The sequence below is a fragment of the Microbacterium sp. CCNWLW41 genome (assembly GCF_037083505.1).
The window spans coordinates 164,550-221,917 of the sequence record NZ_JBAOJP010000012.1 but is presented as its reverse complement, the minus strand read 5'-3'; the positions used below and the strand labels follow the sequence as shown (position 1 = coordinate 221,917).

General features: G+C 71.1%; 51 protein-coding genes (1 of these 51 only partly in view). 28 read left to right on the top strand and 23 right to left on the bottom strand.

Annotation, left to right across the window (positions count from 1 at the left end; translation table 11 throughout):
* A protein-coding gene (locus tag V6R91_RS32395; RefSeq protein ID WP_336398769.1) for an agmatine deiminase family protein crosses the window boundary here: on the bottom strand, window positions 1–783 show its 5' portion. Its footprint begins 246 nt before the window's first position; only the first 783 of its 1,029 coding nucleotides appear in the window; the start codon lies at window positions 781–783; its stop codon lies beyond the left edge, outside the window.
* Between the two features lie 162 nt (window positions 784–945).
* Here V6R91_RS32395 and V6R91_RS32390 point away from each other — a divergent pair, with 162 nt between their 5' ends.
* From V6R91_RS32390 to V6R91_RS32355, 8 genes are all read left to right on the top strand, one after another.
* On the top strand, window positions 946–2,328 hold the full coding sequence (locus tag V6R91_RS32390) for an APC family permease (protein WP_336398768.1): 1,383 nt from the start codon (window positions 946–948) through the stop codon (window positions 2,326–2,328).
* A 111-nt stretch (window positions 2,329–2,439) separates the two neighbouring features.
* Window positions 2,440–4,245: an amidohydrolase gene (locus V6R91_RS32385; protein ID WP_336398767.1), complete on the top strand. Its 1,806-nt coding sequence runs from the start codon at window positions 2,440–2,442 to the stop codon at window positions 4,243–4,245.
* 96 nt (window positions 4,246–4,341) lie between these two features.
* Window positions 4,342–4,884, top strand: a complete 543-nt coding sequence (locus V6R91_RS32380; RefSeq protein ID WP_336398766.1) for a TetR/AcrR family transcriptional regulator — start codon at window positions 4,342–4,344, stop codon at window positions 4,882–4,884.
* Window positions 4,881–5,471: a TetR/AcrR family transcriptional regulator gene (locus V6R91_RS32375; RefSeq protein WP_336398765.1), complete on the top strand. Its 591-nt coding sequence runs from the start codon at window positions 4,881–4,883 to the stop codon at window positions 5,469–5,471. Before V6R91_RS32380 ends, V6R91_RS32375 begins: the two co-directional genes overlap by 4 nt.
* A 240-nt stretch (window positions 5,472–5,711) precedes the next feature.
* Window positions 5,712–6,314, top strand: a complete 603-nt coding sequence (locus V6R91_RS32370) for a PadR family transcriptional regulator (protein ID WP_231819238.1) — start codon at window positions 5,712–5,714, stop codon at window positions 6,312–6,314.
* Window positions 6,311–7,852, top strand: coding sequence for a DHA2 family efflux MFS transporter permease subunit (locus V6R91_RS32365; protein WP_336398764.1), 1,542 nt, complete (start codon window positions 6,311–6,313; stop codon window positions 7,850–7,852). The genes V6R91_RS32370 and V6R91_RS32365 overlap by 4 nt, the downstream gene beginning before the upstream one ends.
* Before the next feature lie 177 nt (window positions 7,853–8,029).
* The gene (locus V6R91_RS32360; protein ID WP_336398763.1) at window positions 8,030–9,568 is read left to right on the top strand and encodes an APC family permease; all 1,539 of its coding nucleotides are present in this window, start codon (window positions 8,030–8,032) and stop codon (window positions 9,566–9,568) included.
* Window positions 9,568–10,794: a saccharopine dehydrogenase family protein gene (locus V6R91_RS32355; RefSeq protein ID WP_336398762.1), complete on the top strand. Its 1,227-nt coding sequence runs from the start codon at window positions 9,568–9,570 to the stop codon at window positions 10,792–10,794. Before V6R91_RS32360 ends, V6R91_RS32355 begins: the two co-directional genes overlap by 1 nt.
* A 137-nt stretch (window positions 10,795–10,931) precedes the next feature.
* Here V6R91_RS32355 and purD read toward each other — a convergent pair whose 3' ends face one another.
* Both purD and V6R91_RS32345 read right to left on the bottom strand, forming a co-directional pair.
* Window positions 10,932–12,209: a phosphoribosylamine--glycine ligase gene (gene purD, locus V6R91_RS32350; RefSeq protein WP_271061376.1), complete on the bottom strand. Its 1,278-nt coding sequence runs from the start codon at window positions 12,207–12,209 to the stop codon at window positions 10,932–10,934.
* Between the two features lie 115 nt (window positions 12,210–12,324).
* Entirely contained in the window at window positions 12,325–13,023 is a 699-nt protein-coding gene (locus tag V6R91_RS32345; protein ID WP_336398761.1) for an NUDIX hydrolase, read from the bottom strand.
* Between the two features lie 65 nt (window positions 13,024–13,088).
* Here V6R91_RS32345 and V6R91_RS32340 point away from each other — a divergent pair, with 65 nt between their 5' ends.
* On the top strand, window positions 13,089–13,457 hold the full coding sequence (locus V6R91_RS32340; RefSeq protein ID WP_336398760.1) for a sterol carrier family protein: 369 nt from the start codon (window positions 13,089–13,091) through the stop codon (window positions 13,455–13,457).
* A 48-nt stretch (window positions 13,458–13,505) separates the two neighbouring features.
* Here the strand turns inward: V6R91_RS32340 and V6R91_RS32335 are convergent, their stop codons facing one another.
* Together V6R91_RS32335 and V6R91_RS32330 are read right to left on the bottom strand one after the other, a co-directional pair.
* Complete coding sequence (locus tag V6R91_RS32335) at window positions 13,506–14,168, bottom strand: SRPBCC domain-containing protein (protein WP_336398759.1); 663 nt, start codon at window positions 14,166–14,168, stop codon at window positions 13,506–13,508.
* Between the two features lie 107 nt (window positions 14,169–14,275).
* The gene (locus V6R91_RS32330) at window positions 14,276–14,641 is read right to left on the bottom strand and encodes an ArsR/SmtB family transcription factor (protein WP_336398758.1); all 366 of its coding nucleotides are present in this window, start codon (window positions 14,639–14,641) and stop codon (window positions 14,276–14,278) included.
* 140 nt (window positions 14,642–14,781) lie between these two features.
* Between V6R91_RS32330 and V6R91_RS32325 the strand changes: the two genes are divergently transcribed.
* The gene (locus V6R91_RS32325; RefSeq protein ID WP_067245316.1) at window positions 14,782–15,090 is read left to right on the top strand and encodes a hypothetical protein; all 309 of its coding nucleotides are present in this window, start codon (window positions 14,782–14,784) and stop codon (window positions 15,088–15,090) included.
* A 410-nt stretch (window positions 15,091–15,500) separates the two neighbouring features.
* Here V6R91_RS32325 and V6R91_RS32320 read toward each other — a convergent pair whose 3' ends face one another.
* Complete coding sequence (locus V6R91_RS32320; protein ID WP_336398757.1) at window positions 15,501–16,100, bottom strand: zinc-binding alcohol dehydrogenase; 600 nt, start codon at window positions 16,098–16,100, stop codon at window positions 15,501–15,503.
* Window positions 16,101–16,181: 81 nt separating this feature from the next.
* Between V6R91_RS32320 and purM the strand changes: the two genes are divergently transcribed.
* Genes purM through V6R91_RS32305 form a run of 3 tightly spaced genes read left to right on the top strand, consistent with a single transcriptional unit; the run spans window position 16,182 to window position 20,122 of the window.
* Window positions 16,182–17,285, top strand: coding sequence for a phosphoribosylformylglycinamidine cyclo-ligase (purM, locus tag V6R91_RS32315; RefSeq protein ID WP_336398756.1), 1,104 nt, complete (start codon window positions 16,182–16,184; stop codon window positions 17,283–17,285).
* A 10-nt stretch (window positions 17,286–17,295) separates the two neighbouring features.
* The gene (purF, locus tag V6R91_RS32310; protein ID WP_336398755.1) at window positions 17,296–18,774 is read left to right on the top strand and encodes an amidophosphoribosyltransferase; all 1,479 of its coding nucleotides are present in this window, start codon (window positions 17,296–17,298) and stop codon (window positions 18,772–18,774) included.
* Between the two features lie 10 nt (window positions 18,775–18,784).
* Entirely contained in the window at window positions 18,785–20,122 is a 1,338-nt protein-coding gene (locus V6R91_RS32305) for an MFS transporter (protein WP_336398754.1), read from the top strand.
* Between the two features lie 147 nt (window positions 20,123–20,269).
* Here the strand turns inward: V6R91_RS32305 and V6R91_RS32300 are convergent, their stop codons facing one another.
* Together V6R91_RS32300 and V6R91_RS32295 are read right to left on the bottom strand one after the other, a co-directional pair.
* Window positions 20,270–21,124 (bottom strand): MOSC domain-containing protein, encoded by an 855-nt coding sequence (locus tag V6R91_RS32300; RefSeq protein ID WP_271061369.1) that lies wholly within the window; start codon window positions 21,122–21,124, stop codon window positions 20,270–20,272.
* Window positions 21,125–21,246: 122 nt separating this feature from the next.
* Window positions 21,247–21,435, bottom strand: a complete 189-nt coding sequence (locus V6R91_RS32295; RefSeq protein WP_271061368.1) for a DUF3073 domain-containing protein — start codon at window positions 21,433–21,435, stop codon at window positions 21,247–21,249.
* 224 nt (window positions 21,436–21,659) lie between these two features.
* Between V6R91_RS32295 and V6R91_RS32290 the strand changes: the two genes are divergently transcribed.
* Window positions 21,660–22,127 (top strand): universal stress protein, encoded by a 468-nt coding sequence (locus V6R91_RS32290; protein ID WP_378819771.1) that lies wholly within the window; start codon window positions 21,660–21,662, stop codon window positions 22,125–22,127.
* A 40-nt stretch (window positions 22,128–22,167) separates the two neighbouring features.
* Here V6R91_RS32290 and V6R91_RS32285 read toward each other — a convergent pair whose 3' ends face one another.
* The gene (locus tag V6R91_RS32285) at window positions 22,168–22,803 is read right to left on the bottom strand and encodes a PadR family transcriptional regulator (protein WP_336398752.1); all 636 of its coding nucleotides are present in this window, start codon (window positions 22,801–22,803) and stop codon (window positions 22,168–22,170) included.
* Window positions 22,800–23,651, bottom strand: coding sequence for a DUF4097 family beta strand repeat-containing protein (locus V6R91_RS32280; RefSeq protein WP_336398751.1), 852 nt, complete (start codon window positions 23,649–23,651; stop codon window positions 22,800–22,802). The genes V6R91_RS32285 and V6R91_RS32280 overlap by 4 nt, the downstream gene beginning before the upstream one ends.
* Window positions 23,652–23,804: 153 nt before the next feature.
* On the opposite strand from V6R91_RS32280, the gene V6R91_RS32275 reads away from it, so the two are divergent.
* The 3 genes from V6R91_RS32275 (at window position 23,805) to V6R91_RS32265 (ending at window position 25,526) form a co-directional block, all read left to right on the top strand.
* Window positions 23,805–24,602, top strand: coding sequence for a MerR family transcriptional regulator (locus V6R91_RS32275; RefSeq protein ID WP_067245346.1), 798 nt, complete (start codon window positions 23,805–23,807; stop codon window positions 24,600–24,602).
* 181 nt (window positions 24,603–24,783) lie between these two features.
* Entirely contained in the window at window positions 24,784–25,164 is a 381-nt protein-coding gene (locus tag V6R91_RS32270; protein ID WP_336398750.1) for a fluoride efflux transporter FluC, read from the top strand.
* Window positions 25,161–25,526, top strand: coding sequence for a fluoride efflux transporter FluC (locus V6R91_RS32265; protein WP_336398749.1), 366 nt, complete (start codon window positions 25,161–25,163; stop codon window positions 25,524–25,526). The genes V6R91_RS32270 and V6R91_RS32265 overlap by 4 nt, the downstream gene beginning before the upstream one ends.
* A 184-nt stretch (window positions 25,527–25,710) precedes the next feature.
* Here the strand turns inward: V6R91_RS32265 and codB are convergent, their stop codons facing one another.
* Together codB and V6R91_RS32255 are read right to left on the bottom strand one after the other, a co-directional pair.
* A complete protein-coding gene (gene codB / locus V6R91_RS32260) occupies window positions 25,711–27,018 on the bottom strand; it encodes a cytosine permease (protein WP_336398748.1) in 1,308 nt (435 codons plus the stop codon).
* Window positions 27,015–27,497 (bottom strand): nucleoside deaminase, encoded by a 483-nt coding sequence (locus tag V6R91_RS32255; RefSeq protein WP_336398747.1) that lies wholly within the window; start codon window positions 27,495–27,497, stop codon window positions 27,015–27,017. Before V6R91_RS32255 ends, codB begins: the two co-directional genes overlap by 4 nt.
* 106 nt (window positions 27,498–27,603) lie before the next feature.
* On the opposite strand from V6R91_RS32255, the gene V6R91_RS32250 reads away from it, so the two are divergent.
* The 5 genes from V6R91_RS32250 (at window position 27,604) to V6R91_RS32230 (ending at window position 34,039) form a co-directional block, all read left to right on the top strand.
* On the top strand, window positions 27,604–28,212 hold the full coding sequence (locus V6R91_RS32250) for a TetR/AcrR family transcriptional regulator (RefSeq protein ID WP_271061516.1): 609 nt from the start codon (window positions 27,604–27,606) through the stop codon (window positions 28,210–28,212).
* Window positions 28,213–28,227: 15 nt separating this feature from the next.
* Window positions 28,228–31,455 (top strand): efflux RND transporter permease subunit, encoded by a 3,228-nt coding sequence (locus V6R91_RS32245; RefSeq protein ID WP_336398746.1) that lies wholly within the window; start codon window positions 28,228–28,230, stop codon window positions 31,453–31,455.
* A 141-nt stretch (window positions 31,456–31,596) separates the two neighbouring features.
* On the top strand, window positions 31,597–32,088 hold the full coding sequence (locus V6R91_RS32240) for a hemerythrin domain-containing protein (RefSeq protein WP_336398745.1): 492 nt from the start codon (window positions 31,597–31,599) through the stop codon (window positions 32,086–32,088).
* Window positions 32,089–32,162: 74 nt separating this feature from the next.
* On the top strand, window positions 32,163–33,491 hold the full coding sequence (locus V6R91_RS32235) for a hypothetical protein (RefSeq protein ID WP_336398744.1): 1,329 nt from the start codon (window positions 32,163–32,165) through the stop codon (window positions 33,489–33,491).
* Window positions 33,492–33,658: 167 nt separating this feature from the next.
* Window positions 33,659–34,039 carry a hypothetical protein gene (locus V6R91_RS32230; RefSeq protein WP_271061520.1) on the top strand — a complete coding sequence of 127 codons (381 nt, stop codon included), beginning with the start codon at window positions 33,659–33,661 and terminating at the stop codon, window positions 34,037–34,039.
* 198 nt (window positions 34,040–34,237) lie between these two features.
* Here the strand turns inward: V6R91_RS32230 and V6R91_RS32225 are convergent, their stop codons facing one another.
* The 3 genes from V6R91_RS32225 to V6R91_RS32215 are packed head-to-tail and all read right to left on the bottom strand — an operon-like array spanning window position 34,238 to window position 37,385.
* The gene (locus V6R91_RS32225) at window positions 34,238–35,140 is read right to left on the bottom strand and encodes an aldose 1-epimerase family protein (protein WP_271061521.1); all 903 of its coding nucleotides are present in this window, start codon (window positions 35,138–35,140) and stop codon (window positions 34,238–34,240) included.
* A 38-nt stretch (window positions 35,141–35,178) separates the two neighbouring features.
* Window positions 35,179–35,946 (bottom strand): SDR family NAD(P)-dependent oxidoreductase, encoded by a 768-nt coding sequence (locus V6R91_RS32220; protein WP_271061522.1) that lies wholly within the window; start codon window positions 35,944–35,946, stop codon window positions 35,179–35,181.
* A complete protein-coding gene (locus tag V6R91_RS32215) occupies window positions 35,943–37,385 on the bottom strand; it encodes an amino acid permease (RefSeq protein WP_442928211.1) in 1,443 nt (480 codons plus the stop codon). The genes V6R91_RS32220 and V6R91_RS32215 overlap by 4 nt, the downstream gene beginning before the upstream one ends.
* Before the next feature lie 690 nt (window positions 37,386–38,075).
* Here V6R91_RS32215 and V6R91_RS32210 point away from each other — a divergent pair.
* Window positions 38,076–39,983: a DEAD/DEAH box helicase gene (locus V6R91_RS32210; RefSeq protein ID WP_336398742.1), complete on the top strand. Its 1,908-nt coding sequence runs from the start codon at window positions 38,076–38,078 to the stop codon at window positions 39,981–39,983.
* On the opposite strand, the gene V6R91_RS32205 is transcribed toward V6R91_RS32210, so the two are convergent.
* Together V6R91_RS32205 and V6R91_RS32200 are read right to left on the bottom strand one after the other, a co-directional pair.
* The gene (locus V6R91_RS32205) at window positions 39,973–40,431 is read right to left on the bottom strand and encodes an ASCH domain-containing protein (protein ID WP_336398741.1); all 459 of its coding nucleotides are present in this window, start codon (window positions 40,429–40,431) and stop codon (window positions 39,973–39,975) included. The genes V6R91_RS32210 and V6R91_RS32205 overlap by 11 nt on opposite strands.
* Window positions 40,432–40,481: 50 nt before the next feature.
* Complete coding sequence (locus tag V6R91_RS32200) at window positions 40,482–41,546, bottom strand: Rv2578c family radical SAM protein (protein WP_271061526.1); 1,065 nt, start codon at window positions 41,544–41,546, stop codon at window positions 40,482–40,484.
* Between the two features lie 97 nt (window positions 41,547–41,643).
* Between V6R91_RS32200 and V6R91_RS32195 the strand changes: the two genes are divergently transcribed.
* Both V6R91_RS32195 and V6R91_RS32190 read left to right on the top strand, forming a co-directional pair.
* Window positions 41,644–42,609 carry a M15 family metallopeptidase gene (locus V6R91_RS32195; RefSeq protein ID WP_336398740.1) on the top strand — a complete coding sequence of 322 codons (966 nt, stop codon included), beginning with the start codon at window positions 41,644–41,646 and terminating at the stop codon, window positions 42,607–42,609.
* A gap of 190 nt (window positions 42,610–42,799) precedes the next feature.
* Complete coding sequence (locus V6R91_RS32190) at window positions 42,800–43,963, top strand: acyl-CoA dehydrogenase family protein (protein WP_271061528.1); 1,164 nt, start codon at window positions 42,800–42,802, stop codon at window positions 43,961–43,963.
* A 132-nt stretch (window positions 43,964–44,095) separates the two neighbouring features.
* Here V6R91_RS32190 and V6R91_RS32185 read toward each other — a convergent pair whose 3' ends face one another.
* From V6R91_RS32185 to V6R91_RS32170, 4 genes are all read right to left on the bottom strand, one after another.
* A complete protein-coding gene (locus V6R91_RS32185) occupies window positions 44,096–44,971 on the bottom strand; it encodes a siderophore-interacting protein (RefSeq protein WP_271063115.1) in 876 nt (291 codons plus the stop codon).
* A gap of 19 nt (window positions 44,972–44,990) precedes the next feature.
* The gene (locus tag V6R91_RS32180) at window positions 44,991–45,848 is read right to left on the bottom strand and encodes an energy-coupling factor transporter transmembrane component T family protein (RefSeq protein WP_336398739.1); all 858 of its coding nucleotides are present in this window, start codon (window positions 45,846–45,848) and stop codon (window positions 44,991–44,993) included.
* A complete protein-coding gene (locus V6R91_RS32175; protein WP_336398738.1) occupies window positions 45,845–47,629 on the bottom strand; it encodes an ABC transporter ATP-binding protein in 1,785 nt (594 codons plus the stop codon). The genes V6R91_RS32180 and V6R91_RS32175 overlap by 4 nt, the downstream gene beginning before the upstream one ends.
* Window positions 47,630–47,756: 127 nt before the next feature.
* On the bottom strand, window positions 47,757–48,299 hold the full coding sequence (locus V6R91_RS32170; protein WP_336398737.1) for an ECF transporter S component: 543 nt from the start codon (window positions 48,297–48,299) through the stop codon (window positions 47,757–47,759).
* A 147-nt stretch (window positions 48,300–48,446) separates the two neighbouring features.
* On the opposite strand from V6R91_RS32170, the gene V6R91_RS32165 reads away from it, so the two are divergent.
* Window positions 48,447–51,476, top strand: coding sequence for a S8 family serine peptidase (locus V6R91_RS32165; RefSeq protein WP_336398736.1), 3,030 nt, complete (start codon window positions 48,447–48,449; stop codon window positions 51,474–51,476).
* Between the two features lie 62 nt (window positions 51,477–51,538).
* Here the strand turns inward: V6R91_RS32165 and V6R91_RS32160 are convergent, their stop codons facing one another.
* Together V6R91_RS32160 and V6R91_RS32155 are read right to left on the bottom strand one after the other, a co-directional pair.
* Window positions 51,539–52,483: a pirin family protein gene (locus V6R91_RS32160; protein ID WP_336398735.1), complete on the bottom strand. Its 945-nt coding sequence runs from the start codon at window positions 52,481–52,483 to the stop codon at window positions 51,539–51,541.
* The gene (locus V6R91_RS32155) at window positions 52,480–52,797 is read right to left on the bottom strand and encodes a GNAT family N-acetyltransferase (RefSeq protein WP_336398734.1); all 318 of its coding nucleotides are present in this window, start codon (window positions 52,795–52,797) and stop codon (window positions 52,480–52,482) included. The genes V6R91_RS32160 and V6R91_RS32155 overlap by 4 nt, the downstream gene beginning before the upstream one ends.
* Before the next feature lie 185 nt (window positions 52,798–52,982).
* Here V6R91_RS32155 and recQ point away from each other — a divergent pair, with 185 nt between their 5' ends.
* Entirely contained in the window at window positions 52,983–55,022 is a 2,040-nt protein-coding gene (recQ, locus tag V6R91_RS32150) for a DNA helicase RecQ (RefSeq protein WP_336398733.1), read from the top strand.
* 391 nt (window positions 55,023–55,413) lie between these two features.
* A partial coding sequence (locus V6R91_RS32145) for a choice-of-anchor G family protein (protein WP_336398732.1) occupies window positions 55,414–57,368 on the top strand: 1,955 nt, incomplete at its 3' end.

Here is a 57,368-nt window from a genome sequence, read left to right as displayed (position 1 = left end):
GACGTCGACGATCTCGAAGGGTCGCCCGGCGGCGTCTCGCGCGCCGACGAGCTCCTCGCGCAGCGTGCGCGTCACGGCGTGATCCGGATGCGCCGGGTCGCGCTGCGCGTGGAGGAGGATCCGGCCCGGCTCGGGCAGAGTGGCGACGATGTCGACGTGGCCGCGCGTGCCGAACGCGTCGTAGTCCCGGGTGAGGCCGCGGGAGAGCCAGACGACGTTCGTGACGCCCAGCGTCCGGCGCAGCTCCGCCTCGACACGCGCCCTGTCGGCCAGCGGGTTGCGGCCCGGATCGAGCTGCACCGTCTCGGTGACGAGCACCGTCCCGGCGCCGTCGACGTGGATGCCGCCGCCCTCGTTCACCAGGAGCGACGACACGACCGGGACTCCCGCCCTTTCCGCCACGAACCGCGCGAGCCCGGCGTCGTGCGTCCAGTCGGTCCACTCCTGTCCGCCCCAGCCGTTGAAGATCCAGTCCACGGCGGCGACGGCCCCGTCGGCGTCGTGTACGAAGGTCGGGCCCGCGTCCCGCATCCAGAAGTCGTCGACCGTCCGCTCGACGATCTCGATCTCGGCGCCGAGCATGCGGCGCGCACGAGCGCTCTCGGTCGGGTCGACGACCATCGTGACCGGCTCGAACTCGGCGACGGCGTGCGCCACGGCGGTCCAGGCGGCGTAGCCCGCCTCCCGCTCCGCCGCGCCGGCGCCGAGGGTCTGCCCCTCCCGGGGGAAGGTCATCCAGGTGCGGTCGTGCGGCGCGGTCTCCGCAGGCATCGTCCAGGTCACGGCGTCTCGCTCCTTCGCGGCTCGGTGTCGTTCGAGAATGCTACCCGCAGAAACTGAAAAGGCAACTAGTCGAGCCTATTGACGCATTCATGATCCCTCCCTAGACTGCTGAAACTTCCCGCCCCCGGCTCGGCCGGGCCGATGCGACGCACAAGGACGTGTATGAACGGCAACCCTCCCTCCCTGAAACGGACCCTCGGCGTGTGGGCCATCGTCGGCCTCGGCCTCGGATACATGGCACCGGTCACCGTCTTCGACACGTTCGGCATCGTGTCCGAGGAGACCTCGGGCGTCGTGCCGTTGGCGTACCTCATCGGGCTCGTGGTCCTGCTGTTCACGGCGCTCAGCTACGGATCCATGGCGCGGGCGTTCCCCGCGGCGGGCTCGGCGTACACGTACACCCGCGAGTCGATCCATCCCTCGCTCGGCTTTCTCGTCGGCTGGGCCGCGCTCCTGGACTACCTGCTCCTGCCGGTCGTGAACGCGGTCATCATCCGGCTCTACATGGAGCAGTTCTTCCCGGACGTCCCGGGATGGGTGTGGGTCGTCGGCGTGGCGGCGCTGCTGATCGGGCTGAACATCATCAGCGTGAACGCCACGTCGCGGATCAACGGCGTGCTGCTGATCTCGGCGCTGGCCGGCATCGCGGCGTTCGTCGTCCTCGCCGCGGTGCAGATCGGCCGGGGGATGGGCGAGGGCACGCTCGCGTCCCTCCGCCCCCTCTGGCACGACGACGTGCAGCTCACCGCGGTGATCGTCGGCACGACCATCGTCGCGTTCTCGTTCATCGGCTTCGACGCGGTCACCATGTACGCCGAGGAGGCCAAGGACGAGCGGGTGGTGCCGAGGGCCGTCGTCCTGACGGTGCTGTGCGGCGGCGCCGTGTTCCTGATCGGGGGCTGGTTCGCGCAGCTCGCGTTCCCGACCAACGAGGTGTTCCACTACGTCGACGACACGCTGCCCGAGATGGCGCTGCTGGTGGGAGGCCAGGCGTTCCAGATCCTGTTCGTCGCGGTGGCGTTCGCCGCGGCGGTGGCCTCCGGGCTGTCCTCGCACGCGAGCGTCTCGCGCCTGCTCTACGTCATGGGGCGCAACGGCGTCCTCCCCCGCAGGGTGTTCGGCGTCATCCATCCGACCCGCCGCACCCCGTTGTACGCGACGGTGATCTCCGGTGCCGTGATCCTCCTGGCGGTCGGGATGTCGCTGGAGCTGATGTCGTCGATGATCAGCTTCGGCGCCCTCGTCGCGTTCACGTTCGTCAACCTCTCGGTCATCGCGCACTACGCCGTCCGGCAGGGGCGGCGCCGGACGCCGGCCGACATCGTCCGCTTCCTCGTTCTCCCCGTGATCGGAGCGATCGGGACGGGCCTGCTGTGGATCCACCTCAGCCCGGACGCGATGATCGCGGGCGTCGTCTGGGCCGCGGTCGGGCTCGTCTACCTGATCGTGCTCACGCGCGGCTTCCGCCGCCCGGTCGTCTCGCTCGGCATCGAGGAGGCCGAGCGCGATCCTCAGGGCGAACCGGAACCGGGCCTTACCCGCTGATCGCCGGGACGGGCTCCGAGAGCCCGTCCGTGTCCTCCCGCCTGTCCCCGGGGGCGCCGCTGCGCTCCCGTGCCTCGTGCACCCCTCTCACCCCCCAATGAAAGGATCGTCATGCGTCTCACACCCCGTTCCCGCGCGACGGCCGGCGCTGCCGCCGTGCTCGTCGCCGCCGGGCTGCTGGCCGGCTGCACCGCGGCACAGGAAGGACCCTCCATGGATCGCGCCGACACCGTCCTCCGCGGCGGCTTCATCTGGACCGTGGACGCAGAGGACAGCGTCCAGGAGGCGATCGCGATCCGCGACGGCCTCATCGTCTACGTCGGCGACGACGAGGGGGCGGAGCCGTACATCGGCGAAGGCACCGAGGTCGTCGAGCTCGACGGGCGGATGGTCATGCCCGGCATCCAGGACGGACACACGCACTCGATCGGCGGCGGCGGGAACCTCGCGGGGTGCTCGCTGACCTACGACCCGCTGACGGTCGCGGAGTTCCAGGCGCGGATCCAGGAATGCCTCGACGACATGGCGGACGAGCCGTCCGACGTGGCTCTCAGCGTCCGCGGCTGGTATCGCCAGGCGATGCAGCCCGCGGGGACCGACGCCGACCGCGGCGTCCTGGACGCGTTGGGCGCGGATCGGCCGATCATCGTCAACTCCACGGACGGGCACAGCGCCGTCGTCAACAGCGTGGCGCTCGCCGCCGCCGGGATCACCGCGGCGACCCCGGACCAGGACGGCGGTCACATCGCCCGGGACGCCGCGGGCGAGCCCACGGGAATCCTCGAGGACGGCGCGATCGACGCGGTGCGGGCGCTGCTGCCCGCGCCCACCGAGGAGGACACCCGCGCCTCCGCCGCCGCGGCGCTGGAGGCGTTCGCCGCCCAGGGCGTGGTGGCCTTCATGGACCAGATCGCCGGCGCCGGCACGGCGCAGGCCTATGCCTCCCTGCATGAGGACGGCGAGCTGACGGCGCGCGTGCACCTGTCGCCGGATGTGGACATGGCCGCGGCCGCGACCGACCCGGAGGCCGCGGTGGCGGACGTGGTCGACTACCGCGACACCTGGACGCGCGCCGAGGAGGACGCGGCACCGGGGATCTCCGTGACGAGCGTGGGGGAGATCTTCATCGACGGCGTGACGCAGGCGCCCGCGCAGACGGCGAGCATGCTCGCTCCGTATCTCGTCGAGGGCCCCGACGGGGCGTGGGCGCCCGGGACCAACGCCGGACCGGAGCCGTACTACACGGCCGACCAGTTCGCCGCCGTGGCCGGCGCTCTGCTGAAGGAGGGGATCGCCGCGCAACCCCACGCGATCGGCGACCGCGGCGTCCGCGAGATCCTCGACGCCTACGAGGCGGTGCGCGCGGACGTGGACAGCGACCTGCCGCTGCTCATCGGCCATGCCGAGAACGTGGATCCGGCGGACTGGCCCCGCTTCGCCGAGTTGAACGTGCAGCCGGTCATGGGACTGCAGTGGGCCAAGCCCTCGTTCGACTCCATCGAGGGCACGAAGGACCAGCTCGGCCCGGAGCGGTTCGCGCGCTCGGAGCCGATCGGATCCCTCACGGACGCCGGTGCGGCCGTCGCGCTCGGCAGCGACTGGCCGGTCGACCGTCTCGACGAGTGGCTCGCGATGCAGGTCGCGGTGACCCGGGAGAACCCGGACGGCGGCGAGGCGTACACCGGCAGGCTCGGCGAGGAGCGCGGGCTCACCGTGGCCGAGGCCATCCGTGTCCTGACCCTCAACGGTGCTGCGGCCATGCTCGCCGACGACGTGACGGGATCCCTGGAGACCGGCAAGTACGCCGATCTGATCGTGATCGACCAGAACATCACGGAGATCGACCCGAGTCGGATCGTCGACACCGAGGTGCTGCTCACGATGGTCGGCGGCCGGGTGGTGCACGGCGGCATCTGACCGGCGAGGCCGGGCGGGTGGGAGCATAGGATGGCACCGAACTCCCACCCGCTCGTACGGGTGTGCCGTGCCGATCCCGCAAGGAGGGTGGAAACGGTGCCGACCCCCACGTCACCGACCGGCGACGCGCGCGACAGCATCCTCGACGCGGCGGCGTCGGTGCTTCTTCGTGACGGGATCCATGCCGCCAAGGTGGAGGACATCGCTCGGGCCGCGGGGGTGTCGCTGGGGCTGCTCAACTACCATTTCGGCGGTCGGCTCGCCCTCCTGCGCGCGGCGCTGGTGCGCGCGCTGGACACGCTCGACGGCCTCCCGGCGGAGGAGGACGCCGCCGCGCTCGTCGGCGCCCCGATGACGGCGGGCGCGTGGGCCCGGCTGCGCGCCGATGCCCTCCGCGAGGCCGTGTTCGACGCCGAGGTGCGGCGAGCCCTGGATGCGGTGACGACCCGATGGGAGACGGTCGTGGCGGAGCGTTCGGGCGCGGATGCGCGCACCGTCCGCGTCCTCAGCAGCCTCGCCGACGGACTGCGTCAGCGCGTCGCGACCGACCTCATGTCCGAGGAGGAGGCCCGGATCCTGCTCGCCGCGGCGGCGGATCATCTGGATCTCTCGTCTCGGACCGGGGCGGGGCGCCCGTGAGCGAGTCGGCCAGCAGGAAGGACCGGATCCTCGCCGCCGCCTCGTCGCTCATCGCACAGAAGGGGCTGCAGGCGCTGCGGATGTCGGAGGTGGCCACCACCGCGGATGTGACCCCGCACCTGCTCGCGTACCACTTCCCCAGCAAGCAGGCGCTGCTGACCGCGGCCCTCGAGTACGCGGCCCGGCGCGCTCCGTCGACCAACCTCCTGCATCGGACCCCCGGGGTTGCGGCGCGGGAGACGCTGCGCACGGCCCTGCTGGCGGAGTTCGACGAGCGGTCGTCCGTGCGCGAGCTGAACCTCGTGTGGAACGAGGTCGCGGCGCTGCCCAACGCTCAGGACGCCCTCCACGCTCAGTTGCGTGCGGTGACGGAGGACTGGAACGACCAGGTCATGATCGGCGTGCTGCGCTGCATCGCGGAGGGGTCGATGCGCAGCGACCTGGCGCCCGAGAGTCTCGCCGCGATGCTCACCGCGATGGTCGAGGGGCTGAGCCAGCGCTGGCTCGCCGGCGTTCTCGACGTGGCGGAGGCGCGCGAGGCGCTCGACCACCTCCTCACCGCCTTCCAGGCCCCCGCGCCCGCGTAACCCCGCCCCGTCGCCCCGCGTACCGCCGCCCCGCCTCGCGTACCGCGCCGCATCCTCGCCCCGCCCGCTCGCCTCGCGCCGCCGTCTATCGAGTGGTCATTTTCTGTGGGTTCAGCGCCGTTCAACCCACAGAAACTGACCACTCGACAGGGCGGGTCGGAACGCGGCGAGCGGGCGGGGGCAAGGGCGTGTATAGTCCTCTTCGGATAGTCCATATGGACTAATCGAAATGGAGGACTCGTGAAGGACCCGGCGCTCACGCCCCTCGGCGTCATGGTGCTCGCGCTGCTGCGCGAGCGCGACATGCACACCTACGAGATGGCGCGTCTGCTGCGTCAGCGTCGTGACGACCGGCTCATCTCGATCACCAACGGCACGCTGTACCACACGGTCTCGCGCCTCAATGAGCAGGGACTCCTGGCCGAGGTGGGGACGGACCGCGAGGGCAATCGCCCCGAGCGCACCACCTACACGCTCACGTCCGCCGGAGCCGACGCGGTCGGCGACTGGGTGCGCCGGGAGCTCGGTCGCCTGGATCACCCGGCACGGTTCCGCGTGGCCGTGGCGGAGGCGCACAACCTCGACCGCGCCGAGGTCATCGCGTTGCTGGAGCAGCGCCGCGCCCTGGTCCAGGAGGACCTCGCGCACCACGAAGAGGGGATCGCCTCGGCCGCCGAGCGCCGGATCCCCGAGCAGTACATCCTCGAGATCACCCGGCAGCGGATGCTGCTGCAGGCCGACCTCGACTGGCTCGACCAACTCCTCCCGCGTCTGGGCGACCCCGCGTTCGCGTGGGGCGCGGACCCGGATCACTGTCTTGCAGAGCGAAAGGCGCACGAATGACCGAATCGAACGGCGGCGAGCAGGCGACCGCACCGGCCGGGGTCCCGACCTCGACCGGCACCTATGCCACCGGCCACAAGCCGACCAGCCCGTGGCCCGCCCTCTGGGCCCTCGTCATCGGCTTCTTCATGATCCTGGTGGACACCACGATCGTCTCGGTGGCGAACCCGGCGATCAAGGCCGCGCTGGATCCGCAGACCAACAACCTCGACAACGTCGTGTGGGTCACGAGCGCCTACCTGCTCGCGTACGCGGTGCCGCTGCTCATCACCGGGCGCCTCGGCGACCGGTTCGGGCCGAAGAACATCTACCTGATCGGGCTCGTCGTCTTCACCGGCGCGTCCCTGTGGTGCGGCCTGTCCACGACCCTCGAGGGGCTGATCGCGGCCCGCGCCGTCCAGGGACTCGGCGCGGCGTTCATGACGCCGCAGACGATGGCGGTCATCACCCGCACGTTCCCGGCCGGTCGTCGCGGTGCGGCGATGGGGCTGTGGGGCGCCACCGCCGGTGTCGCGACGCTCGTCGGGCCGCTCGTCGGCGGCCTGCTCGTCGACGGTCTCGGCTGGGAGTGGATCTTCTTCATCAACGTGCCGGTCGGGATCATCGGGTTCGTGCTGGCCGCGATCCTGGTCCCGCGCCTGAAGACGCACCCGCACCGCTTCGACGTCGTCGGGGTCGTGCTCAGCGCCGCGGCCCTGTTCCTCATCGTCTTCGGGCTTCAGGAGGGCGAGAAGTACGACTGGGGCGTCATCGCCGGACCGATCTCCGTCTGGAGTCTGATCATCGCCGGTGTCGTGCTGCTGGCGGTGTTCGTCCTGCAGCAGGCCCGGACCCGCAGCGAGCCGCTCGTTCCGCTGGGGCTGTTCCGCGACCGCAACTTCTCCGGCGCGAACGTCGCGATCGCGGCCGTCGGGTTCACGGTCACCGGAATGGCGCTGCCGTTCATGTTCTTCCTGCAGCTCGCCCGGGGCCTCACCCCGACCGAGGCGGCGCTGCTGATGATCCCCATGGCGGTGATCTCGGGCGCCCTCGCGCCCCTGGCCGGCTCGCTGCTGGACCGGGTGGACCCGCGGTTCATCCTCGTACCCGGCCTCCTCTTCGTCGGCGCGGGGCTGCTGTGGAACGCGGCGCTGATGAACCTCGACTCGCCGATCTGGATGTTCCTGCTGCCCTCGGCGCTCCTCGGCATCGGGAACGCGGGGATGTGGGGTCCGCTCGCCACGACGGCCACCCGAAACCTGCCGCCGCGGCAGGCGGGAGCCGGGGCGGGCATCTACAACACGACCCGCACGATCGGATCCGTCGTCGGCTCGTCGGCGATCGCGGCCTTCATGCAGGCGCGTCTCGAAGCCAACCTGCCCGGAATGGGCGAGGCGCCGGGCGGCATCGGCGGGGGTGGAGCACTCCCGGAGGCGGTGGCCGCACCGTTCTCCACCGGTATGGCGCAGACGATGCTGCTGCCGGCGGCGGTCCTGGCGGTCGCCCTCGTCGCGGCGCTCTTCCTGACCGGGCACAAGCCCGACGATTCCGCCCGGTGAGGATGGAAACGGTGGTCAAGTCGGTGGACTGAAACGGATTCCGAAGGGTCTCATCACACAAACGACTGGATTCGTTCCCGATCGTGCCTTAGGCTGACATCGCCACAGCGCGCATCGGGCCGGCGTCGCCCCGATGCATCGAGCGTGCGGATGTCGACGCCGGAGGGAAGGTCCTCGATGACGACGACGCCCATTCACCTCACGCGGGGAGACGGCAAGGGCCTGGCCCAGGGAACTCTGGGGCTCTGGGGATCCACGGTGATCGGCCTGGCCTCGACCGCCCCGGTGTACTCGCTGGTCGCGACGCTCGGCTGGGTCGTGCTCGCGGTCGGGGCCCAGGCGCCGATCGCGTTCATCGTCGCGTTCCTGCCGATGCTCTTCATCGCGTTCGCATACCGGGAGCTCAACCGCGAGATCCCGGACTGCGGCACGACCTTCACCTGGGGCACGAAGGCGTTCGGTCCGTGGGTCGGCTGGATGGGCGGCTGGGGCGTCGCGGTCGCGGGCATGGTGGTGCTCGCGAACCTCTCCCAGATCGCGAGCATCTACTTCTGGGCGCTGTTCGGTCTGTCGTTCGAGAACAACGACTGGCGGGTCATCCTCGTCGCCGTGGCGTTCATCGCGGCGATGACCTGGGTGAGCTGGCGCGGAGTCGAGATCGGCGAGAAGATCCAGAACCTGCTCCTGGCGATCCAGTACATCGCGCTGGCGGTGTTCGTCGTGGCGGCCCTCGTCCAGTTCTTCGCCGGCACCGCGCCGAACCCCACGCCGTTCGATCTCGAGTGGATGAACCCGTTCGCGTTCACCTCGTGGAGCGGGTTCACCCAGGCCGTCCTCCTGGCGCTGTTCATCTACTGGGGATGGGACACGTGCCTGGCGCTGAACGAGGAGACGAAGGACCCGAAGCGCACGCCGGGCGCGGCCGCGCTGCTGACCTGCGTGATCCTGCTGGTGACCTACGTCGGGGTGACCGTGGCCGCCATGATGTACGCGGGTCTCGGCGAGGACGGCACGGGCCTGGGCAACGAGGCGAATGCGGACGACTTCTTCCTCGCGATCCGTGACGGCCTGCTCGGCCCGTTCGGCTGGGTCCTCGTCGTGGCGGTCCTCATCTCGGCCGTGTCGTCGACGCAGACCACGATCCTCCCGACCGCGCGCGGCACCCTGGCCATGGGCGTGTACCGGGCGCTCCCGGCCAGGTTCAAGGACGTGCACCCGCGCTACCGCACCCCGTCGTTCTCGACGCTGGTCATGGGCGTCGTCGCCTCGGCCTACTACGTCGGGATGACCCTGGTCAGCGACAACATCCTGCAGGACTCGATCCTCTCGCTCGGGCTCGCGATCGCCTTCTACTACGCCATCACCGGCTACGCGTGCGTGTGGTACTTCCGCCGGGAGCTGTTCACGTCCGTGAACGCCTTCCTGGTCAAGGGGCTCATGCCGCTGCTGGGAGCGCTCATGCTCACGTACGCGTTCGTGCAGTCGGCGATCGACATGTGGGACGTGGACTACGGCTACACGGTGCTCTTCGGGATCGGCGGCACGTTCGTGGTCGGCATCGGGTCGCTGCTGATCGGTGTGGTGCTGATGCTCGTCTGGTTCCTGTTTCCGCGGGCGAAGCGGTTCTTCCGGGGCGAGAGCCTGAACCGGGACACCCCCGTGCTCGTGCCGGACGAGCCGGGCGATCTCATCCGCTCCGTGGACGGGGGGATCTGATGCGGATCCTCGTCATCGGCGCCGGGGGCGTCGGATCCGCAGCCGTGCGGATCGCCGTGCGCCGCGACTTCTTCGAGGCGCTGGTCGTGGCGGACTACGATCCCGCCCGGCCCGAGGCGCTCGCCGCGGAGCTCTCCGATCCCCGCCTGGTCGCGGCGCGGGTGGACGCCTCCTCCGCCGCGTCGGTCGCGGCCCTCATCCGCGAGCACGGGGCGACGCACGTCCTCAACGCCGTGGATCCGCGCTTCGTCATGTCCATCTTCGAGGGCTGCTTCGACGCCGGGGCGACCTACCTCGACATGGCGATGAGCCTGTCCCGCCCGCACCCCGAGCGCCCCCACGAGCTCACCGGGGTGAAGCTCGGGGACGAGCAGTTCGCGCAGGCCGAGCGCTGGGAGGCCGCCGGACGGCTGGCGCTCGTCGGAATCGGCGTCGAGCCGGGGCTGTCGGACGTGCTCGCGCGGTACGCGGAGGACGAGCTGTTCGACGAGATCGACGAGATCGGGGTGCGCGACGGCGCGAACCTGGTCGTCGAGGGCTACGACTTCGCTCCGTCCTTCTCGATCTGGACGACGATCGAGGAATGCCTGAACCCGCCGGTGATCTACGAGGCGGATCGCGGGTGGTTCACGACGGCGCCGTTCTCCGAGCCCGAGGTGTTCGACTTCCCGGAGGGGATCGGTCCGGTCGAGTGCGTCAACGTCGAGCATGAGGAGGTCCTCCTCATGCCGCGCTGGACGACCGCGAAGCGGGTCACCTTCAAGTACGGGCTGGGGGACGAGTTCATCCGGGTCCTGTCCGTGCTGAACAAGCTGGGGCTGGACCGGACGGATCCGGTGACGGTGAAGGGCGTCGAGGTGTCTCCCCGCGACGTGGTCGCGGCGGTGCTCCCGGATCCGGCCGCGTTGGGGGACCGGATGACGGGGAAGACCTGCGCGGGGGTGTGGGTGCGGGGCACGGGCAAGGACGGCGCTCCCCGGTCGACGTACCTGTACCACGTCGCGGACAACGAGCGGACGATGGCGGAGTACGGCTCGCAGGCCGTGGTGTGGCAGACCGCGATCAACCCCGTCGTGGCGCTGGAGCTGCTCGCCCGCGGGGCCTGGTCCGGCGCGGGCGTCCTCGGTCCCGAGGCGTTCGACGCCCGCCCCTTCCTCGACCTGCTGTCGGCCCCGGCACCCGCCGGCTACGGCTCGCCCTGGGGGCTGGTCGAGAAGCCCGTCTGACCCCGGTCCCGGGTCCCGGGTCCCGGTCCGGTCCCGGTTCCCGTCCGCGAGGCCCCCTCGTGCCGCCCAGACCCCCTCCCACAAGCGCGTGGCAGAGGGGGTCTCGGCGGGGCGAGGGGGTCTCGCGCGGCTCGGGTCTAGTCGGCGACGCGGGCCGCGATGTCGGTGCGGTGGTGCGCGCCGTCGAGGCGGATCCGACCGATGGCCTCGTACGCGCGGGCGCGGGCGTCGCGGAAGTCCGATCCGGTGGCCACCACGTTCAGCACGCGGCCGCCCGTCGCGATGAGCGAGCCGCCCGGCGCATCCGGGCCGGCCGTCGCGGCGTGCACGATCCGCACGCCCTCGACGGCGTCGGCGTCCTCCAGGCCCTCGATGGGACGACCGGTCCGCGGCGCCTCGGGGTAGCCCTCGCTGGCGAGGACGACCGTGATCGCGACGTCGTCGGAGAACTCCGGATGCGGCTGGTCCTCGAGGGTGCCCGACGCGGCGGCGAGCAGCAGCGCGGACAGCGGCGTGCGCAGGCGCGGCAGCACGACCTGTGTCTCCGGGTCGCCGAACCGTGCGTTGAACTCGATGACCCGCACGCCCTTCTCGGTGAGGATGAGTCCGGCGTACAGCAGGCCGATGAACGGCGTCCCCTCCGCGTCGAGCTGACGGATGACGGGGAGAGCGATCTCGTCGGTGACCTGCTGGACGAACGCCTCCTCGGATCCGAACCGCTCGGCCAGCCAGGGCAGCGGCGAATACGCGCCCATGCCGCCGGTGTTGGGGCCCTCGTCTCCGTCCAGGGCCCGCTTGAAGTCCTGGGCGGGGCTCAGCGCGCGCACGGTGTCGCCGTCGCTGAGGAAGAAGAGGGAGACCTCAGGGCCGGACAGGAACTCCTCCACGAGCACCGGGCCCGTCGGCAGGTACTGGGCCGCATGGGCCCGTGCCTCGGCGCGGTCCTCCGTCACGATGACGCCCTTGCCGGCGGCCAGGCCGTCGGCCTTGACGACGTAGGGGGAGCCGAGCTCGTCGAACGCGGCCTCGACCTCCTCCGCCGTCGCGGCGTGCACGGCGCGCCCCGTGGGGACGGATGCGGACTCCATGATCCGCTTCGCGAAGGCCTTCGACCCCTCCAGCTGCGCCGCGGCCCGGCCCGGCCCGAACACGGGGATCCCGCGTTCGCGGAGCGCGTCGGCGACGCCGGCGACGAGCGGCGCCTCGGGGCCGACGACGACGAGGTCCACGGCGTGCTCGTTGGCGAACGCGGTCACGGCGGCGCCGTCGAGCGGATCGACGCCGACGATCGTCGCGTCCTGTGCGATGCCGGCGTTGCCGGGCGCGGCGAGGATGTCGTGCGCGTCCTCCTCGGCGCGCAGGGCGAGGATGATCGCGTGCTCGCGGGCACCGGAACCGAGGACGAGGATCTTCACCCGGCCAGCCTACCGAGCGCGTGCCGAAACCCCCTCTGCCCGCCCAGACCCCCTCCCGGACGCGCACCTGCGAGGGGGTGTCGACGGGGGAAGGGGTTTCGGCGACCGCGGCGGATCAGACCTCGCGCTCGATCGAGCGGTCCCAGGGCACGGTCCAGCCGGCCGCCTCGAAGAGCCCGTCCAGCACCATCGCCGTGAAGCCCCACACGACCGTGCCGTCCACCTCGAACGCGGGCGCACGGAAGGTGTGCACGCCGTGATGGCGCACGGACACGTACCGGTTGGCCGGATCCAGGAGCTTCGCGACCGGCATCCGGAACACCTCGACCGTCTCGGCGTGGTCCACGGCCACCACCGACGACGGCTCCCGCCACCATCCCAGCACCGGCGTCACGCGGTGGTTGCTCGCCACCAGGGGGAGATCGGGCAGCACCGCGAGGATCTCGACCCCCGCGGGATCCACGCCGGTCTCCTCCTGCGCCTCGCGCAGGGCGGTGGCGGCGACGTCTGCGTCCTCCGGCTCGGCCTTGCCCCCGGGGAAGGAGACCTGGCCGGGGTGCGACGACAGCGTGGGGGAACGCTTCTCCAGCAGCACGTCCAGGTCGCGCGCCAGCACCGCGTCCGGGGGTGCGGGCACGTCGTCGAGGACCCCGAACAGCACCAGGACCGCCGCCGCGCGCGGCTCGGAGGCCGTCGGAAGGTCGGGCAGCAGCGTGCGCCACGCCTCGGAGCGGGCGGCCTCGATCAGGCCGCGCCGAGCGCCGGCGGCGGTGGCGGGCCGCGACGCGGTCGAGTCCTGCGTCAGGTCGGACATCCCCCCAGCGTACGGGGGCGACGCGCCCCCGGGGTCGGCCTCGTCGGGAACCGTAGGGTGGGGGCATGGCTCGGAAGATCGACACGGCGGCGGGGCGGGAGGCCCTGGCCGCGGTGGGCGTCGCCCGCGAGGCGGAGGAGCGGCCGCCGCGCCCCGCCTACGCCGCCGCCGTCCGCTACCTCCTGCAGCTGCTTGAGGAGAAGGCGCCCGGCAACAGCGTCGAGGTGCGCGTCCCGCCCTTCGGCGCCGTCCAGGTGGTGCAGGGGCCGCGGCACACCCGGGGGACGCCGCCGAACGTGGTGGAGATGGATCCGGAGACGTGGATCGACGTGGCGACCGGCGTCCGCGCGTGGGCGGATGCGGCCGCGGACGGGCGGATCCACGCATCCGGCACCCGCGCCGACCTCACGGACCTGCTCCCACTGCGTCCCTGACCGTGCGGCCCGGTCGTAGGGCGGGCGGCGCGAGGGCCGGGTGTGGGATCAGCCCTCGGCGGGCGTCCCGGTGTAGAAGGCGTAGGTGGCAGCCGCGGCGGCTCTGGCCTGGTCGGCGCTCGCCCCCGCAGCCTCGTGCGCGGTTCCCCAGGCATCGGCCGCTGCGCGGTAGAAGGCGCGGCCCTCGTCGCTCCCGGCCCACGCCTCCGCGGTCTCCGGCGAGGGTCCGTCGCCGCCGGTCAGGTGGAGGGCGAGGCCGAGCAGCCCGCCGTCCCATCCGACGCCGGTCGCCCCGGGACCGAACTGCTCCCAGAAGCCCGGCGGCACCTCGTCCACGCGGGCGACGTGCTCGAGCTCGAAGCGCGTGCTCGCCGCTCCGGTCGCCGTGAGCCGGACCGTGACCCAGGTGACGCCTCCGCCGTACTCCCAGGTCACCCGGTAGGCCGCCGTGCCGTCGGTCGGCGGGGCGCACTCCAGGATCTCCCCCTCGGCGTTGCCCTCCAGCCGGTAGCGACCGCCGAGACGGAGGTCGCCGCTGACGGGCAGGAACCAGCGGGGGATCCGATCGGCGCTCGTCGCCGCGTCCCAGACGTCCTCGATGGGGCTCGGATACTCCTGCGACAGCGTCTGGACGCGCGAGAGCACGCCGTCCACGTCCTCGGTGCGGACGCCGCGCGTCACGGCGTCCACCTGTGCGTTCACATCGACCATGGTCTCCTCCTCTGTTCGGTGTCTCGTTCTCTGTTCGGTGTCTCGGTCGTCCCGGCGGCGTCCGTCGGGGGTCGTCGGATGCGCCACGCCGGTCCGTGGGCCTCCGGTCAGCGGGGCGCCTCGCCCGCGGATCCGGCCTGGGTGTCGAGCCGCTGCCGGCGTCGTCCGCGGGCGAGCTCCGTGCCGAGGGCGTCGAGCCGCGGCTGCCAGAAGCGGCGGAACGGCTCGAACCAGGTCGCGGCGTCGTGCAGGGCCTCGGGATCGAGGGCGTACAGGCGTCGGGTGCCCTCGGGGCGGACGGAGGCGAAGCCGTTCTCCCGCAGGACCTTCAGATGCTGGGAGACGGCGGGCTGAGAGATCCCGAACTCGGCGTGGACCTCGCCGGCGAGCTCCCCCGCACTGCGCTCGCCGTCTCCCAGGAGCTCCAGCAGGCGCCGGCGGACGGGATCGCCCAGGACATCGAGTGCGTGCATGGATCTACTGTTTCATCCTTTGCTTATATAAGTCAAGGATGAAGTAGCGGTGACGAGCCCGTGCGGATGCGGAGCGCGAGAGCCAGGGGCGGCCGACGGTCGCGGAGGCGGGACACCGGGATCGGTGGGAGAATGGAGGCATGTCCCCCTCCGAGAGCCGTGAGACCGTCGAAGCCCGCGTGCGCCGCGCGCCGCGCTGGGGTGTCTTCCTCGGGATCGGGGTCGTGCTCGGGGTGATCGCCGCCGCGATCCTCACCGCCGTGGGCAGCTACGAGGAGTCCGAGGCCCTGGGCGTCGTGTACCCGCCCGGCCAGGTGTTCGGCTTCGCGCTGCTGTGGACGGTGCCGATCGGCATCGCGGTCGGCGGCCTGATCGCCCTGCTGCTGGATCGGCTGGCGCGGCGCACCGAGCGCGTCGTCCGCGTCGACCACGAGCGCATCGCCGAGTAATCCCCGCGGCCCCGGCTGGCTCGCTCGCTGCGCCGCGGCGTCCCCGCGTCACTGTGCCACGCGCTTCCGCGCCACGCGTCTCCGCGCCGCCCCACGCCCGCACGCCGGATCAGGCAATCGCGCAGAATCAGGCGGATCTGCCGCGGGGTTGCCTGTTCTCGCGTGTGTGCCTGTTCTCGCGTGGGGTCGTGCCCCTCGCGTCGGATCAGGCAGTCGCGTCAGCTCAGGCAATCGCGCGGGGTCAGGCAATGGTGCGGGGTCAGGCAATGGTGCTGGAGCAGGCAATCGCGCGGGGTCAGGCGGATCTGCCGCGGGGTTGCCTGTTCTCGCGTGTGTGCCTGTTCTCGCGATGGGTGAGGCGATCACGGAGTGAGGAGCGAGAGCGAACGCGCCGGGTCGCGCACGCGGGGTCAGGCGAGCTCGGCGATCACGGGACGGATCGCGTCGTCGAACGCCACGACGTCCCGGCGCAGTCCGTCGGTCACCGCGACGCTGAGGGCCCCGATCCACCAGATGCCCCGCTGCGTGAACGGCAGCACGTGCACGTTGAGCTCGAACGAGTGCGCCCGCCGGCCGGTGTCGCGCTCGTACTCGGCGATCGCCCCGGCATAGGCGCGGTAGGCGTCGCCGCCGCTGCTGATCGAGCGCGCGTACCGGCTCTGGGCCTCCCGCGCGTAGGCGACCACGGAGGGGCCATGGGGGGCGATGGCCGCCCGCAGCTCGTCCGCGCCCTCCGCGGGCAGGGCGACCAGCGTGTCGAAGCCGTCGACGAGCTCCAGCGGCACCGAGGCCCGGTGGGCCCGCGGCTCGACGGTCATCTCCCAGTAGGCGAGCCACTGCCGTTCGAGCTCTGCGCCCGCCTCCGGGGCGTCCGGCGGACGGACGGCGCGATCCCGCAGCGACGGCAGGTCGGCGGGCACTCGGATCCCGAGCTCCTGGCGCAGGGCGAGCGCGACCAGCACCGGAACGCCGGCGTCCTCCCGCACGAGCCACTGCGGCTTGTCGCTCATGGCCCCATCGTACGGATCGTCGGGCTCTGCGGGCCACGTCTCGCGGACCGCACCCGCGGCCCGCGCCGGTAGGCTTGCAGGGTGTCGTCCCACACCTATGCCGCGGCCGGCGTCGACACGGCCGCCGGCGATCGCGCCGTCGAGCTCATGAAGTCCGCCGTCCGTGCCACGCACGGTCCCGAGGTCCTCGGAGGCGTCGGCGGATTCGCCGGCATGTTCGACGCCTCGGCGCTGCTCGGCTACACCCGTCCGCTGCTCGCGTCGAGCACCGACGGCGTCGGCACGAAGGTGGCGATCGCGCAGGCCATCGACAAGCACGACACCATCGGTCACGACCTCGTCGGCATGGTGGTCGACGACATCGTGGTCGTCGGCGCGAAGCCCCTGTTCATGACCGACTACATCGCGTGCGGCAAGGTCTTCCCCGAGCGGATCGCCGACATCGTCCGCGGCATCGCCGAGGCGTGCACGCTGACCGGCACGGCGCTCGTGGGCGGCGAGACGGCGGAGCACCCGGGCCTTCTCGGGATCAACGACTACGACGTGGCCGGAGCGGCGACGGGCGTCGTCGAGGCGGATCGCCTGCTCGGCGCCGAGCGCGTCCAGGACGGCGACGTCGTCCTGGCCCTGGCGTCCAGCGGCCTGCACTCCAACGGCTACTCGCTCGTGCGCCACATCATCGCGAACGCGGGGATCTCGTACGGCGACAACGCCGCGGACCTCGGCGCGACGTGGGGCGAGGCGCTGCTGACCCCCACGCGCCTGTACACGACGCCGCTGCTCGGGGTCGCGGAGACGTACGGCGACCGGCTGCACGCTCTCAGCCACGTCACCGGCGGCGGCATCGCGGCGAACCTCGCCCGCGTCCTCCCGCAGGGCAGCTGGGCCGAGGTGGATCGCTCCACGTGGTCTCCTGCTCCGGTCTTCCGGGTGCTCGGCGACATCGCCGGCACGACGCTGGAGTCCAGCGAGGGCACCTGGAACCTGGGGATCGGGTTCCTCGCGGTGGTCGACCAGACCGCCGCCGGCGACATCGCCGCCGCACTCACGGCGGGCGGCATCGACACCTGGCAGGTCGCGACGGTGCACACCGGCGCCCGTCCGGACGGCGAGTTCGAACAGGGGGCGAAGGGCGTGGACGGCGGAGCCGTGCGCCTGGTCGGCACCTATCGAGAAGGCGAGTGAAACCACCCCTATGTGCGGCATCGTCGGAATGGTCGGGTCCGGCCCGGTCAACCAGGACATCTACGACGCGCTCCTGCTGCTCCAGCACCGAGGACAGGACGCGACCGGCATCGCCACGGCGGAGCCGAGCGGCGTCATGCACATGGCCAAGGCGTCCGGCATGGTCCGGGAGGCCTTCCGCACGAGGGACATGCGCTCCCTGCTCGGAAGCGTCGGCCTCGGCCACGTCCGCTACGCCACCAAGGGAACGGCCTCCAGCGAGGAGGAGGCCCAGCCGTTCTACGTGAACGCGCCGTACGGCATCATCCTCATCCACAACGGCAACCTCACCAACACGCGCGAGCTCACCGCCGACATGGAGCAGCGCGACCGGCGCCACCTCAACTCCTCCAGCGACACAGAGCTGCTGCTCAACGTCCTCGCCAACGAGCTGCAGACGACGACATCCTCCGAGGACCTGGATCCGGAGCGGATCTTCGAGGCGGTGTCGCGCACGCACGAACGGATCGAGGGCGCGTACGCCGTGATCGCGATCATCGCCGGCTACGGCCTGCTCGCGTTCCGCGACCCGTTCGGCATCCGGCCCCTGATCCTGGGCCGTCGCCCCGCGTCGGGCGGCGCGGAGGCGGGAAGCCCGGAGCACGAGTGGGTGGTCGCCAGCGAGTCGCTCGTCCTCGAGAACGCCGACTACGAGGTGGTGCGCGAGGTCGCCCCGGGCGAGGCCGTGTTCATCACGAACGACGGCGAGCTGTTCACGCGCCAGTGCGCCCGGGAGACGCGGCTCACCCCCTGCGCGTTCGAGTACGTCTACCTCGCCCGTCCCGACTCCGTGATGAACGGCGTCTCGGTCTACGAGTCGCGGCTGCGGATGGGGGAGCGTCTGGCGGACACGATCGCCAAGCACGTGCCGCTGGACCAGATCGATGTCGTCATGCCGATCCCGGACTCGTCTCGGCCGGCCGCCATGGAGGTGGCCCGCAAGCTCGGGATCGAGTACCGCGAGGGCTTCTATAAGAACCGCTACGTCGGGCGGACGTTCATCATGCCGGGGCAGGCGGTGCGCAAGAAGAGCGTGCGGCAGAAGCTGAACGCGATGTCGACGGAGTTCCGCGGCAAGAACGTCCTGCTCATCGACGACTCGATCGTGCGCGGCACCACCAGCCAGCAGATCATCCAGATGGCGAGGGACGCGGGGGCGAAGTCGGTGATCTTCGCCTCGGCGGCTCCGCCGATCCGTCACCCGCACGTGTACGGCATCAACATGCCCTCCAAGCACGAGCTCGTCGCGTACGGGCGCACCATTCCGGAGATCGCGGAGGTGCTCGGCGCCGACCGCATGGTCTATCAGGAGGTCGAGGATCTCAAGGCCGCCATCATCGAAGGCTCGGACCTGGAGGACCTGGACATGAGTCCTTTCGACGGTCGTTACATCACCGGGACGGTGACGGAGGAGTACCTCGCCTGGCTCGAGGGGTCGCAGACCTCGTGAGGGGCGCGCGGTGAGCGGCGCCCAGGTGCGCGGGGGGCGCGTGCTGGCGCTCCTCGGGATCGTGCTGTGCGCGTTCTCGCTGCGCTCCGCCGTGGCGTCCCTGTCGCCGGTGGTGGATCACATCGCCGTGGACTTCCCCCTGTCCTCGGCCGTCGTGGGCCTCATCGGCACGGCGCCGCCGATCTGCTTCGCCGTCTTCGGCCTGCTGACCCCGCTGTTCGAGCGCCGGCTCGGACTGGAGCGCGTGGCCGTGATCGCCCTGGTCGCCATCACGGCGGGGCTGGTCCTGCGCGGCTTCGCCGTCGACTCGATCACGCTGCTGCTGGCCACCGCCCTGGTGTTCGCCGGCGTCGGCATGGGAAACATCCTCCTTCCGCCCCTGGTGAAGAAGTACTTCCCCGACCGGCTGGGTGCCATGATGACCGTCTACACGACGGCGATGGCGTTCTCGACCTTCCTTCCTCCGCTCGTGGCCGTGCCGGTCGCGGATGCCGCGGGCTGGCGGTTCTCCCTCGCGTTGTGGGCGGCGTTCGCGGTCACCGGGCTCGTCCCGTGGCTGCTGCTGATCCTCCGTGAGCGCGCCGCCGGCCGGGTCGAGGCCGCGGCCACTCCGGCGCCGACGAAGCGCGCGGACGACGAGCGCTTCCTCGCCGAGATCGAGGACGAGCAGGCGGAGCTGGACCCGGCGGTGGTGGGCACCGGCCCGATCGTCGTGGTCCCGGCGAGCTCACGCATCTTCGCGCGGGTCGCGGGCGTGCCGCTGTCCTGGGCGATCGCCCTCGTGTTCGGGACGTCGTCGACGATGGCGTACGTCGCGTTCGCGTGGCTTCCGACCATCGTGATCGACCAGGCCGGGGTGAGCCCGGCGACGGCGGGCCTGCTGCTGTCGTTCTTCGCGTTCATCGGCCTTCCCGGATCCCTGATCGTGCCGGTGCTGATCGTCCGCCTGCAGGCGACCCTGCCGCTGTACCTGTTCGGGGTGCTCGGCGGCTTCGTCGGGCTCATGGGGCTGCTGTTCGCGCCGTCGCCGTCGCTCGTGTGGCTGTGGGTGGGCCTGTACGGCCTGGTCGGCATGCTGTTCCCCCTCGCGCTCGTGCTCATCAGCATCCGGGCGAGGACCCCCGCGAGCGCCGTCGCGCTCAGCGGGTTCGCGCAGAGCGCGGGCTACACGCTGGCGGCGATCTTCCCCCTTCTCATCGGCATGCTGCACGACACCACGGGCGGGTGGCAGGTGCCCCTGATCGTCGTGGCATCCATGCTCGTCGTCTCGGTGCCCGCGGGCATCTACGTCAGCCGCCGCCGCACGGTGGAGGACGACTGGGAGCGCCGGCACGCCCGCCAGTGGTGAGGACCCCGCGCGAGAACAGGCAGACGCGCGAGAACAGGCAGATCTGCGGAGAATCCGCCTGATGTCGCGTGATCGCCTGATGTCGCGAGCGGGGGCGACGGGAGCGGAGCGGCGGGAGCGCGGCGAGGGGCGAGCGCTCGGCGCGGATCAGGCGAGGAGGACCTCGTCGCCGACGCGGATCACGCCGCTGACGGGGGAGTCCGCGCTGCCGGCGTCGCCGACGCGGCCGGTGCTGTCGCCGACGGGGAGCAGCATGCGTCCGAGCGTCGGCTCGGGCTGATCGAACGCCGTCGTCAGGGTCGTCAGCACCTTGGCGTCCCGGACGCCCGTGTCGGGATTGGCGTGGGTCGCCAGGCATCGGGCGAGCGTCCCCTCCAGCGTGAACGTCACCTCACCGATCCGCAGACGTCCCTGCCATTCGAGCTCGTCCCAGGCGCCGACCCCCTCGATCACGACGTTCGAGCGGAAGCGCCGGTCGTCGACCTCCTGGCCGAGCGCTCCGCCGAGCGCCGCGACGCTCTCCCTGCTGTGCAGCGTCACGTAGCCGCGGGCCTGGTCCTGGAAGCGCGAGGCGATGCCGTCGCCGAGGAGGGAGAGCGGGAGCCGGCCGGGACGCTGCAGGCGCTTGCCCTCCGAAGACGCCAGGACGTAGTCGGTGACCGCGGACTCGATCTCGGCGCGGCCGGCGTCATCCAGCCCGGCGTCGACGAGCACGACGTCGTCCCGGGTGATGCGGATGCGGAGCGCCTCATCGTCGTAGTCGAGCCGGAGCGCGGCGAGGGCGGGAAACTCCTGCAGTGCCAGGCCCTTGGACTTCGCCCACCGGTCGAGGCCGTCCCGGTCCTCCGGCTGCGTCGCGTCCGCGAAGCGGAACGCCAGCACGCGATCGCCTGCGATCCGGCCGTCGGCCTGGACCGTCAGGGAGTCGCAGGACTGCGGAGTGAAGCTCTTGACGGGGTGGCGGTACAGGGCGACGACGCGAGCGGTGGCGCGGTGGGGCATGTCGTCCATCCTCCCAGGCGCGGGACGGCGCCGAGGACGAGGGGTGTCCAGTCCCGGACAACGAGGAAGCCCTGACCGGTGAGCACTGCGGCTCGCCGGTCAGGGCGACGGATCGAGAGGGGTCACGCCCGCTCGAGCTCGTCCTCGTCTTCGTCCGCGTACTGGTCGGCCCACTTGTCGACGTAGGCGTCCTCGTCGCTCTGCGGGTGACCGAGCTCGCGCTCCAGGGCGGAGTAGTTCACCGCGGGACTGTACGACTTCAGTTCGCGGGCGATCTTCGTGTGCTTTGCCTTCTGACGGCCACGGCCCATGCGCGAGACCCCCTTACTGTAAGCAACAGGCGCAACGGGGCCCGTTGGTTATTCACGGCACCGGCTCGCGGCCGGTAAGAGTAGCATTCAGGATAGCACGGAGGCCAGGGCCCCCGGCCTCGATCGCGCCAGCGAAGGGAAGTGATGACGTGTCCGACACCGCCCCCACCCCCAACGAGGACGACCTCCAGAACCCCCGGCTGCACCACGCCGTGATCGTGGCGATGCAGCCCGATCAGCCCGCGCGCGTGCTGTCGGAGGGGATCCGTTACGCCCGTCTCCTCGACGTCCCGCTGGTCGTCGTGCACGTCGACGTCACGCGGTTCGTGACCTACGAGGATCCCGACGGCTACGTCCACTCCGCCCCCATCGACATGAACATCGACGCGGGCGTCGCGGAGTTCGAGAGCGTCCGCGCCGCCGCGGAGGAGGCGCTCGCCGATACTGGTCTCACCTGGACCGCCCGACAGCTCGTGGGCGATCCCGCCCTGGCCATCAAGCAGCTCGCCGGCAAGCTCGACGCGCAGCTCATCGTGGTCGGGACGCGGCGTCGCGGACTCGGGGAGTCGATCCGCGAGTTCTTCACCGGATCCGTCGCCGCGCGGCTCTCGCATCGTCAGTCCCGCCCGATCCTCGTCGTGCCGCTGGAGGAGCCCGTCCCGGACGACCAGAAGGAGATCTGGACGGAGTAGCCGGCGCACCGGGTCGGCGTTTCGTCTCGCTGGCGCTCGCTCACCGACCGGACGGGGGCGTGATGCCGATCGTCACCGCGCGGGCGGCGGCGTCGAGCGCGTCCTCGAGATCGGCGACGACCGACTCGGAGAGCACTCCGCCGCGGGCCACGTGCGTCCGCAGGTCCGTGCGCACCCGTGCGCGGAAGGCGTTGATCGCGGCGTCGGCGCGGTGGAGCTGCTCCCGGCTGGTGAACCGGGCGTCGTCGGACGCGGAGCGCGGACGCGGGCGCGACGCCGAGGCGATGCGCTCGTCGTGGGCGGCAGAGGCGAGATCGGCCCGGAGGCTCTTCATGGCGTCCTGCACGCTCTGGCGCACCTCGTTGGCGATCAGGCGCACCGAGTCCGCCAGCCCCGCCTCGATCCCGGCGATGTCGTCCTCCCGGGCGGCGAGCTCGGCGCGTCCCGCATCGGTGATCGCGTAGATGGTGGTGCGGCCGTCGACGGTCTTGGTCACCAGCCCCTCCTCCTCCAGCTTCGCGAGCCGGGGATAGATCGTGCCGGCGCTCGGGGTGTAGGTCCCGCCCGTGCGATCCGTGAGCGCCTGGATGATGCCGTAGCCGTGCTGCGGGGACTCCGCGAGCAGGGACAGGAGGTACAGGCGCAGGTCGCCGTGCGAGAAGACCGCGGGGCTCACAGCAGGTCCTCCCCGTCGGCGGTGAAGGCGACCGGGTCCTCGGCGGCGCTGCGGCGCAGCACGGTCACGTCGCCGGAGACGGTGTTGGTGCGCAGGTCCACGAAGGATCCCGCGAGCTCGCCGGTGCGCCCCGTGTAGTTCGTGGGGCCGCTGGATCCGCGATCCACGCCGTCCACGAGCAGGCGTCCGCTCATCGAGCGCAGGACGTAGTTGGCGGCCAGGCCCTCGTCGAGGCGGATGGTCGCGTTGCCGGAGACGCTGTTCAGGTTCACCGTGTTCACGGGGCCGGTCGCGTCGATGACCATCGCGCCGGACACCGTGTCGATGGTGGCCTTGCGCAGCGTGCCGGTGAGCGCGATGTCGCCGGAGACGCTGTTGGCGTTGGCGGAGCCGGTCAGCCCGCGCACCTGCACGTCGCCGGAGACGGAGTTGATCGTGAGGTCGCCCGTGTGGGTGTCGACGATGATGTCGCCGGAGACGGTGTTCAGGCGCGCGTCCTTCTCGATGCCCGAGATGAGGGCGCCGGCGCTGACGACGCCGAGGGTGAGGGCGATGCCGCGGGGGACGGCCACGCTGACCTCCGCCTTGGGGCCGCCGGAGCCGAAGTTGCGGAACACCTCGAGGAAGTTGTCCCATCCCAGCTGGGGGTGGTCGATCTCCACCTCCGACCCGTTGGACTCGATCCGCAGGTCCTTGGTCGTCACGCCGTGCACCTCGATGCGGATGCCCGGCTCGTCGTGGGCGATGACGTCGATCTGGCCGCCGACGAGGCCGACCTTCAGGCGGGCGGCGCTCTCGATGTCGATGACGCGCTCCTCACCGGGGGCGATGAGCCACTTCTCGGTCATGGGGTTCTCCTGTCGTGGTGATCGAGATATATCGTGTCGGTCGAGCGTAACACGATATATCTCGACTTTGTCAAGAGCGCGCGCAGAGTCTGGGTTGACATTGACGCGACGTCAACTTTTACCGTGGAGACATCGACACGGAAAGGAGACGAGATGGCAGGTCGGGACTGGTCGATCCAGGAGATCGCGCGCCTCGCCGGCACGACGAGCAGGACGCTGCGTCACTACGACGACATCGGGCTGCTCCCGCCGACGCGGATCGCCCCGAACGGGTACCGGCACTATGACGAGCGCGCGCTCGTGCGTCTGCAGCGGATCCTCCTGCTGCGCGAGCTCGGGCTCGGACTGCCGCAGATCGCGACCGTGCTCGATCCGTCGCGCGCGTCCCGGGCCTCGGACTCCGAGGCCTCCGCGCTCGAGACGCACCTCGCATGGCTGCGCGAGGAGCAGGACCGGCTGACGCGGCAGATCGCGTCGGTCGAGAACACCATCACCGCATTGAGAGGAGGTGAGAACCTCATGGCAGAGAACATGTTCGACGGCTTCGACCACACGCAGTACAAGGACGAGGTTGAGCAGCGCTGGGGCACCCAGGCGTACGCCGACGGCGACCGCTGGTGGCGGGGGATGTCCGACGAGGAGCGCGCCGCGTGGCAGCAGCGCGTCTCCGACCTCGGTCGCGACTGGATCGCGGCCGCGGAGAGCGGGATCGATCCGGCCTCCGAGGAGGCGCAGAGCCTCGCCCGCCGCCACGTGGAGTGGCTCACGGGGGTCCCCGGGACGCCCGCCGCCGTTCCCGGCGGAGACGTGAAGGGGTACGTGATCGGCCTCGGCGAGATGTACGTCGCCGACCCGCGCTTCGGCGCGAACTACGCGACGTCCGACGGGAGCACCCGCGGCGCCGAGTTCGTCCGCGACGCGCTCCGCGTCTACGCGGAGGCAAACCTGTAGCCGTGCACCGGCGTGGCCGGGACGGAGCGCCGCGGGCCGGGAGCCTGCGGCGCCCCGTCCCCTGCATCGCCGCCTCGTGCGTCCGCACCGTGGACATCGGCGCGGTTCGCTCCGGTCCTGCCTCTGCGGACCGGGTCGGTCGGGTCGGGTCTGTGCCGCCCGCGGGAATAGAGTGGCGGGCGTGACCCGCTCCCGACTCGCGCCCGTGCTGCTCGTCGCGGCCGGGGGCACGATCGGGACGGCGGCGCGACTCGGTCTGGGGCTCGTGATCCCCGAGTCCGACGGCCTGCCCGTCCCCATCCTCGTGGCGAACCTGCTCGGTGCCTTCTGCCTCGGGCTCGTCGCGGCGCGCCTTCCCGGTTCGTCGGGGATGCGGCTGTTCCTCGGCACCGGGCTGCTGGGCGGGTTCACGACCTACAGTGCCTTCACCGTCGGGACGATCACGCTCGCCGAGACGGCGCCCTGGCTGGCGGCCGCGTACGCGGTCGGGAGCGTCATCCTCGGGATCGCCGCCGCAGCCGCGGGCCTGCGCATCGCCCGGCCGCGGAGGGAGCGGGCATGACGCCCCTGCTGTTCGCCGCCGCCGCGCTCGCGGGGGGAGCCGGGGCCGTGGTCCGCTACCTCGTCGACCGGGGTGTCGCCCGCCTCGTCGGCACGGGCTTCCCGTGGGGCGTCTTCCTCATCAACGTCTCGGGATCCTTCGCCCTGGGCTGGATCACCGCCCAGCTGCCGTCGGACGCGACCTTCGTCCTCGGCGCCGGATTCCTCGGCGGGTACACGACGTTCAGCACGGCGATGCTCGACGTCGTCGCGCTGTGGCGCGACGGGGAGCGCGGCGCGGCGCTGTTCCACTCCGCCGGCATGGTCGTGGCCGGGGTCCTCGCCGCCATCGCCGGACTCGCGACCGGCGCCGCGCTGCGCTGAGCCGGGGTGCGTTTCGTCTCGGTGCTGCGCTCCTCGCTCGACGACCGGCGCGGTGATCCCCTCGGTCGTTGAGCGAGCGGAGCGAGTCGAAACGTGCTGAGCCGGGGCGTTTCGTCTCGTCGCTGCGCTCCTCGCTCAACGACCGGGGATCGCTGCGCTCCTCGGTCGACGACCGGAGGGCGGGTCAGCGCGGGCGGCGCGGGGAGAAGCGCGAGAGCGCCATCGACAGCACGAGCGCGACGAGGATGCCGATCACGGGCGGGATCCCGAACCCGGTCTGCCCGGACACCCAGGCGGCTGCGCACGCGAGCGCGTAGGCGGCGAGGTTCACCGGGTTGATCCGGGGGAGCGGCTCGCCCTCGGGCATCTGGGTCCGCCGCCAGCGGGCCAGGTAGTCGCCGACGATCACGCCGCCGAGCGGCGGGATGAAGGTGCCGAGCAGGCCCAGATATTGCGGCAGGTGCTCGTGCACGCCGACGAGCGCCAGGACCGTGCCGATGACGGACCCGCCGATCACGAACGGGATCTTGCTCGGCTTCTCGAAGAGCTCCGCGCCCGCGACCCCGAACGCGTACGCGGTGTCCGCATTCGACTTCCAGAGGTTGCCGAACAGCAGGAACAGCCCCCAGCCGACCAGCCCCAGCTGGTACAGCACCAGCACGAAGTCGCCCTCGCCGAACGTGATCGCCCCGATCGCGCCGAAGAAGATCATGAGACCGTTGCCGATGAGGAACCCGACGAGGCACGCGACGACGGCCTGTCCGCCCGTGCGCCCGAATCGGGTCCAGTTCGGCGCCTGTGTGCCCGCGGAGACGAAGGTGCCCACCACGGTGGTCACGGCTGCGGCGAGGGACATCGACGCGGTCGGGTGGATCGCGGCGAGCCCGGCCCAGCCGCCCACCTCGTCGAGGGAGCGGAACATCACCCAGAAGGCGAGGATCAGGATGAGGGGCGTGGAGACGAGCGACACCCAGTACATGCCGCGGTACCCGTAGCAGGCGGTGGCGCACATCAGCGCGCTGACGGCGATCATGATCGCCGCACGGGCGGGATACGAGTCCCAGCCGAACGCCTGTGCCGTGAGGTCGCCGATGGTGCCGATCACCACCCCGTACCAGCCGATCTGCGTCCCGCCCAGAAGGATGGAGGCGAGCTTGGAGCCTCGGGTGCCGAGCGCGTACCGCGCCATGACCACCGTCGTGAGCCCCGTGCGGGCTCCGATCCAGCCCAGCACGGCCACATAGGCGCCCAGCACGAGGGACCCGAGCAGGATGATGAGCAGCAGGTCGCTGAGTCCGAAGGACGTGCCGAGCGTCGCCCCCGCCAGCATCGTCGGCGTGAAGATCGTGAAGCCCAGCAGCACGACCATGAGGGAGAAGAACCCCTTGCGCGCGTGTCGCGGCACGGGGGTGACCGGATAGTCCGGATCCATGGGGGCGGGCGGGGCGGCCTCCTCCTCGGAGGAGCCTGAGGTCCGTCCGGGAGCGCTCACGCGCGGGAGCCGAGGTCGCTCGCCTCGACGCCGATGTCCTCGGCCCAGAGCTCGGGACGCTCGGTCATCATCCGGTCCATGAGGGCGATGCAGGTCTCGTCGTCGGCGACGACGAGCTCCTTGTCGTTCGAGCGGAGCCAGTCCTCCGACTCCTGGAAGGAGCGGTTCTCACCGATCACGATGCGGGGGATCTCGTAGAGCGTCGCGGTCCCGGCGCACATGTAGCACGGCGAGAGGGTGGTGTAGAGGACGCTCTCCCGATACACGCTCGCGGGCAGGCGCCCGGCGTTCTCGAGGCAGTCGGTCTCCCCGTGGCGGATGACGCTGCCCATCTGCACACGGCGGTTGCGGCCGACGGCGAGCACCTCGCCGCGGTGCACGAGCGCCGCGCCGATCGGGATGCCGCCCTCGTCCCATCCGATCCGAGCCTGCTCGATCGCGAGATCCAGGAACCGTCGGTCGTCCGCGCTCAGCTGCATGGTCTCCATCGTATCGACGACCCGGCCTCGACCCCGCGGGCGGGACCGCTCTCAGCCCGGGCACAAGCGCCTAATGTACAAACGTACAGACCAGGGGAGGCGCGGAATGGGACAGGTGAGGCGACGGCGGGATCCCGAGGCGCGCCGCCGCGCGATCGTGACCGCCGCCGCCGAGCTCGTGACCGAGGTCGGCGTGGACGCGATGACGCACCGGATGGTCGCCGCCCGCGCCGGCGTCCCGCTCGGCGCGACCACCCAGTACTTCGACACGCTCGACGATCTGCGCGCGGCGGCCCTCGCGCACCTCGCCGAGGAGATCGACGCGCGCGTCGACGGCGTCCGGGTGGCGCTGGAGGAGCAGGGGGCCAGCGCGCGGTCGATCACGCGCCTGCTCGTCACCGCGCTCGCCGACGCCCGCACCCTCCAGGCCGACCGCGCGGTGGTGACCGCCGCCGTGCACGACCCGTCCGTGCGTGAGCTCGCGCGGCGTTGGTGGGCGCGCATGGCCGGCTTCCTCGAGCCCGTGCACGGTCCGCGTCGCGCCGAGACCGCCGCGATCTTCATCGACGGCGTCCTGTGGCATTCTCTGATCAGCGACACTCCCCCCGATGAGCCGACGATCGAGGCCGGCCTGGCCGCGATCCTCGGCGAGACGGGACGTTCCCCCGGCGCCGCCGACCCCTCCGCGTCCGATATCCCCGCCCGCGCATCCTGAACCGAGAGAGCATCCGTGTCCAAGCTCGCCGTCCTCAGTCTCCGCAACCGCGCGCTCATCGCGCTCATCACCATCGTCGCCGCCGTCTTCGGCGGGATCTCCCTGACCACGTTGAAGCAGGAGCTCATCCCGTCCATCGAGTTCCCGCAGCTCGCGATCGTCGCGCAGTACCCCGGCGCCTCGCCGGAGGTCGTCGAGAACGACCTGTCCACCCCGATCGAGACGGCCATCCAGGGCGTGCCCGGACTGGATTCGTCGACCGCGACGAGCACCGCCAACGCCTCGATCATCCAGGCCTCGTTCGCGTACGGCACGGACCTCGCGACCGCCGAGCAGAAGATCACGCAGGCCATCGGCCGGATCAAGGCGCAGCTGCCCGAGGACGTGGATCCGCAGGTGATCGCCGCGAGCATCGACGACTTCCCCGTCATCCAGCTCGCCGTGACCGGTTTCGACGACGCCGACGCCGCGCAGCAGCGGATCACCGACACGGTCATCCCGAAGATCGAGGACCTGGACGGGGTGAACGCCGCGTCGCTCGTCGGCGGTCAGGGCAAGCGCATCACGATCACGCCGGATCAGGCGGCGCTGGCCCAGGCCGGGACGACGCCGCAGGCGATCCGGGACGCGCTCGAGCAGAACGGCATGCTCTTCCCCGGTGGCTCCATCACGCAGGGCGACGAGACGCTCACCGTGCAGACGGGGGACAAGCTCACCTCCGTCGAGCAGCTCCAGGCGCTGCCGCTGGTCGGTACGACCACGACTCTCGGAGCGGTGGCGAGCGTCGAGCTCGCGGACGACCCGGTCACGTCGATCTCGCGCGTGGACGGGGAGCCGGCACTGACGATCGCCGTCACCAAGCTCCCCTCCGCGAACACGGTCGACGTCTCGCGCGCCGTGACGGAGCTCCTCCCGAGCCTCGCCGACGACCTGAACGGCGCGACCTTCACGACCGTCTTCGACCAGGCGCCGTACATCCAGCAGTCGATCGAGTCGCTCGCGCAGGAGGGTCTGCTGGGACTGGTCTTCGCGGTGGTCGTGATCCTCGTGTTCCTGCTGTCGGTGCGCTCGACGCTCGTCACCGCGATCTCGATCCCGACCAGCGTGCTCATCACCTTCATCGGGATCCAGGCCTTCGGCTACTCCCTCAACATCCTCACGCTCGGCGCGCTCACCATCGCGATCGGGCGGGTCGTGGACGACTCCATCGTCGTGATCGAGAACATCAAGCGCCACTACGTGGGCGACGCCGACAAGAAGGCGTCCATCCTCCTCGCCGTGCGCGAGGTCGCGATGGCGATCACCGCGTCCACGCTGACCACCGTGGCGGTGTTCCTGCCGATCGCGTTCGTGGGCGACATGACCGGCGAGCTGTTCCGTCCGTTCGCGCTCACCGTCACCATCGCGATGTCCGCGTCCCTGTTCGTCGCGCTGACGATCGTGCCCGTGCTGGCGTACTGGTTCCTGCGACCGGGCAAGCCGCTGCTCGACGCGGACGGCCGGGCGATCGATCCGGAGCACCCGGACGCTCCGCCCTCGCGGCTGCAGAAGTCGTACATTCCGATCCTGGCATGGACGCTCCGCCACTCCTGGGCGACCCTGGGCCTCGCCGTCGTGGTGCTGGTCGGGACGATCGCCGCCGCGCCGCTGATGAAGGTGAACTTCCTCGGCGACTCCGGGCAGAACACCTTCACGATGACGCAGTCGCTCGGCGAGGCGCCGAGTCTGGAGGCGGAGGACGCCGCCGCGCAGAAGGTGGAGGAGGCGCTGAAGGACGTCCCTGGGATCGAGACCGTGCAGGTCTCGATCGGCTCCAGCGGCTCGGCGCTGCGCGACGCGTTCTCCGGGGGAGGGTCGGGCGTCACGTACTCCATCACGACCGATGCCGACGCCGACCAGGAGACGGTCCGCGCCGATGTCCAGGAGGCGGTGAAGGACCTGGCGGACGTCGGCGAGATCACGGTCGCCGCCGGCGGAGGCGGCTTCGCGTCCTCGGACGTGGAGATCGACGTGTCCGCGCCGGACTCTGAGACGCTCGCGACGGCGACCGACGCCCTCGTCGCCGAGCTGACCGATGCGGACGGCGTGCGCCAGGTCTCGAGCAACCTGTCCGCGTCCCTGCCGTTCGTGGCCGTGCAGGTCGATCGGGCCGCGGCGGCGACGTACGGTCTGAGCGAGGTCGCGGTCGGCGGGATGGTCTCCCAGGCGATGCGCCCGCAGCAGCTCGGCACGGTCGAGATCGACGGATCCTCGCTGACGGTCTACCTGCAGTCGGCGAACCCGCCTGCGACGATCGACGAGCTCAAGGCCCTCGCCGTGCCGACGCCGTTCGGCATGCTGCGCCTGGACCAGATCGCTGCGGTGCAGGAGAGCGAGAGCCCCGCGTCGATCACCACGCAGCGCGGGCAGCGCACCGCGACCATCACCGTCACCCCCGAGGGCGACGACCTGAACGCCGCGTCCGCGACCGTGACTGCCGCGATCGACGACGCGAAGCTGCCTTCCGGCGCAGACGCGAAGCTGGGCGGGGTGCTCACCCAGCAGCAGGACGCGTTCGTCCAGCTGGGGATCGCGATGCTCGCGGCGATCCTCATCGTGTACATCGTCATGGTGGCGACGTTCCGGTCGCTCCGTCAGCCGCTGCTGCTGCTGGTGTCGGTGCCGTTCGCCGCGACGGGGGCGATCCTGCTGCAGATCGTCACGGGCGTGCCCCTCGGGGTGGCGTCGCTGATCGGCGTGCTGATGCTCATCGGCATCGTCGTGACGAACGCGATCGTGCTCGTGGACCTTGTGAACCAGTACCGCGAGAAGGGGATGAGCGCCCACGACGCGACCATCGCGGGGGGATCGCGGCGACTGCGCCCGATCCTCATGACCGCGCTCGCGACGATCTTCGCGCTGACCCCGATGGCGCTCGGGATCACCGGCCACGGCGGGTTCATCTCCCAGCCGCTCGCGATCGTGGTGATCGGCGGACTCGTGTCCTCGACCGTGCTGACCCTGCTCGTCCTCCCGACCCTCTACAACCTCGTGGAGGGCGCGAGGGAGCGCCGCCGGGCGCGCCGCGGCGACGCCCCGGAGGACGACGGCGGTAGCGGCGACGGCGCAGACGAGCGCGGCGTGGGCGGTGACGCTCCGCACGCAGGCGGCACGCGTCGTTCAGCCGAAGGAGGCTCGGCGCCGGTGCTCACGCGGCGAGAGCTCCGCGAGCGCGGTCTCCCCGCCGCCAACGATCTGGACTGATCCCCACGGCGGAAAGCCCCAACGGCCGCTTCCCGGTCGCCTTGCGGGCTCGCCGCATCGGGGTCCTCTAGGCTGAGTGGAGCGTCGCGTGCCGTCGGCAGACCGTGTCGGGCATGGAGGCGCCGGACGGAAGGCATCGGCGTGACGTCGTCTCCTCCCTCTGCCGCCGCGGATCGCGAGCGGTTGTCCGCCTGGGCGAGCGAGCTGCGGGCCGTGCACGAGCGACTGCGTGCAGCGTTGCGGGCCGCCCGGGAATCGTCGTCTTTCGCGACGGCCGATCCCGATGCGCCCGCGCGCGAGCTGCTGCTGTACTGCCATGGTTTCTGCGCGGCGCTGGACGGGCACCACCGTGCGGAGGACCGGCGCCTGTTCCCCGCCGTGGAGGACGCGCATCCCGAGCTGGCCCCGATCCTGCGCACGCTGGAGCAGGATCACTCGATGATCGCGCACCTGCTCGCCGGGCTCCGGAACGCCGTGGACCGCGCGGCCGGTCCGGTCGAGCTGGAGCGTCATCTCGAGGGAATCGCCGCGATCATGGAGAGCCATTTCCGGTACGAGGAGAAGATGCTGCTCACCGTGCTGGAGACCCTCCAGCTGGACGCTCCGGCCGACGAGGTGCTCGGCGGGTTCTGAGGCGAGGCGCGTCCGCGTCGACCGGCGCACGGTGAAGTACCGCTCCGGTACGGTGAGCACCGGAGGGGAATCGCATGAGTCAGGGGGCGCAGCCGGGCAGCGCGAGGATGATCGACGTGCTCGAGGATGCGCTCGGTGATACCGCGACGGAGGTATCCGTCTGGCGGGCCACCCGAGGCAGGAATGCCCAGCAGCTCGGTGTTCGGCTGCTGGACTCCTACGAACGTCTCGATCTCGTTGCCGTGCCACCGCTGGCGGAGGGCGAACGACGCCCCGCGTACCTCTCCACAGTCGGGTTTCCGGAGGGAGATCCGGAGCAGGACTTCATTTGGCGGACACTGATCTATGCCGATTCCTGCGCGGTGCCAGATGATCTCGCACTCTGGCGTGAAGTGGCGCGGGACGGCCGGTCGTCGGACCTCGGCTTCATGCAGGGGACTCGCACGCGGGACCTCGCCCGGAAGATTCTGCGGAACGCGGAGTTGGAGCGTGCTGGCCTGGTGCACTACGTGCAGCCCCTGAGCTCGTTGAGGAAAGTGGACAGCGAAGCACGCGACGATCTTGACGTTATCGCGGACGGTGATCACGGGAGTTACACCTGGCAGCAGGTACGGGCCATCGCGCCGCTGGCCGCCGAATGGGCGGGCATTGCGCCGCGATTCGCTGATCAGGAGCGAGCCGTGATGCCGTACCTCTCTCTTTGGCTGGACGAGCTTCGCGACCTGTTCGCCTACGTCGCGATGCTGGACGGCGCTGTCGACATCGCGCTGCCGGACTGGATGCCGGGTCCCGAGTTGCTCGACTGGATGCTCGGTTCGACGCGGTGGGGTCGTGGAGTGGATCTGGCGGACGCATCGGAGGCCGCCGTGCTGAGCACCTTGCTGCGACTGCCGAATCTTGCCGGCGCAGAGCTGCGGGGACTCACCTCGCGTGACCTCATCGGCATGCGACAGGAACCCGGATTCTCGACTTACCGGGCTGATCTGCGGCGGGTGCTCGTCTCCTTACCGCTCGCCCCGAATCGTCGGGAGGCGTTTGACGCCGTGCAGGAGATGCAGGCGAGGCGGGACGAACTGGAACGGCGCGTCTCACGCCGCAGCGACACGTTGCGGCCGCTGACCGACGCCACCGCGACGGGGGTGTTGATCGGTGCCGCTGCCGGGATGCTCTCCCAGCAGGTGCTCCCCGCGGTAGCGCTCGGCGTGATCCCGTATCTCATCCCGCTTGCCGGTGCTGTGCGTGCGGGACGGCATCGGGAGCGAACGAGCCCGTACACGGTGTTTCTCAACGCCGCTTCTGTCGACGGAAGGGGACGGCCGCGTTCGCGGGTGGATCCGTCGATGCGGGACGCGATCACCGGACGACCTATCGTGAGTCCGATGAGCCGGTGGTTCCGAGAGTGAGGGACTTCGGGTTCCGTGTCGACGGCGGGGTGTGGCTGTTCCCGATCGGAACGCCCTTGGTGGAAGCCGCGGGTATCGCCTTGCCGTCCGGTGCGCTTTCGAACGAAGTTCGGGAACGACTCGTGGTCCCGGATGGAGACCACCGCAGGGTGCCGACGAGTGTGGGCGTGGCGATCGATCTGCATTCGCCGTGGGAGCTGAGGATGATCACTGCTTCCGTCGACGGCACAGGGGAGCCGGTGTCTGTGTGCTCGCTGGATGCGGGCGTCTCCGCGGAGTGGCTGGGCGCGATCGAGCGCCAGCGGGCGGTGTTGCTCTGGGCCTACGAAGACGTCTTTGCAGCGGAACGGTTCTTCGAGTCGCGCGTGGTGAATCGAGTGATCGATCCACCAATGCTCGCGGGAGTCGCGCTCGGGATGGCGCCGTTGACCTTGCGGGCCTGGTTCGGCGAGGAGCAGTGGCGGCACCCTCTGTTCGCGGCAACGCCGCCGCCCTGGCGCCTCCTCCGGCGTCACGAGGAAGAGGAGCTGCCCAACCTCCGAGCGTGACTCACCTTCGCGGGCGACCGATGAGCGTCGCCCGTAGGAAGACTCTCCGGCTGGACGCCTCGCCGACCGAAGCCCTCGGCCCCCTCTGACTCCTCACCCTCCCCGCCCTTGTCGAGTGGTCAGTTTCTGTGGGTTGAACGGCCCTGAGCCCACAAAAACTGACCACTCGACAGGAGGGGAGGGGAGGGGAGCGAGCGGTCAGGACGTGAAGGCGATGCCCCACTCCAGCGTCCAGGTCTCGTCGGGGGCGAGGCGGCGCAGGCCCCGGCCGGAGTTGAACGCCTCGGCGGGAGCTGTCATCGGCTCGATCGCGACGGCGAGGTCCTGGTCCGGATAGCGGTCGGTCGTGAACGCCTGGACGAAGTCGAACCCTTCGCCTTGCCAGAGCGTCACCCGGTGGCCGTCGGGCGCCTCGAGCGTGCTGCGGACCCGGCCGTCGGCGTCCCGGCGCAGCGCGGCGAACCCGGTGTCGAGCGTGACGTCGCCGAGGCGCCGGCCCTGCCTCAGGTCCGTGCCGTCGGTCACCGGCGACTCGCCGATCGGCAGCAGTCGCTCGTCGGTCTCGAAGTACGTCTCCGCCGGGACCCGCAGGACGAGGGATCGCGGATCGGCGCCTCCGATGGTGACGAACGGATGCGTGCCCAGCGCGACGGGCGCGTCCGCGGCGGAACGGTTCGTCAGCGCGTGGGTCACGGTGATCCCGTCCTCGGCAAGGGCGTACTCCACGGACGTCTCGACGAGGTACGGGTATCCCGTCTGCGGCACGATCGTCGCTCGGAGCAGGACGCGGGCGTCATCCTGCTCCGCGACCTCATACGCCGTGAAGCGCAGGAGGCCGTGGCTGGCGTTGCGCAGCTTCGGCTCCGTGACCGCCAGCGCTCGCGTGACGCCCCCGTCCTGCCAGACGCCGTCGCGGATCCGGTTGGGCCACGGGACCAGGACCACGCCGGAGCACAGCGGGGTCGGCTCGTCGTCCGGATAGGGCGGGACGACGATCGTCCCGCCGACCGTCAGATGCCGCAGCGAGGCGCCGACCTGGGCGATCCGGGCGGTCACGTCGCCGCGGTGAAGGTCGATCTGCAAGCCGGTGGGAGAGGTCATTCCGTCATCGTACGACCGCGCTCGGAGCGGTGTGCGGGTCACATCGCGGTGAAGCCGTTGTCCACGAACAGGTGATGTCCATTGACGAACCTCGAGTCGTCGCTCGCGAGGAAAAGCGCCGCGCGGGCTACATCCTCGGGCTCGCCGATACGACCTTGCTGCTCGGCCAGCGCGCTTTCCGACGCGTCGACGCCGAACGCGCTCAGCCTTTCGATCTCCGCGAGCCCGTGCGGCGTCCGGATGAAGCCCGGACAGATAGCGTTGCTGCGGATTCCGCGGTCGCGGTACTCGACGGCGATGGCCCGCGCGAACATGTGGCAGGCGCCCTTCGTCGTGTCGTACAGCACCTCGGTGGGGGTGGCCGCGACCGCCGAGATGGATGAGGTCGAGATGATCGAACCCTCTCCGGCCTCCAGCATCTGCGGGAGCACCGCGCGGGTCGTTAAGAACATGGAGCGCACGTTCACCCCGTGCAGCCAATCCCACTCCTCGACGGTGAGCTCGAGGAAGGGCTTGATGACGATCGTCCCCGCATGGTTGAACAGGGTCGTCGCCGGGCCCAGCCGATCGGTCACGGATCTGACTGCATCGATGACTTGATCCTCTTGCGAGACATCGGCCACGGCGAAGACAGCCTCGCCGCCGGCCTCGCAGATCCGGCGCGTCGTGTCACGGGCCTGTTCCTCGTTGCGGTCGATGATTCCAACCTTGGCGCCTTCGCGGGCGAACAGTTCCGCTGAAGCTCCGCCCATGCCCGTCGCGCCGCCTGAGATGATTGCGACCTTGCCTTCCAGCCGTCCCGTCATGACTTCTCCTTCTCCATCGGCGTCTCGTGCTGTGCGTGGGCGATGTCCAGCGGTGCCCCTTGTCGCCCGCCGGTCACGGCGAACTCCTCCTCTGGGGAGAGCACGAGCCGGAACCGGCGGTAGAACGCGAAATATGCCATCCCGACGAGGTACCACACGAGCGCGGCGACAGCGGCCCACCGGTAGAGCGGATCCAGGAACTGATACACGAGCGTCAGCCCGCAAATCCCGATGGTCACGATCGCGCCGGGTACGCCGAAGCGGCTCCGGAACGGTCGTGCGATGTCGGGGTAGAGCTGCCGCAGCCGGATGAACGAGATGCTCTGCAGCACGTATGACACCATGCCCGAGAAGACGATCATGCTGACGAGGAAGCCGCCCATGAAGGTCGGGTTGTCGCGGCCGCCCAGGAACCACAGGATCATCAGGGCTCCCAACGCGAGCCCGGATCCTGCGGCGAGGGCACGGTTGGGAGTCTTGGTGCGCGGGTTCGTCTGCGACAATCCCGTGGGTAAGTATCCTGCTCGCGACAGCGAATAGATGTTGCGTCCGCCGGCGAAGCTGCCTGCGAGGAAACTGGCTGCGAGGCCCAACACGGCAATGCCGGCGAGCAGCTTCGCGAGGCCGTCACCGAACAGGGCGCGCAGGCCATCGAGCAGCGGTTCGCCCGATTCGCCGAGCGCCGAAGCGCCATTCGGGATGGCTGCGCCGAAGAACAGCACGCCCAACGCCAGAATGAACAGAGTCACGATCGACAGCAACAACGCCCGCGGCATGTCGCGCTTGGGGTTCTTGGATTCCTCAGCGGTCAGTGGTAGTTGCTCGACGGCGAGGAACATGTATACGGCGAACGGCAGCGCAAGCATGATGCCAGTGGCACCGAAGGGAAGGAACGGGGCTCCGCCCCCGTCGACGGGGCCGTCGGGGCCGACGTCGAAGGCGAAGCGCAGTACGTCGACCTGAGGGGCTGCCAGCAAGAAGAAGAAGATGAGCACGGCCACCGCCGCCACCGTGATGACCACGACCACCCGCATGGACAACTCCAGGCCCCGGAGCGACAGTCCCAGCATCACGAGGTATCCGCCAACCCACCACAGCGGCAGCGACCACGTGGGGGCGTCGAAGATCGCCGCGAGGTACGACGACATGAAGAACATGTTGGCCGCCGGGGCGAGAACGAACTCGATGTTCTCTGCGAGGCCCGTGCTGAACCCGCCCCACGGCCCCATCGCGCTCCGGGAGAACGAGTATGCGCCGCCCGTGTGTGGCATGGCCGCGCTCATCTCGCCAATGGATGAGCACAGCAGGACATACATGGCGCCAATGATGACGATCGCCAGCAGCATGCCGCCGAACCCACCTTGTAGCAGCCCCAGGTTCCAGCCGGAGTATTGGCCGGCGATCACGGCGCCGACGCCGAGCATCCACAGCGTAAACAGGCCAGCATGTCGCTTTAGCTGTCGGCTCTGGAAGTACTCCTCAGAGACCCGCTGATATCGCACACCGCTGTTCGAAGCGTTGGTCGAATCCGTCACAGAGATCCTTCTTCCTCGAAGGGCGCCGGGCTTGCTGCGCGCCGCTACCGTTCTTGTCTTGCGCGCGATTCCCGTTAGCAATCGCACCCGGGACCCATATCCATCTGGTGATCAAAAACCTAGACGACGGACTGTGCAGACTGTCTGCGACAGCGTAGGGGGCACCCCGTCGATCGCTCTCCCCCGAATCCGGATCCTGAGAATATGGGCACTGACGGTCATGCACTGTGCGCGTCTGGGCAAGGTCTTCTTCTGTCTTCGACTCGGATATCTGGCATGCGATCTCGGGTCCGTTCGTTGGTGACGGGCGGTCAGATCGAGGCGTCGTCGGTGCCGCCAGCAGCCGCTCAGGCCCGACCGGTAGACTGGAGCGGTCGGCTTCGGGCACCCGCTCACCCTCGTACGTCGAGGCGCGGGGATCGTTGTTCCTGAAGTGTGAGCCCAGGGGCCGATGGTGAGCGTCGTCGAAGAGATGCGGCGCCATGACCACCATCACAGGAATGGCCCCCGGCCGATGACAGCCCGGGTGAACCGCGGTCGCGCCACGAGCGCGCCGGCGGTGCTGTTCTCGTGCGAGAACCAGAAGGACACCCCATGCCCAAGAACCACAAGCCCAAGGGCGGACGCCCGTCACGCAACTTCGAGCCGCGCTACGCCAAGAAGACGAGCTTCCACGACCGGCACCGCCAGGGGCGGCCGGCGACCGGGCGCGACGATCGTCGCGCGGACGCGTACGCCGCCGACCGTCCGGACCGGGACGAGCGATACACGCGGACCGAGCGGACCGAGCGGACGCCTGCCGCCCGCCCCGGGAGCCGGTCGCCGAAGCATCGCGGCTACCGCGCCGCGGAGGAGAACAGTGCCTCGGCGCCGAAGCGGCGGTGGACGGCACAGGAGAAGAGCGGACGCGACGAGGCGCGCACGATCCGCAACCGCGCGGAGTCGGGACGCATCGACGCCCCGCACCGCAGGGGCGACCGTGACCGATTCGACGAGCGTCCGCGTCGGGATGAGCGTCCGCGGTTCGAGCGGGATGAGCGTCCGCGTCGGGATGAGCGCCCTCGTCGGGATGAGCGTCCTCGTCGGGATGAGCGTGCGCGGTTCGACCGGGTCGAGCGTCCGCGTCGGGATGAGCGTCCGCGCGCAGCGGGCGGCGCTCGCCGGCCGTCCCGGGAGACCCGACCGAGCCGCGATGACTGGACCCGCACACCCGCGTCCGCCGCGGCGGTGCCGACCGAGGACGTCGTCCACGAGCGGCTCCAGGCGCAGGCGGTCGTGGCGGCCGAGGTCGACGGTGTCAGCTTCGCCGATCTCGGTCTCGGCTCCAACATCACCGAGATCCTGACCGGCATGGGCGCCGAGACGCCGTTCCCCATCCAGGCGGCCACCATCCCGGCCATCCTGGACGGGCGCGACGTGCTCGGACGCGGGCGCACCGGATCCGGCAAGACGATCGCCTTCGGGGCGCCGCTCGTGGAGAGCATCCTTCTGTCCCAGAAGGGCAAGCGCCGTGAGTTCGGCCGCGCGCCGCGGGCGATCATCCTCGCCCCCACGCGCGAGCTGGCGCTGCAGATCGACCGCACGGTGCAGCCGATCGCTCGCAGCGTGGGACTGTTCACGACCCAGATCTACGGCGGCGTGCCCCAGGCGCGACAGGTCGGTGCGCTGAAGAAGGGCGTCGACATCGTGATCGGCACCCCGGGGCGCATCGAGGACCTCATCGAACAGGGCAAGCTCGACCTCTCCGAGGTGCGCATCGCAGTGCTGGACGAGGCGGACCACATGTGCGAGCTGGGATTCGTCGAGCCCGTGCAGCGGATCCTGCGCAAGACGGGGACGGCGCTTCCCGGGGACGAGCGCAGCCAGAAGCTGCTGTTCTCTGCGACGCTCGACCGTGAGGTCGCGGCGCTGGTCGACGAGTTCCTCGTGGACCCGGCCGTGTACGAGGTCGCCGGGGAGAGCCAGGAGACCAGCACCATCGAGCACCGCGTCCTCGTCATCGAGCACCGCGACAAGGCGGAGGTGCTCTCGTCGCTGGTCGACCGCGACGGCCAGACCCTCGTCTTCGCCCGGACCCGGGCGTACGCGGAGATGCTCGCCGAGCAGTTCGAGGACGCCGGCATCCCCGCCGTCTCGCTCCATGGCGACCTCAACCAGGCGAAGCGGACGCGCAATCTGCAGAAGCTCACGTCCGGCCGGGTCCAGGTGCTCGTGGCGACGGACGTCGCCGCGCGCGGCATCCACGTCGACGACATCGACCTCGTCGTTCAGGCGGACGCCCCCGACGAGTACAAGACCTACCTGCACCGGGCGGGGCGCACAGGGCGTGCCGGGCGCGAGGGTCGGGTCGTGACGCTGATCACGCGTAAGCGTCGGCGCCGGATGGGCGAGCTGCTGCAGCGCGCCGAGATCGATGCGCCGTTCCAGGAGGCGCGTCCCGGCGACGACGTGATCGAGGAGATCGCGGGGCGGATGCCGTCCGACTCCGACCTCACCCGCTGACCGGGGACGGGCCCGCCGGGACGATCGCTCCGGCGGGCTCGAAACCGAACCGCACCAGCACCGCCATCGTGTCGTCGTCGATGCGGAACTCCGGGTCCCCGATGAACGCGCGGTACTGCTCGCCGTGCCAGAACCCCTCGTGGGCCGTGCGCCACTCCGCGACCGTGGTGTAGCCCTCGCCCTCCCCGATCGCGTGCTCCAGATCGATGTCCGCGACCCGGGCGAGGCGCACCTCCTCGATCGTCTCGATCCCCACGTGCCTGCCGTCGGAGTCGATCACCGAGAAGCGCTCGCCGACGGTCGGCATCGTCTCGACGCCGACCTCGATCTCGCGGACCAGGAACGTCGTGGTCGTCTTGTCGCCGGCGAGGATCGCGCCGACCAGGAGATCGCGCAGCGGTCCGGGGAAGGCGTACTCCGACAGCGGCAGGTCTTCGTGGGAGGCCATTCCGCCAGCTTACGGGCGCCCTTCCGCGGCGACGATGCTCCCGGCACGGCTCAGAACAGCATCGGCGCCGCCGGGGTCGCGGGTTTCGGCGGTGCGGACGCCGACGCGTCGGGTCTCGGCGGCTCGGCGAAGGAACGGCGCCGGGGGCGGTCGTCGCTGTGCTGCGCCGTCAGCCCGTGCACGCGGACCAGCGGTCGCACCCGCTTCGCCAGCCACTGCCGGTAGGCCTTGGGCGCCTCCGCGGCCACTCCCGGGTACAGCGCGCGGTAGGAGGAGAGCAGATCGGGACGATGCTGCGACAGCCACTGGAAGAACCAGGGCTTCACGCCGGGACGCAGATGCAGCGCACCGTGGATCACGTGGTCGGCACCCGCGGCGGCGATGCGTCGGAGCGCGTCGTCGATCGCGGCGACGGAGTCGGTCAGGTGCGGCATGATCGGCATGAGGAACACGCCCACCCGGAACCCGGCGTCCGACAGCGCCCGCACCGTGTCCAGGCGCGCCTGGGTCGTGGGAGCGCCCGGCTCGATCGCTCGACGCAACCCCTCGTCGAACATGGCGATCGACATCTGCACGTCGACCGGAACGTCCGCCGACGCACGGACGAGCTCGGAGATGTCCCGGCGGATCAGCGTGCCCTTGGTCAGGACCGAGAACGGCGTCCCGGACTCCGCCAGCGTGCGCAGGATCCCGGGCATCAGTCGGTAGCGGCCCTCGGCGCGCTGGTACGGGTCGGTGTTGGTGCCGAGAGCCACGGTCTCGTGCTGCCACGACCCGCGTCGCAGCTCCCGCTCCAGCACCTCGACGACGTTCACCTTCACCACGATCTGGGTGTCGAAATCCCGTCCCGCGTCCAGATCCAGATACGTGTGCGTCCCTCGCGCGAAGCAATAAACGCATGCGTGACTGCAGCCGCGGTACGGGTTGATCGTCCAGGAGAACGGCATCTTCGAGGGGCCGGGCACGTGGTTGAGCGCCGACTTCGCCAGCACCTCGTGGAATGTCATCCCGTCGAACTCGGGCGTGGTCACGCTGCGCAGGAACCCGGACCGGTTCTCGAACCCGGGCAGGGCCGTCTCGTCCGTGTCGTCGATCCGTTGTCCCTGCCAGCGCATGCCCTCATTCGAACATAAGAACGAAACTGAGTCAAGAAGTCGTCGTGATGATCTTCGATCTCGGCGAGATCGCAGGCAGCCGTACCAGAATGGGGGCGTGACCTCCCCGCACCGACCCGTGGCTCGCCATGCCCTGGCGGGCTCGGCGAAGCTGCGCGTCTTCGTCCCGCTGGGCCTCGCGGTGACCGTGCTCGGCGTCATCTGGTCCCTGGCCGACGGATCCGCGGCGGGCGCGCGGCCGGAGGCCTCGGTCGCCGCGGTCGCGTCGATGGATCCGCCGAGACCGGCCGTCGTCGAGGAGCTCCCTGCGGTGCAGCTCACCGTGGTGGCGCCGGCCGAGCCGTGTGAGGACCCGGCGGTGCAGCAGGCGCTGGCCGGGGGCGACGACGACACGGCGGTCGCCGCGTTCGGCGGGGGAGCGGCCTTCCGCGCGGCCGTCGTGAGCGGCGCGGCCCCGTGCATCGACCTGTCCGATCCGGCGCGGCTGTGGGTCGTCGTCAACAAGACCCGCCCGCTGAACCCGGTGCAGTACGCCCCGTCGACCCTGAGCGAGCCGGCCCTGATCGGGGACGACCTCGCCGGGCCGCTGCGCGCGGACGTGACGACCGCTCTGGACGCCATGTCCGCCGCGTCCCAGGAGGCGGGCGTCGGCGCCCTCGGGCTCGGCAGCGGCTACCGGTCGTACGACATGCAGGTCGCCACATATTCGGGTCAGGTCCAGATGTACGGCCAGAACGACGCGGACGCGCTCTCGGCCCGCCCCGGCTTCAGCGAGCACCAGACGGGGCTCGCCGCCGACGTCGAGGAGTGCATCTGGGGCGAGTGCACCGGGATCAACGGCTTCGGCGAGACCGCGGCGGGGGCCTGGGTCGCGGAGCACAGCTGGGAATACGGCTTCATCGTGCGCTACATCGAGGGCCAGACCCACGCGACCGGCTACGCCCCCGAGCCGTGGCACCTCCGGTACGTCGGACCGCAGATCGCGCGGGCGTACCACGAGGCCGGATACACCTCGCTGGAGGAGTTCTTCGGCCTCCCCCCGGCTCCCGACTACGTCGGCTGAGGCGGTCGGCGGTCGGCGCCGCCCGCGCCCGTCGCCGGTGCGCGACGGCGCGTCTGGCGGCTTCCCACAACCGCGATACCCAGTGTCACATTTCGCGGAACGCATTCCCACAATGTGCTCCGTCCGGACCGTCCCTCCCGCTTAGAATCACGGGAGCAACGACGCACCGGATCGACTTGGAGGAGCGCGCATGGAACGCGACATCTACGACGACGACCACGAGGCCTTCCGCGACCTCGTCAAGGACTTCGTGAAGCGCCACGTCTCGAACGAGACCATCGAGAAGTGGGAGGCCGACGGGGAGATCGATCGCGCCACCATGCTCGCCGCCGGCGAGGCCGGCATCCTGGGGCTCTCGGTGCCCGAGGAGTTCGGCGGAGCGGGGATGCTGCAGGACTACCGCTTCCGCGCCATCGTGAACGAGGAGGTCATCGGGGCAGGGGCCGGTTCGCTCGCCGGAGCCCTCGGCATCCAGGACGACCTCGCGGTGCCGTACCTCGTGCACATGGGCACGCAGGAGCAGAAGGAGAAGTGGCTGCCCCGGATGGCGACCGGCGAGGTCCTCGGCGCCCTGGCCATGACCGACCCCGGTGCGGGCAGCGACCTGCGCGGGATCAAGACCAACGCCAAGAAGGTCGACGGCGGCTACATCCTCAACGGCGCGAAGACCTTCATCTCCTCGGGCAAGACCGCGGACATCGTGGTGACGTTCGTGAAGACCGGCGAGGGCAATCGCCCCGACGCGTTCAGCCTGCTGATCGTCGAGAACGGCATGGAGGGCTTCGAGCACGGCAAGAAGCTCAGCAAGATGGGCTTCCACGGCTGGGACACGGCCGAGCTGTCGTTCACCGACGTCTTCGTCCCGGAGGAGAACCTCATCAGCGGCAAGGAGGGACAGGGGTTCATCCAGCTCATGATGAACCTGCCGCTGGAACGCCTCTCCATCGCCGTCTCCGCGGCCGCCGCCGCGCAGGCCGCGCTGACCTGGACGGTCGACTACACCCGCGACCGCGAAGCCTTCGGCGAGCGGATCATCGACTTCCAGAACACCCGGTTCAAGATCGCGGACATGGCGACCGCGGTCGATGCGCTGTGGGCGTACGTCGACCGGGGGCTGAAGCTCTACGCGGCGGAGAAGCTCAGCGCGGAGGAGGCCGCTCAGCTCAAGTTCTGGGCGACCGAGCGCGAGTGGGAGGTGCTCGACACGGGCGTGCAGCTCCACGGCGGCTACGGCTACATCACCGAGTACCCGATCGCGAAGGCGTTCCTCGACGCGCGCGTCCACCGCATCTACGGCGGCACGAACGAGATCATGCGCGAGCTGGTCGGACGCCAGATCGCCGGCAAGCGCTGACGGTCGGCCGATATCGCCGACGAAGCGCCCTCGGATCCGCGGGTCCGAGGGCGCTTCGTCGTTCGCGCTGATCGCTGCCCGCCCTGACGGCCGAGGCCGCCGACTCGGCACCGGTCGGGGGCGTCGGACCGGTCAGGCGAGCGGCTCGGCCGCCGCCTCGCGGGCGGCCTTCGACGAGGGAGAGGCGGCGCCGATCCGCCAGTAGCCGCAGAAGCTGACCTGGTGCTTGTCGACGCCCCTCTCCCCGACGAGCAGCTTGCGCACGCCCGACGCGAGCGACTGCTCCCCGGCGGCGTAGGCGTGGAAGGGCTGGGCCGGGAGCTCACGCGCCCGCAGTCGCTCCAGGGCGGGCCGGCCGGGCGCCTCGTCGTGGCCGCGCACGATCCACTCCACCGTGACCCCGGGCGGATGCGGGAAGTCGAGGGCGTCCTCGGCGGAGGGGACCTCGACGAGCGCGACGCCGGCGGCCGTCTCGGGCAGGGAGGCGCAGATCGAGGCGATCGCCGGCAGTGCGGTCTCGTCGCCGACGAGCAGGACGCGTTCCTGGCCGCGCTCGGGGTTGAACCACAGCCCCTCGTCGATGATGAGGACGTTCTCCCCGGGGGCGCAGGTCTCCGCCCACCGCGCGGCCGGGCCCGAGGTGCCGTCCGCCGCCGATCCGTGCAGCACGAAGTCGACGTCGAGCTCGGCGGGGCGGTCGGCCGTCGCGGGCCGGAACGCCCGCACGGTGTAGTTGCGCATCACGGGTCGCTCGCCGTCCGGGATCCGCAGGAACTTCAGGTATCCGAGCACACTGTTCGCCTTCGCGGGCACGCGCGCCAGCCCCTCCTCGCCCCCGAGCGGCAGGAACAGGCGGAACCACTGGTCGTAGCCGAGGGGGCGGAACCGATCGATCCCGCCGCCGCCCAGCGTGACCCGCATCCAGTGCGGGGACAACCGCTCGGTCCGCAGCACGGTGAGCGGGATGAGGTCGGTCGAGGCGGGCTTGACCTGCTTGCTGTATGCCATGGCGTTCCTTTCGCGGCGCTCAGGGGAGCTGCCAGGGGAAGAAGGCGGTGAAGATCACCGCCGAGGCGGCGATCATGAGAAAGAGGAAGACGGCGTCCCGCGTCCGGAACGGCACGAGGTGGCGCTCGGTACGGGTGGGGTAGGCCCCGAAGGCGCGCGCGTCCATCGCCAGGGCGACGCGTTCGGCATGACGGATCGCTCCGGCCAGCAGGGGCACGATGTACCCCCACCCCCGGGCGATGCGGGCGAACGGACCCCGTCCGCCCCCGGCGCCGTACCCGCGCACCCGGTGGGCGGCGCGGATCACGGAGAGCTCGGTGCCGAACCGCGGGACGAAGCGGTAGGCGGCCAGCGCCGCGTAGCCGACGCGGTACGGGATGCGCAGCTGCTGGACCCCGGCGCGGACCAGGTCGGGACCGGTCGTGGTGAGGCCGCCGATCAGCGCGAGGGCGAGGATCGCGCCGAGGCGCAGGGCGGTGGCCACGCCGATCCACAGCGCGCCGGCGAACAGGGTCCACGGGCCCACGGTCAGCACGGCGGCGGTGTCGTCGACGAGGGATGCGTCGACCCAGACCGCGAACGTCGCGGCGAGCAGGAGCATCCCGGCGGGGAGGCCCACCAGCAGCAGGAGGAGCAGGCGCCGCGTGAGCCGGGCCCCGGTCAGGATGAGGGCGTAGGCGAGGGCGAGGAACGCCGCCGGCGTCGCGAGGTCGCGGACGAACGCGAGCACGATCATGGCCGGCACCGCCGCGCCGAGCTTCGCGAGCGGGTTCAGGCCGTGCAGGAAGGCGCGGCGCGGCGCCGGCGCGGGCTCGGCGTACGGATCCGCGGACGACGGGGCGCGGGGGATCGCGACCGGCGCGGTGTCGGCGCTCATCCGACGCCCTCCGCCGACGCGGTACCGGAGCGTCGAGTGGTCAGTTTCTGTGGGTTGAGCGCCGTCGAACCCGCAGAAACTGACCACTCGAGGAGGGGATGCAGCGCGGCGGGGACGGCGGCGAGGGCGGCGGGCAGGGCGAAGCCGCTCTCCGGGCCGGCCTGCAGGAGCTCCGCCGTGGTCCCGGCGGCTCGGACTCGACCGCCGTCCATGACGACCACGTGCGTGGCGTGCTCCACGACGAGCGCGTGATCGTGCGTCACGAGCAGGATCGTCGTCCCCTCGTCGCGCAGCTCGTGCAGAAGGGCGAGCAGCTGCGCGGCCCGGGCCCGATCCTGACCGAAGGTGGGCTCATCGAGCACGAGAACCCGGGGCCGGGTGATCAGGGCGGTGCCGACGGACAGGCGTCGTTTCTCTCCGCCGGAGAGGAGGAAGGGGTGCACCTGCGCCTTCCGCTCCAGCCCGAAGCGGGCGAGCATCTCGGTCACCCGCGCGCGGATCTCGTCGGCGGGGACCCGCCGCACCCGGAGCCCGTGTGCGAGCTCGTCGAACACGGACGCCGCGACGAACTGATGCTCGGGGTTCTGGAAGACGAACCCGATCCGGTCGGTCAGATCCCGGGGCGCCGCCGTCGCCGGGTCGACGTCGGAGACCCGGATCCGCCCGCGCGGGGGCGGGACGACCCCGGCGATCGCCTGCACGAGCGTGGTCTTGCCCGATCCGTTGGGACCGACGACGGCGGTGATCGACCCGCTCGCGACGTCGAGGTCCACGCCGTGCAGCACGGGGGTGCGGCCGCGCACGACGTCGAGTCCGCGCACCTGGATGAGCGCGTCCTCCAGCGCCCCCTGTCGAGTGGTCAGTTTCTGTGGGTTCACCGCCTCGGAACCCACAGAAACTGACCACTCGACGGACGGCGAGACGGACGGCGAAGGGGACGGGGGCGCGGAAGGGGAGGAAGCGAGGGCCGTGCGCAGGTCGTCGGCCGTCAGGGGGAGCGGATCGAGGACGACGCCGCCGGCGCGCAGGCGCCGGGCGAGGAGCGTCGCCGTGGGGAGCCACACGCCCAGCTCGGCGAGCTCGTCCGCGTGCGCGCGCAGGATCTCCGCGGGCGGGCCGTCGAACACCGGGCGGCCCGACTGGTCCAGGACGATCACGCGCGTGGCGAGGTCGATGGCCGCGTCGAGGTCGTGCTCCACGAGGACGATCGCCCGGTCCCCGTCCGCGGCGAGATCGCGCAGGGCCGCGTAGACCTCCGCGGCGCCCGCGGGATCCAGGTTGGCGGTCGGCTCGTCGAGCACGCAGATCGGCGACTGCATCGCGACCGCCGCCGCGATGGCGAGACGCTGGCGTCCTCCGCCGGACAGTCGGTCCGGGTTCTCGGCACGACGCTCCCAGAGCCCGAGGCGCCGCAGCGCGCGCTCGGACCGGCTGAGCACCTCGTCGACGGGGAGCCGCAGGTTCTCCAGCGCGAACGCGACCTCGTCGAGGACGGATCCGGTCACCAGCTGCGCGTCCGGGTCCTGGAAGACCATGGACACGCGCGTGCTGAGCACGGCGACCGGGGTCGTCGCGGTGTCGTGCCCGTCGATCTCGACCGTGCCGTCGACGGCGGCCGGAACGGAGTGTGGGATCAGGCCGTTGAGGGACAGGGTGAACGTCGACTTGCCCGAACCGCTCGGGCCGAGCAGGAGGACGACCTCGCCGGGCCGGATGTTGGCGGTCAGGTCGTGCGGCGACGGGTCGTTCTCGCCCGCGTGGGTGAGGGAGAGCTCGCGCACGCGGATCAGGGGAGCGGACGACGGCACGGGTCACCTCGATCTTGCGGGTGATCCTAGGTTAGCCTGTCCTAATTTGATTCGCGAACAGCAGTCGGCGGAAAGCCCCGGGCGGGCAGGCGGCGACGGCTCAGCGCTGGGCGACGCCGGCGCGACGCAGCGCCGTGCCGACGCCCAGGCCCACCGCGGTCCACGCGACCGGGCCGGCGACGGCGATCGCGAGGTAGGCGATCTGCGCCCACGGCATCATGGATCCGAGATCGACCGCGAAGAAGACGACCACCGCGACCACCCCGCCGATCACCACCGCGGAGATGAAGAAGCGCCAGGGGCCCCACGCGCGGTACCGGGTGAGGGCGGCGACGCCCTCCTGGATCAGCCCGAACAGCAGCGCGGTGCCGAGGAACCGCGGGAACCACACCGGGTTGAACGCGCTCGCGACGAGCGCGGCGAGCACATGGGACAGCAGCGCCACGAGCGGGCGGCGCAGCACCTCCTGCGCCACGATGCCGGGGAGCACGTGCGAGCCCAGCACGAGTCCGTACGCCCAGGGCGCCAGCGGCAGCACCACGAGGGTCATCCAGCCGGCGATCCCCCCGACGAGGCCGGTGGCCACGCCGATCGCGGCGCAGACGAGCAGCACCCGGGTGGGGAGGGCGGATCGGGTGGGCACCCGTCCAGCGTACTGGCCCTGGTCGGGCGCCGGCGGCGAGGGCGACCGTGATATACCGGGCGCGGCCTCTGGCGTGTCCGGAGCCATCGCGCTACCTTGATCGGCGGTGCGGCGACGAGGCCGCGCCGGATGAGCATCGGAGAACCCATGGGCCGAACACCCCTCCGGTCGGCAGCCGCGGTCGTCACCCTGACCGCCCTGATCACCGGGACCTTCGCCACGGCAGCGCACGCGAGCGGAGAGGGGGTGACACCGCCCACGCCCGTGACGGGCACACCGGGGCACTACATCGTCGTGATGAAGGACGCGCCCCTGGCCACGTACGAAGGCGACACCGCCGGCCTGCCGCGGACCAAGCCGGACCGCGGCCGACAGCTCGACGCGCACTCCGACAACTCGCGCAAGTACATCGCGCATCTCGAGGACGCGCAGCGCACCCTCGCCCAGCAGGTCGGCGCCGCTCCCGAGGCGCAGTACCGGATCACGCTCAACGGCTTCAGCGCGCAGCTCAGCGGCAGCCAGGTGGACGCGCTGCGCGCGTCGAAGGACGTCCTCGGCGTGTATCCGGACGAGATCCGGCACCCCGACGCGCAGTCCTCGACCGACTTCCTCGGCCTCGGGGACGACGCCACCGGCGCCGGCGGCGTCTGGGAGGCGACCGGCGGCGTCGGCACGGCAGGGCAGGGCGTGGTCGTCGGCGTCGTCGACACGGGGATCGCCCCGGAGAACCCGTCCTTCGCCGGCGAGAAGCTGCGCAAGCAGAAGCACAGCGGCTCCGAGCCGTACACCGACGGCACCTCGGTGATCTTCGACAAGTCCGACGGCGGCCAGTTCCGCAGCACGATCGTGCAGGGCCAGGACTGGAACAAGCACGACTACTCGACGAAGCTCGTCGGCGCCCAGTACTTCTCCGCCGGTGCGGAGGCCGCGGGCTTCGACTTCCAGTACGACTACCTCTCTCCGCGCGACGGCGCCGGGCACGGATCGCACACCGCGAGCACCGCGGCGGGCAACTTCGGCGTCCCCGCCCAGGTGAACGGCGTCGACTTCGGCACCGTCTCCGGGGTCGCCCCGGCGGCGAAGGTCGCCGCGTACAAGGCCTGCTACGAGGGCCCGGATCCGGCCGTGACGGACGACGACATCTGCGCGCTCAGCGACCTCGTCGCCGCGATCGACCAGGCCGTCGCCGACGGTGTCGACGTCATCAACTACTCCATCGGCGGCGGATCCGCGCCGAGCGTGCTGGAGCCGGACGACATCGCGTTCCTGAACGCGGCGGCGGCCGGGGTCTTCGTGTCGGTCAGCGCCGGCAACAACGGACCCGACCCGGTCACGGCCGATCACGCGTCGCCCTGGTACACCACCGTCGCCGCCTCGACCATCCCGACGTGGGAGGGCACCGTGCGTTTCGAGGGCTTCGAGGCGGCCGGCGCCACCGTCAGCGTGCCGTTCGGCACCGAGGTGACCGGGCCGTCCGTCTTCGCCGGAGACGCCGCTGCCGCCGACGGGGCGGCGCTGTGCCTGCCGGGAAGCCTCGACGCGGCGAAGGTGTCCGGACGCATCGTCGTCTGCGAGCGGGGCGAGAACGCCCGCGCCGAGAAGTCGCAGGTCGTGAAGGACGCCGGGGGCATGGGGATGATCCTCGTGAACGTCCCGGGCGCCGCCGACTCGCTCGACAACGACTTCCACGCCGTGCCGACCGTCCACCTGGCCGCGGCGCACCACGACGCCGTGCTCGCGTACGTGCGCGGCGGGGCGGATCGACCCGTCACGCTGATCGGCGAGAACGTGGCGGGCGCGGAGACCCCGGTGCCCCAGGTGGCGGGCTTCTCCAGCCGCGGCCCGATGAACGCCAACGGGTCGGACGTGATCAAGCCCGACGTCGCGGCGCCCGGCGTCGCGATCCTCGCGGCGACGAACAACGCGCGCAAGGCGGAGCCGACCTTCGGCATCCTCTCCGGGACGTCGATGGCGTCTCCGCACGTGGCCGGTCTCGGCGCGCTGTACCTGGGCGAGAGGCCCGACGCCGCGCCAGCGGAGATCAAGTCGGCGCTCATGACGACGGCCTACGACACCGTCGGGGCCGACGGGGAGCCCACGCCCGATCCGTTCGCCCAGGGCGCGGGACAGGTCGACCCGGGGAAGTACTTCGATCCGGGACTGCTGTACCTCAACGGCCCGAGTGACTGGGCGGCGTACATCGAGGGCACGGGGCTGGCGGAGTTCGACGAGGTCGAGCCGATCGACGGCAGCGACCTCAACCTCGCCTCGATCGGGATCGGGACGCTGGCGGCGGAGCAGAGCGTCACGCGCACGGTCACCGCGACCGGCCCCGGCACGTACACGGCCTCCGTCGACCTCCCGGGCGTGGAGGTCTCGGTCGAGCCCTCGACGCTGTCGTTCGGGGCGGCGGGCGAGACCGCGAGCTTCACGGTGACGTTCGACAACGACGACGCGCCCGTGGAGACGTGGGCGACCGGGGCCCTCACCTGGCGCAGCGACGAGCACGTCGTGCGCTCGCCGCTGGCCGTGTTCCCGGTGACGGCCGCGGCTCCGTCCGAGGTCACGGCCTCGGGGGCGGCGGGATCCGCCACCGTCGAGGTCACGCCGGGCATCGACGGCGAGCTGCCGCTGAACCTCGCCGGGCTGACGCCGTTCACGATGCTGGCCGATCCGGACAACCCGGTCGAGGGGCACTCCGGAAACGAGCAGTCGGGCGACGAGAACAAGGACGTCGCGTGGGTCATCGAGGTGCCCGAGGGCGCCCAGCTGTCCCGCTTCGACCTCGACTCGTCGGACGACGCCGGCAGCGACCTCGATCTGTCCGTCTACCACGTCGTGAGCCCGTCGGACCTGCGCTACTACCAGCGCTGGCAGTCGGCGACCGGGTCGGCGGACGAGCAGGTCACCATCCCGACGCCGACGGCCGGCACGTACGTCGTGGTCGCGAACATCTACTCGACGTCGGCTCCGATGACGTGGGACATGACCTACGCCACGGTGCTCGAGGGCGGCGAGGGATCGTTCACGGCGACGCCGAACCCGCTCGCGGCGACGCGGGGCGTGCCGACCTCGTACGACCTCTCCTGGACGGGGCTGGCGCCGAACCGCTACCTCGGCCTGGTGCGGTACGGCGACTCGGCCGTCCGCACGGTCGTCACGGTCGACGCGCGGTAACGGCGGCGACGGAAGGGCGGGCGTCCTCGGGCGCCCGCCCTTCTCGTGTCACGGCGAAGGCGTCAGATCCTGCGGCGACGCGGCATGAGCCGCACCGGAGGGATCGGCGGGGCGGGGATCCGCTCGCCGCCGTGCCCGACGACGGGCCCGAAACGCGGGTCCTCCTGCGGGCCCTCGCTCTCGGCCTCCCAGGCCGTCCGCGCCGCGACGATCTCCTCGTGCGTGCGGCCGGCGAAGTTCCACCACATCACGAGGTCCTGTTCGAACGGCTCGCCGCCGAGCAGGAAGAGGAGCGCGCCGTCCTGCGTCCTGACCTCCACCTCGTCGCGCGAGTCGCCGAGGAACAGCAGGTCCCCGCGCGGGACGTCGACGGCCGCGACTCGCGCGTCCCCCTCGACGACCAGCACGCCGTGCTCCCAGTCCTCGCGCAGCGGCAGGATCACCCGGGAGCCGGGGGCGAGCCGGATCTCGGCGCCCACGATCGGGGTGTGGGCGGAGGCGGGGGAGCGGACGCCGGCGAGCTCGCCGAGCACCACCGTCGCCCGGGCGTGGTCGCCCTCCTCCGCATCGATCGACAGCGCGGGCAGCTCCGTGTGCTGCTCGAACCCCGGGGCTCCGGTCGCGGCGCCGTCCGGCAGCACGACCCAGAGCTGGAGGGCGTCGAGCGGCACGGCGTCGTCGCCCACCGAGTACTCGGAGTGCGCGATGCCCCTGCCCGCGGTCATCAGGTTGAGCTGGCCGCGCCGCAGGACCACGTCGCTGCCCACCGCGTCCCGGTGGCGGACCTCGCCGACCAGCGGCCAGGTGACGGTCTGGAGGCCGATGTGCGGATGCGGCTCGACGCGCATGCGCACCTCGTCGGGGCCGAAGCGGTCGAGGAAGCACCACGCCCCGATGGTCGGCAGCTCCTTGCTCGGCAGCGTGCGGCGGACGTTCATCGCGCGGACGCCGCCGAGCGGGACCTCGCGCGGCGAGAGCGCGACCGAACGCGGGCCGTAGGCGCTCATCCCTCGGTCGTCTCCGCGCCGGGCACCCTCGGCCAGCGGATGCGGGCGTCCGCGACCTCGTGCGTCTGCAGGTAGCGGGCGATGTAGGGGCAGTAGGGCACGATCTCGTCGCCGGAGGCGGCGGCGTCCGCCAGCGCCTCGGCGGCGAGGGTCCCGGCCAGTCCCTGCCCCTGGAACGCCGGATCGACTTCCGTGTGGGTGAACCGGATCTCACCCGGCCGCCGGTCGAACTCGGCGAAGCCCGCGAGGACTCCGTCGCGGCGCAGCTCGTAGCGGGAAGCGTCGTCGTCTCGGGTGACGGTGATGTCGGCCATGCGTCCTCCTCGGTCCTGGACCCAACCTACGCCCGTTCGGCGCGGTGAGGTCCGACGCGGAGTTTCGGGGCGCATCGTGGGGAAAAGTGACCCCGGGAACGACCCCGAACGACCGGAACGGACCCCGAAACGGGAGCTGGGGATCGACGCGGCCGGATGTCGCCGCTTCTCGTTACGCTGGGGACATGCCCGCGCAGGATCCGTACGACCCGTATGCCGACCTGCCGCCGTCCGAGCCTCCGCCGGGCGATCCCTACGGCGACCCCTACGCGGACGTCCCCTGGGACGACGCGCCTCCGCCCGTCGAGGAGGACTGGGCCGGGATGCCGGGGAGCGCTCCGCGCGGCAGCTTCCCCGCGCCCCACGCACCCTCGGAGCCCGCCCCTTCCCGCTTCGCGACCGCCGCAGAGGCGCTGCGCACGGTGTACGGGTACGACGCGTTCCGCGGCGACCAGGCGGCGATCATCGATCAGGTCGTGGCGGGCGGCGACGCCGTGGTCCTCATGCCGACCGGCGGCGGAAAGAGCGTCTGCTACCAGATCCCCGCGCTCGTTCGGGAGGGCACGGGGCTCGTCGTGAGTCCCCTGATCGCCCTCATGCACGACCAGGTCGACGCGCTGCGCGCCAACGGCGTGAACGCGGCCTATCTCAACTCCACCCAGTCCCCCGCGGAGCGTGCGGAGGTGGAGCGGGCCTACCTCTCCGGCTCGCTGGACCTCCTCTACGTCGCGCCGGAGCGGCTGTCCGGCGCGCAGACCACCGCGCTCCTGCAGAGGGGCGCGCTCAGCGTGATCGCGATCGACGAGGCGCACTGCGTGTCGCAGTGGGGGCACGATTTCCGTCCCGACTACCTCGCCCTGTCGGATCTGGGTGAGCGGTTCCCCGGCGTCCCCCGGATCGCCCTCACGGCGACCGCCACCCGGGAGACGCACCGCGAGATCACCGAGCGGCTGCGCCTGCCGTCTGCGAGGCACTTCGTGGCGAGCTTCGACCGCCCGAACATCCAGTACCGGATCGACCCGAAGACCGACGTCCGACGCCAGCTGGTGTCGTTCATCCGCTCCGTCCGCGACACGATGGGGTCGGAGTCCGCCGGGATCGTGTACGCGCTCAGTCGCTCGTCCGTGGAGCAGACCGCCGCGTTCCTCCAGGACCAGGGGATCGACGCGATCCCCTATCACGCGGGGCTCGACGCGGAGGTCCGCGCCGCCAACCAGGCGCGGTTCCTGCGGGACGAGGGCGTGGTCGTCGTCGCGACGATCGCGTTCGGCATGGGGATCGACAAGCCCGACGTGCGCTTCGTGGCGCACATCGACCTCCCCAAGTCCGTGGAGGGGTACTACCAGGAGACCGGTCGCGCGGGGCGCGACGGCGAACCGTCCGTCGCGTGGATGGCGTACGGGCTGGGCGACGTCGTCCAGCAGCGCCGCTTCATCCAGCAGTCCGCGGGCGACCGAGCGATCAAGCAGCGCCAGAACCAGCACCTGGACGCGATGCTCGCCCTGTGCGAGACGGTCTCGTGCCGGCGGCAGAATCTGCTCGGCTATTTCGGGCAGGACTCGGCGCCGTGCGGCAACTGCGACACGTGCCTCACGCCTCCGGAGAGCTGGGACGGGCTGATCCCGGCGCAGAAGCTGCTGTCCACCATCGTGCGGCTCCAGCGCGAGCGGCGGCAGTCGTTCGGGGCGGGGCATCTCATCGACATCCTGCGCGGGGCGTCGACGGAGCGGATCCGCTCGATGCGGCACGACGAGCTGGCCACGTACGGCATCGGGGCCGACCTCTCGGACGCGCAGTGGCGTTCCGTGATCCGCCAGCTCCTGGCCCAGGGGCTCATGCAGGCCCAGGGCGACTACGGCACCTTGGCCCTCAGCGACGCGAGCGCGGGCGTCCTCAACGGCACGACACCGGTGCAGCTCCGCCACGATGTGGTCAGCCGTGCGGGGGCGGCGGGCAGGGGCCGCGGCGCCAAGCGCTCGGCGGCGGCGGACCTGTCCGAGGCCGATCGCGCGCTGTTCGAGGAGCTCCGCGCCTGGCGCGCGCGGACGGCGAAGGAGCAGGGCGTCCCCGCCTACGTCGTGTTCGGCGACGCCACGCTGCGCGCACTCGCGGAGCACCGGCCCACCCGTGGCGAGGACCTGATCGGGATCAGCGGCATCGGAGAGCGCAAACGCGAGGCCTACGGCGCCGCGCTGCTCGAGGTCATCGCCGCCGTCGGCGCCTGACGCGGAGTCGTACGCTCCCTTCGGGGAGGGTGCTCGCGCGTGCTCTCGCACGGTCATCGCACGCCTTCTCGCCGTCTCCGCGCCGCCCGGCGTCGTGGTCGTCGTCACCAGATCGTTATGCGTTCGTCGTCCCCGGTCCCGACTCCCCGTTGGTACGGGAAAACGAGCCGAAGCCCTGAATGTCGATTGATATCCCGGTCGTTCCGGAATGCTGGACATTCGCTGTGAACTACCGGCATACTGGCGCTACTTGCGCCTGCCGACACCCGTCGGTCCTGGGGAGGCCTTGTTGCTCCGGAGCGATCCAGACATCAGGGAGGGGTTCGTGACAACGAACAGAAGTGGGTGGTCGCGTCTGCGGCGCCCAGCGGCATTGGGCCTGGCAGGGGCCGTGGCATTCGGAGGCGCGATCGCATTCGCCGCGCCTGCCGCCGCGACCGCGCCGGGCGCCGATCCGAACGATCCATCGGCCGCGCAGGGGCAGATCCTGCAGCTGCCCATCGGCCTGCTCGGCAGCAGCATCGATGTCGCCGCGCTGGGCCACACGCTCACCAGCAACCCCGGTGGTCCGGGCGCCGACAACGGTGCGCTCGATCTCGGCGTGCTCGGCGGCGCGCTGACCATCGACCTCGGTGACGGGATCAACATCCCGCTGCTGACGGACGGCACGACGCCCGGCCTGCTGAACCTCGGCGATCTGGGTGCGGCCCAGAGCTACAGCGAGTCGCCGAGCGTCACCTCGTCGCTCGCCGCGTCGGGCCTCATCACCGAGGACGGCGGCATCGACGTCGGTGGAATCGGGTCGAGCGTCGACCCGGCCCACATCGATCTGACCGACCTGTTCGGCCAGCTCGGCATCGACACGCTCACGGACCAGCTGCTGGACCAGGCGTCGCTCAGCGTCGGGGCCCTTGCCTCGACGGCCTCGTCGGATGCCGGGACGCTCACCTCGGAGTACGCGATCGCGGGCCTCGGCCTCGACCTGCACAGCCCGACGGTGGCGGGCCTGACGGACGTCGTGGACACGGCGGTCGGCACGGCTCTCCTGCCCATCGAGGCCCTCATCGGCCCCGACGGACAGATCGAGCAGCTCGTCGACGGTGTGCTGAGCGTCATCGACGCGCTCCCGCTCACCAACGCGGAGCTGAACGCGCTGTCGCTGGACACGCAGCCGCTCACCGACGAGGTGCGCGACGTCCTGCTGAACGAGCCGCTGTCCAACACCGACGGCAGCCTCGTCATCGACCTCTCGACCGGGACGATCCACGTCGACCTGGCGGAGCTCGTGGTGGACCGCACCGGTGCGACCAGCCTGAACAGCCTCGACCCGAACACCCCGGTGCTCGACGACGCGGTGGTCAACGGGATCCTCGACGGCATCACCGACGCCGTCACCGGCGCGGGTGAGAACTCGCTGATCTCCAAGGTCGTCGACGTGGTGACCCAGGGGCTCTACAACGTCGAGCTCACGGTCGACATCCAGGCCGACATCAGCCTCCCCATCGTGGGTCCGCTGGTGAACGCCCCGGTGACGGTCATCGGCAGCATCGGCGGGTTCCTCGGCATGGACGGCTTCGCCGCCCCCGTGATCGACACCAGCCAGATCAACGTCGCGGGGATCCCCGTCGGCACGGTCCTGCAGCCGATCATCGACGCCCTGTCCGGCCTGGTCACCGACATCGGCGGCGCTCTGGAGCCGGTCGTGACGAACGTCATCGACCAGCTGCAGCCGACCCTCATGGGCGTCGTGCAGCCGATCGTGACCGGTCTGCTCGACAACGCGATCGAGCCGGTGCTGAACAGCATCGTCGCGATCACGATCAACGAGCAGCCCACCGAGGCCCCGATCAGCGGCACCGGCGACCTGCCGGGCGACAGCTTCACCGTTCGTGCGCTGAGCGTGGAGCTGCTGCCGGCGATCAACGCCATCAAGCTGGACCTCGGCTCGTCCACGGTCAAGGCGCTCGCTGCGCTCACCCCGACCATCACGGGGACGGATCCGGTCCAGGCCGGCACCAGCCTCCCGGTCGCGGGCGACGGATGGGCTCCGGGCACCCAGGTCACCATCGAGCTGCGCGACGGCACGGGTACGGTGGTCGGCACGCCGGTCACCGTCACGGTGGAGCCGGACGGATCCCTCCCTGCGGGCACGGCGTACCCCGTTCCGGCAGACGCGGTCCCCGGCGACTACACGCTCGTGGGCACGCAGGTCGACGACCCGACCGTCACCGCCCAGGACACGGTCACCGTGACCGCGGGCGACCCCGGTGACGTGAACACCAACGCCTCTGCTTCGGCGGCGGCGTCGGCGGATGCGGACTCGGACGCGAACCCGGCGGCGCAGGT

Coding starts and splice junctions, on each gene's coding strand:
- V6R91_RS32330 (WP_336398758.1), bottom strand. CDS start 14,641: ATGCACGCACTCGATGTCCTGGGCGATCCCGTCCGCCGGCGCCTGCTG.
- V6R91_RS32325 (WP_067245316.1), top strand. CDS start 14,782: ATGTCCCCCTCCGAGAGCCGTGAGACCGTCGAAGCCCGCGTGCGCCGC.
- V6R91_RS32155 (WP_336398734.1), bottom strand. CDS start 52,797: ATGGCCGACATCACCGTCACCCGAGACGACGACGCTTCCCGCTACGAG.
- V6R91_RS32160 (WP_336398735.1), bottom strand. CDS start 52,483: ATGAGCGCCTACGGCCCGCGTTCGGTCGCGCTCTCGCCGCGCGAGGTC.
- V6R91_RS32355 (WP_336398762.1), top strand. CDS start 9,568: ATGCGGATCCTCGTCATCGGCGCCGGGGGCGTCGGATCCGCAGCCGTG.
- V6R91_RS32220 (WP_271061522.1), bottom strand. CDS start 35,946: ATGACGGGACGGCTGGAAGGCAAGGTCGCAATCATCTCAGGCGGCGCG.
- V6R91_RS32250 (WP_271061516.1), top strand. CDS start 27,604: ATGGGACAGGTGAGGCGACGGCGGGATCCCGAGGCGCGCCGCCGCGCG.
- V6R91_RS32190 (WP_271061528.1), top strand. CDS start 42,800: ATGGAACGCGACATCTACGACGACGACCACGAGGCCTTCCGCGACCTC.
- V6R91_RS32275 (WP_067245346.1), top strand. CDS start 23,805: ATGGCAGGTCGGGACTGGTCGATCCAGGAGATCGCGCGCCTCGCCGGC.
- V6R91_RS32295 (WP_271061368.1), bottom strand. CDS start 21,435: ATGGGCCGTGGCCGTCAGAAGGCAAAGCACACGAAGATCGCCCGCGAA.
- V6R91_RS32385 (WP_336398767.1), top strand. CDS start 2,440: ATGCGTCTCACACCCCGTTCCCGCGCGACGGCCGGCGCTGCCGCCGTG.
- V6R91_RS32320 (WP_336398757.1), bottom strand. CDS start 16,100: ATGAGCGACAAGCCGCAGTGGCTCGTGCGGGAGGACGCCGGCGTTCCG.
- V6R91_RS32235 (WP_336398744.1), top strand. CDS start 32,163: ATGAGTCAGGGGGCGCAGCCGGGCAGCGCGAGGATGATCGACGTGCTC.
- V6R91_RS32280 (WP_336398751.1), bottom strand. CDS start 23,651: ATGACCGAGAAGTGGCTCATCGCCCCCGGTGAGGAGCGCGTCATCGAC.
- V6R91_RS32265 (WP_336398749.1), top strand. CDS start 25,161: ATGACGCCCCTGCTGTTCGCCGCCGCCGCGCTCGCGGGGGGAGCCGGG.
- V6R91_RS32255 (WP_336398747.1), bottom strand. CDS start 27,497: ATGCAGCTGAGCGCGGACGACCGACGGTTCCTGGATCTCGCGATCGAG.
- V6R91_RS32225 (WP_271061521.1), bottom strand. CDS start 35,140: ATGACCTCTCCCACCGGCTTGCAGATCGACCTTCACCGCGGCGACGTG.
- V6R91_RS32200 (WP_271061526.1), bottom strand. CDS start 41,546: ATGCGCTGGCAGGGACAACGGATCGACGACACGGACGAGACGGCCCTG.
- V6R91_RS32390 (WP_336398768.1), top strand. CDS start 946: ATGAACGGCAACCCTCCCTCCCTGAAACGGACCCTCGGCGTGTGGGCC.
- V6R91_RS32210 (WP_336398742.1), top strand. CDS start 38,076: ATGCCCAAGAACCACAAGCCCAAGGGCGGACGCCCGTCACGCAACTTC.
- V6R91_RS32365 (WP_336398764.1), top strand. CDS start 6,311: ATGACCGAATCGAACGGCGGCGAGCAGGCGACCGCACCGGCCGGGGTC.
- purF (WP_336398755.1), top strand. CDS start 17,296: ATGTGCGGCATCGTCGGAATGGTCGGGTCCGGCCCGGTCAACCAGGAC.
- V6R91_RS32300 (WP_271061369.1), bottom strand. CDS start 21,124: ATGCCCCACCGCGCCACCGCTCGCGTCGTCGCCCTGTACCGCCACCCC.
- V6R91_RS32290 (WP_378819771.1), top strand. CDS start 21,660: ATGCAGCCCGATCAGCCCGCGCGCGTGCTGTCGGAGGGGATCCGTTAC.
- V6R91_RS32180 (WP_336398739.1), bottom strand. CDS start 45,848: ATGAGCGCCGACACCGCGCCGGTCGCGATCCCCCGCGCCCCGTCGTCC.
- V6R91_RS32335 (WP_336398759.1), bottom strand. CDS start 14,168: ATGGTCGATGTGAACGCACAGGTGGACGCCGTGACGCGCGGCGTCCGC.
- V6R91_RS32340 (WP_336398760.1), top strand. CDS start 13,089: ATGGCTCGGAAGATCGACACGGCGGCGGGGCGGGAGGCCCTGGCCGCG.
- V6R91_RS32165 (WP_336398736.1), top strand. CDS start 48,447: ATGGGCCGAACACCCCTCCGGTCGGCAGCCGCGGTCGTCACCCTGACC.
- V6R91_RS32205 (WP_336398741.1), bottom strand. CDS start 40,431: ATGGCCTCCCACGAAGACCTGCCGCTGTCGGAGTACGCCTTCCCCGGA.
- V6R91_RS32345 (WP_336398761.1), bottom strand. CDS start 13,023: ATGTCCGACCTGACGCAGGACTCGACCGCGTCGCGGCCCGCCACCGCC.
- V6R91_RS32360 (WP_336398763.1), top strand. CDS start 8,030: ATGACGACGACGCCCATTCACCTCACGCGGGGAGACGGCAAGGGCCTG.
- V6R91_RS32185 (WP_271063115.1), bottom strand. CDS start 44,971: ATGGCATACAGCAAGCAGGTCAAGCCCGCCTCGACCGACCTCATCCCG.
- recQ (WP_336398733.1), top strand. CDS start 52,983: ATGCCCGCGCAGGATCCGTACGACCCGTATGCCGACCTGCCGCCGTCC.